50 protein-coding genes and 1 pseudogene (1 of these 51 cut by a window edge) are annotated in these 55,414 nt (G+C 41.3%); 23 read left to right on the plus strand and 28 right to left on the minus strand.

Annotated elements, in window-relative coordinates:
• The 10 genes from AAEU31_RS04445 to AAEU31_RS04490 all read right to left on the minus strand — a co-directional run.
• Nucleotides 1-1,165, minus strand: partial view of a tetratricopeptide repeat protein gene (locus tag AAEU31_RS04445; protein WP_421966575.1) — the 5' portion only. It extends 143 nt beyond the left edge of the window; 1,165 of the gene's 1,308 nt are visible here — the first part of the coding sequence; the start codon lies at nucleotides 1,163-1,165; its stop codon lies beyond the left edge, outside the window.
• A 17-nt stretch (nucleotides 1,166-1,182) separates the two neighbouring features.
• Nucleotides 1,183-1,788 (minus strand): energy transducer TonB, encoded by a 606-nt coding sequence (locus AAEU31_RS04450; RefSeq protein WP_065979085.1) that lies wholly within the window; start codon nucleotides 1,786-1,788, stop codon nucleotides 1,183-1,185.
• Nucleotides 1,789-1,800: 12 nt separating this feature from the next.
• The gene (locus tag AAEU31_RS04455; protein WP_036971869.1) at nucleotides 1,801-2,214 is read right to left on the minus strand and encodes an ExbD/TolR family protein; all 414 of its coding nucleotides are present in this window, start codon (nucleotides 2,212-2,214) and stop codon (nucleotides 1,801-1,803) included.
• Nucleotides 2,215-2,259: 45 nt separating this feature from the next.
• On the minus strand, nucleotides 2,260-2,787 hold the full coding sequence (locus AAEU31_RS04460) for a MotA/TolQ/ExbB proton channel family protein (RefSeq protein WP_054552070.1): 528 nt from the start codon (nucleotides 2,785-2,787) through the stop codon (nucleotides 2,260-2,262).
• A 3-nt stretch (nucleotides 2,788-2,790) separates the two neighbouring features.
• Nucleotides 2,791-4,158 (minus strand): MotA/TolQ/ExbB proton channel family protein, encoded by a 1,368-nt coding sequence (locus AAEU31_RS04465; protein WP_135926456.1) that lies wholly within the window; start codon nucleotides 4,156-4,158, stop codon nucleotides 2,791-2,793.
• 10 nt (nucleotides 4,159-4,168) lie between these two features.
• Nucleotides 4,169-4,921 (minus strand): DUF3450 domain-containing protein, encoded by a 753-nt coding sequence (locus AAEU31_RS04470; protein WP_421966576.1) that lies wholly within the window; start codon nucleotides 4,919-4,921, stop codon nucleotides 4,169-4,171.
• A 176-nt stretch (nucleotides 4,922-5,097) separates the two neighbouring features.
• A complete protein-coding gene (locus AAEU31_RS04475; protein WP_421966577.1) occupies nucleotides 5,098-5,703 on the minus strand; it encodes a DsbA family protein in 606 nt (201 codons plus the stop codon).
• Nucleotides 5,704-6,783 (minus strand): GGDEF domain-containing protein, encoded by a 1,080-nt coding sequence (locus tag AAEU31_RS04480; RefSeq protein WP_421966578.1) that lies wholly within the window; start codon nucleotides 6,781-6,783, stop codon nucleotides 5,704-5,706.
• A 21-nt stretch (nucleotides 6,784-6,804) separates the two neighbouring features.
• Nucleotides 6,805-8,694 carry a methyl-accepting chemotaxis protein gene (locus tag AAEU31_RS04485; protein WP_138558693.1) on the minus strand — a complete coding sequence of 630 codons (1,890 nt, stop codon included), beginning with the start codon at nucleotides 8,692-8,694 and terminating at the stop codon, nucleotides 6,805-6,807.
• Nucleotides 8,695-9,043: 349 nt separating this feature from the next.
• The gene (locus tag AAEU31_RS04490) at nucleotides 9,044-10,315 is read right to left on the minus strand and encodes a sugar MFS transporter (RefSeq protein WP_138558694.1); all 1,272 of its coding nucleotides are present in this window, start codon (nucleotides 10,313-10,315) and stop codon (nucleotides 9,044-9,046) included.
• Between the two features lie 137 nt (nucleotides 10,316-10,452).
• Between AAEU31_RS04490 and AAEU31_RS04495 the strand changes: the two genes are divergently transcribed.
• Both AAEU31_RS04495 and AAEU31_RS04500 read left to right on the plus strand, forming a co-directional pair.
• Nucleotides 10,453-11,670 (plus strand): AGE family epimerase/isomerase, encoded by a 1,218-nt coding sequence (locus tag AAEU31_RS04495; RefSeq protein WP_421966579.1) that lies wholly within the window; start codon nucleotides 10,453-10,455, stop codon nucleotides 11,668-11,670.
• Entirely contained in the window at nucleotides 11,670-12,623 is a 954-nt protein-coding gene (locus AAEU31_RS04500; protein ID WP_421966580.1) for a carbohydrate kinase family protein, read from the plus strand. The genes AAEU31_RS04495 and AAEU31_RS04500 overlap by 1 nt, the downstream gene beginning before the upstream one ends.
• Before the next feature lie 55 nt (nucleotides 12,624-12,678).
• Here AAEU31_RS04500 and AAEU31_RS04505 read toward each other — a convergent pair whose 3' ends face one another.
• Both AAEU31_RS04505 and AAEU31_RS04510 read right to left on the minus strand, forming a co-directional pair.
• On the minus strand, nucleotides 12,679-13,278 hold the full coding sequence (locus tag AAEU31_RS04505) for a hypothetical protein (RefSeq protein ID WP_421966581.1): 600 nt from the start codon (nucleotides 13,276-13,278) through the stop codon (nucleotides 12,679-12,681).
• 140 nt (nucleotides 13,279-13,418) lie between these two features.
• Nucleotides 13,419-15,104 (minus strand): M1 family metallopeptidase, encoded by a 1,686-nt coding sequence (locus AAEU31_RS04510; protein WP_421966582.1) that lies wholly within the window; start codon nucleotides 15,102-15,104, stop codon nucleotides 13,419-13,421.
• Between the two features lie 200 nt (nucleotides 15,105-15,304).
• On the opposite strand from AAEU31_RS04510, the gene AAEU31_RS04515 reads away from it, so the two are divergent.
• Nucleotides 15,305-17,041 carry a hypothetical protein gene (locus AAEU31_RS04515; RefSeq protein ID WP_421966583.1) on the plus strand — a complete coding sequence of 579 codons (1,737 nt, stop codon included), beginning with the start codon at nucleotides 15,305-15,307 and terminating at the stop codon, nucleotides 17,039-17,041.
• A 26-nt stretch (nucleotides 17,042-17,067) separates the two neighbouring features.
• On the opposite strand, the gene AAEU31_RS04520 is transcribed toward AAEU31_RS04515, so the two are convergent.
• The 3 genes from AAEU31_RS04520 to AAEU31_RS04530 form a co-directional block, all read right to left on the minus strand.
• Nucleotides 17,068-17,592, minus strand: coding sequence for an RNA methyltransferase (locus tag AAEU31_RS04520; RefSeq protein WP_421966584.1), 525 nt, complete (start codon nucleotides 17,590-17,592; stop codon nucleotides 17,068-17,070).
• Nucleotides 17,592-18,089: a YcgN family cysteine cluster protein gene (locus tag AAEU31_RS04525; RefSeq protein ID WP_054552059.1), complete on the minus strand. Its 498-nt coding sequence runs from the start codon at nucleotides 18,087-18,089 to the stop codon at nucleotides 17,592-17,594. The genes AAEU31_RS04520 and AAEU31_RS04525 overlap by 1 nt, the downstream gene beginning before the upstream one ends.
• Nucleotides 18,090-18,165: 76 nt before the next feature.
• The gene (locus AAEU31_RS04530) at nucleotides 18,166-19,986 is read right to left on the minus strand and encodes a DUF885 domain-containing protein (protein WP_421966585.1); all 1,821 of its coding nucleotides are present in this window, start codon (nucleotides 19,984-19,986) and stop codon (nucleotides 18,166-18,168) included.
• Between the two features lie 147 nt (nucleotides 19,987-20,133).
• Between AAEU31_RS04530 and AAEU31_RS04535 the strand changes: the two genes are divergently transcribed.
• Nucleotides 20,134-21,402, plus strand: coding sequence for a Xaa-Pro dipeptidase (locus AAEU31_RS04535; RefSeq protein ID WP_421966586.1), 1,269 nt, complete (start codon nucleotides 20,134-20,136; stop codon nucleotides 21,400-21,402).
• A 195-nt stretch (nucleotides 21,403-21,597) separates the two neighbouring features.
• On the plus strand, nucleotides 21,598-24,009 hold the full coding sequence (locus AAEU31_RS04540) for a TonB-dependent receptor (RefSeq protein WP_421966587.1): 2,412 nt from the start codon (nucleotides 21,598-21,600) through the stop codon (nucleotides 24,007-24,009).
• Nucleotides 24,010-24,491: 482 nt separating this feature from the next.
• Here AAEU31_RS04540 and AAEU31_RS04545 read toward each other — a convergent pair whose 3' ends face one another.
• From AAEU31_RS04545 to AAEU31_RS04560, 4 genes are all read right to left on the minus strand, one after another.
• Nucleotides 24,492-25,022 (minus strand): hypothetical protein, encoded by a 531-nt coding sequence (locus tag AAEU31_RS04545; RefSeq protein ID WP_421966588.1) that lies wholly within the window; start codon nucleotides 25,020-25,022, stop codon nucleotides 24,492-24,494.
• A 100-nt stretch (nucleotides 25,023-25,122) separates the two neighbouring features.
• A complete protein-coding gene (locus AAEU31_RS04550; protein WP_421966589.1) occupies nucleotides 25,123-26,490 on the minus strand; it encodes a hypothetical protein in 1,368 nt (455 codons plus the stop codon).
• A gap of 110 nt (nucleotides 26,491-26,600) precedes the next feature.
• The gene (locus AAEU31_RS04555) at nucleotides 26,601-27,026 is read right to left on the minus strand and encodes a hypothetical protein (protein WP_235381888.1); all 426 of its coding nucleotides are present in this window, start codon (nucleotides 27,024-27,026) and stop codon (nucleotides 26,601-26,603) included.
• Between the two features lie 131 nt (nucleotides 27,027-27,157).
• Nucleotides 27,158-27,532 carry a DUF6896 domain-containing protein gene (locus AAEU31_RS04560; RefSeq protein WP_421966590.1) on the minus strand — a complete coding sequence of 125 codons (375 nt, stop codon included), beginning with the start codon at nucleotides 27,530-27,532 and terminating at the stop codon, nucleotides 27,158-27,160.
• A gap of 244 nt (nucleotides 27,533-27,776) precedes the next feature.
• On the opposite strand from AAEU31_RS04560, the pseudogene AAEU31_RS04565 reads away from it, so the two are divergent.
• Nucleotides 27,777-28,752: pseudogene (locus tag AAEU31_RS04565) on the plus strand (integron integrase).
• A 206-nt stretch (nucleotides 28,753-28,958) separates the two neighbouring features.
• Here AAEU31_RS04565 and adhP read toward each other — a convergent pair.
• On the minus strand, nucleotides 28,959-29,969 hold the full coding sequence (gene adhP / locus AAEU31_RS04570; protein ID WP_421966591.1) for an alcohol dehydrogenase AdhP: 1,011 nt from the start codon (nucleotides 29,967-29,969) through the stop codon (nucleotides 28,959-28,961).
• A 257-nt stretch (nucleotides 29,970-30,226) separates the two neighbouring features.
• Between adhP and AAEU31_RS04575 the strand changes: the two genes are divergently transcribed.
• Both AAEU31_RS04575 and AAEU31_RS04580 read left to right on the plus strand, forming a co-directional pair.
• Nucleotides 30,227-30,784 (plus strand): GbsR/MarR family transcriptional regulator, encoded by a 558-nt coding sequence (locus AAEU31_RS04575; protein WP_135926439.1) that lies wholly within the window; start codon nucleotides 30,227-30,229, stop codon nucleotides 30,782-30,784.
• A 454-nt stretch (nucleotides 30,785-31,238) separates the two neighbouring features.
• Complete coding sequence (locus AAEU31_RS04580) at nucleotides 31,239-31,652, plus strand: hypothetical protein (RefSeq protein WP_421966592.1); 414 nt, start codon at nucleotides 31,239-31,241, stop codon at nucleotides 31,650-31,652.
• A gap of 239 nt (nucleotides 31,653-31,891) precedes the next feature.
• Here AAEU31_RS04580 and AAEU31_RS04585 read toward each other — a convergent pair whose 3' ends face one another.
• Both AAEU31_RS04585 and AAEU31_RS04590 read right to left on the minus strand, forming a co-directional pair.
• Nucleotides 31,892-32,917, minus strand: a complete 1,026-nt coding sequence (locus tag AAEU31_RS04585; protein ID WP_135926437.1) for a lytic murein transglycosylase — start codon at nucleotides 32,915-32,917, stop codon at nucleotides 31,892-31,894.
• Complete coding sequence (locus AAEU31_RS04590; protein WP_135926436.1) at nucleotides 32,910-33,191, minus strand: YcgL domain-containing protein; 282 nt, start codon at nucleotides 33,189-33,191, stop codon at nucleotides 32,910-32,912. Before AAEU31_RS04590 ends, AAEU31_RS04585 begins: the two co-directional genes overlap by 8 nt.
• A 155-nt stretch (nucleotides 33,192-33,346) precedes the next feature.
• Here AAEU31_RS04590 and minC point away from each other — a divergent pair, with 155 nt between their 5' ends.
• The 3 genes from minC to minE are packed head-to-tail and all read left to right on the plus strand — an operon-like array spanning nucleotide 33,347 to nucleotide 35,131.
• Nucleotides 33,347-34,051 carry a septum site-determining protein MinC gene (minC, locus tag AAEU31_RS04595; RefSeq protein WP_135926435.1) on the plus strand — a complete coding sequence of 235 codons (705 nt, stop codon included), beginning with the start codon at nucleotides 33,347-33,349 and terminating at the stop codon, nucleotides 34,049-34,051.
• A gap of 5 nt (nucleotides 34,052-34,056) precedes the next feature.
• Nucleotides 34,057-34,866, plus strand: a complete 810-nt coding sequence (gene minD / locus AAEU31_RS04600; RefSeq protein WP_135926434.1) for a septum site-determining protein MinD — start codon at nucleotides 34,057-34,059, stop codon at nucleotides 34,864-34,866.
• A 1-nt stretch (nucleotide 34,867) separates the two neighbouring features.
• Nucleotides 34,868-35,131 carry a cell division topological specificity factor MinE gene (minE, locus tag AAEU31_RS04605; RefSeq protein WP_135926433.1) on the plus strand — a complete coding sequence of 88 codons (264 nt, stop codon included), beginning with the start codon at nucleotides 34,868-34,870 and terminating at the stop codon, nucleotides 35,129-35,131.
• Between the two features lie 55 nt (nucleotides 35,132-35,186).
• Here minE and AAEU31_RS04610 read toward each other — a convergent pair whose 3' ends face one another.
• Together AAEU31_RS04610 and AAEU31_RS04615 are read right to left on the minus strand one after the other, a co-directional pair.
• Complete coding sequence (locus tag AAEU31_RS04610) at nucleotides 35,187-35,603, minus strand: GNAT family N-acetyltransferase (protein ID WP_421966593.1); 417 nt, start codon at nucleotides 35,601-35,603, stop codon at nucleotides 35,187-35,189.
• A 69-nt stretch (nucleotides 35,604-35,672) separates the two neighbouring features.
• Nucleotides 35,673-38,462, minus strand: coding sequence for a TonB-dependent receptor (locus tag AAEU31_RS04615; protein ID WP_421966594.1), 2,790 nt, complete (start codon nucleotides 38,460-38,462; stop codon nucleotides 35,673-35,675).
• 554 nt (nucleotides 38,463-39,016) lie between these two features.
• On the opposite strand from AAEU31_RS04615, the gene AAEU31_RS04620 reads away from it, so the two are divergent.
• Both AAEU31_RS04620 and AAEU31_RS04625 read left to right on the plus strand, forming a co-directional pair.
• Nucleotides 39,017-39,745, plus strand: a complete 729-nt coding sequence (locus tag AAEU31_RS04620; RefSeq protein WP_421966595.1) for a copper homeostasis protein CutC — start codon at nucleotides 39,017-39,019, stop codon at nucleotides 39,743-39,745.
• Between the two features lie 2 nt (nucleotides 39,746-39,747).
• Nucleotides 39,748-40,608 (plus strand): glucosamine kinase nucleotide-binding domain-containing protein, encoded by an 861-nt coding sequence (locus AAEU31_RS04625; RefSeq protein WP_421966596.1) that lies wholly within the window; start codon nucleotides 39,748-39,750, stop codon nucleotides 40,606-40,608.
• Here the strand turns inward: AAEU31_RS04625 and AAEU31_RS04630 are convergent.
• Nucleotides 40,605-41,330, minus strand: coding sequence for an AraC family transcriptional regulator (locus AAEU31_RS04630; protein WP_421966597.1), 726 nt, complete (start codon nucleotides 41,328-41,330; stop codon nucleotides 40,605-40,607). The genes AAEU31_RS04625 and AAEU31_RS04630 overlap by 4 nt on opposite strands.
• Nucleotides 41,331-41,492: 162 nt before the next feature.
• Here AAEU31_RS04630 and AAEU31_RS04635 point away from each other — a divergent pair, with 162 nt between their 5' ends.
• The 9 genes from AAEU31_RS04635 (at nucleotide 41,493) to AAEU31_RS04675 (ending at nucleotide 50,015) form a co-directional block, all read left to right on the plus strand.
• Nucleotides 41,493-42,653, plus strand: a complete 1,161-nt coding sequence (locus tag AAEU31_RS04635) for a Gfo/Idh/MocA family protein (RefSeq protein ID WP_421966598.1) — start codon at nucleotides 41,493-41,495, stop codon at nucleotides 42,651-42,653.
• A 6-nt stretch (nucleotides 42,654-42,659) separates the two neighbouring features.
• Complete coding sequence (locus AAEU31_RS04640; protein ID WP_135926427.1) at nucleotides 42,660-43,712, plus strand: sugar phosphate isomerase/epimerase family protein; 1,053 nt, start codon at nucleotides 42,660-42,662, stop codon at nucleotides 43,710-43,712.
• Nucleotides 43,713-43,746: 34 nt separating this feature from the next.
• On the plus strand, nucleotides 43,747-44,967 hold the full coding sequence (locus AAEU31_RS04645; protein WP_421966599.1) for an MFS transporter: 1,221 nt from the start codon (nucleotides 43,747-43,749) through the stop codon (nucleotides 44,965-44,967).
• 24 nt (nucleotides 44,968-44,991) lie between these two features.
• The gene (locus tag AAEU31_RS04650; protein WP_054552038.1) at nucleotides 44,992-45,684 is read left to right on the plus strand and encodes a 3-keto-disaccharide hydrolase; all 693 of its coding nucleotides are present in this window, start codon (nucleotides 44,992-44,994) and stop codon (nucleotides 45,682-45,684) included.
• A gap of 1 nt (nucleotide 45,685) precedes the next feature.
• Nucleotides 45,686-47,365, plus strand: coding sequence for a GMC family oxidoreductase (locus AAEU31_RS04655; protein ID WP_135926424.1), 1,680 nt, complete (start codon nucleotides 45,686-45,688; stop codon nucleotides 47,363-47,365).
• 2 nt (nucleotides 47,366-47,367) lie between these two features.
• Nucleotides 47,368-48,123 carry a gluconate 2-dehydrogenase subunit 3 family protein gene (locus AAEU31_RS04660; RefSeq protein WP_130167604.1) on the plus strand — a complete coding sequence of 252 codons (756 nt, stop codon included), beginning with the start codon at nucleotides 47,368-47,370 and terminating at the stop codon, nucleotides 48,121-48,123.
• Nucleotides 48,124-48,196: 73 nt separating this feature from the next.
• Complete coding sequence (locus tag AAEU31_RS04665; protein ID WP_421966600.1) at nucleotides 48,197-48,544, plus strand: hypothetical protein; 348 nt, start codon at nucleotides 48,197-48,199, stop codon at nucleotides 48,542-48,544.
• 176 nt (nucleotides 48,545-48,720) lie between these two features.
• Nucleotides 48,721-49,026 carry a sugar phosphate isomerase/epimerase family protein gene (locus tag AAEU31_RS04670; protein WP_421966601.1) on the plus strand — a complete coding sequence of 102 codons (306 nt, stop codon included), beginning with the start codon at nucleotides 48,721-48,723 and terminating at the stop codon, nucleotides 49,024-49,026.
• Between the two features lie 536 nt (nucleotides 49,027-49,562).
• The gene (locus AAEU31_RS04675) at nucleotides 49,563-50,015 is read left to right on the plus strand and encodes a hypothetical protein (RefSeq protein ID WP_135926422.1); all 453 of its coding nucleotides are present in this window, start codon (nucleotides 49,563-49,565) and stop codon (nucleotides 50,013-50,015) included.
• A 22-nt stretch (nucleotides 50,016-50,037) separates the two neighbouring features.
• On the opposite strand, the gene rnd is transcribed toward AAEU31_RS04675, so the two are convergent.
• From rnd to AAEU31_RS04690, 3 genes are all read right to left on the minus strand, one after another.
• Entirely contained in the window at nucleotides 50,038-51,168 is a 1,131-nt protein-coding gene (rnd, locus tag AAEU31_RS04680) for a ribonuclease D (RefSeq protein ID WP_138557684.1), read from the minus strand.
• Between the two features lie 48 nt (nucleotides 51,169-51,216).
• Nucleotides 51,217-52,878: a long-chain-fatty-acid--CoA ligase FadD gene (gene fadD, locus AAEU31_RS04685; RefSeq protein ID WP_421966602.1), complete on the minus strand. Its 1,662-nt coding sequence runs from the start codon at nucleotides 52,876-52,878 to the stop codon at nucleotides 51,217-51,219.
• A 117-nt stretch (nucleotides 52,879-52,995) separates the two neighbouring features.
• A complete protein-coding gene (locus AAEU31_RS04690) occupies nucleotides 52,996-53,847 on the minus strand; it encodes an alpha/beta fold hydrolase (protein WP_421966603.1) in 852 nt (283 codons plus the stop codon).
• Nucleotides 53,848-53,957: 110 nt separating this feature from the next.
• On the opposite strand from AAEU31_RS04690, the gene AAEU31_RS04695 reads away from it, so the two are divergent.
• Nucleotides 53,958-55,247, plus strand: a complete 1,290-nt coding sequence (locus AAEU31_RS04695) for an alkaline phosphatase (RefSeq protein WP_135926418.1) — start codon at nucleotides 53,958-53,960, stop codon at nucleotides 55,245-55,247.
• The last annotated feature ends 167 nt before the right edge of the window (nucleotides 55,248-55,414 follow it).

Here is a 55,414-nt window from a genome sequence, read left to right on the forward strand (position 1 = left end):
TGTACTGCGCCATACCTAAGGCAACATACACATTTGATTCAAACTCTAAACCGCCTTTATCGAGAGCTTTACGCGCTGCATCCGCTGCTTCTTCGTATTTTTCAAGGTTGATACTCACCTCGGCAATACGCTGATCGTACTGGCCGTGTGTTACTAAATCAGCTGCTTTTGCAAAGTATTGCAGCGACTTTTCGTCTTCTTTAGCTTGCACCATTGCTTCTGCAACAAAGGCGTAGTTTTTTGCTGATTTTTCAGCCACACCATCTTGCATTGCTTTACTCATCACTTTCGCAGCTTTAAAAGCCAGGCCGTTGTATAAATACACTTGTGATAATTGACGTAAATCTGATTTAGATTTCATGAAGCCTTGTTGATAGGCCGCTTCTAAAATCGCTAGTTGTTTTTTCTCTGCGCCCGTTTCACCGTACATGCCACCTAACTGAACCCAGTACTCTGGCTTGTTATAAAGCTTCACTAAGCGTTCAAGTACCTCGACCACTTTGTCAGACTGATTAAGTGAGTAGTACATAGCACGCTGTAAGATTAACCAGTTTTCTTTTGGCATTTCACCTTTACTGTCGGCTTCTGCGATAGCAAGGTTAATGTTTTCAATGCCTTTTTGGTACTCTTTAAGCTGATAATAAGCTTGTGATTTCAATACGTAATAAGCATCTGTTTTAGGCTTGTCGTTAATGGCATCCCACTGTGCTAAATACTTGATTACCTTTTCGTAATCGCTATTAGCCATGGCAAGTTGCGCTAGGCTAAAGGTGGTGCTTACTCGTAATGTTTCTGGGATCGCGTCTTCGTTTACTACTTTTTCAAACGATGCAATTGCTTTATCTAAGTCGTTTTCGTTGTAATAAATAAAACCGTAGAAATTATGCATCATGGCAATTTCATACGAGTTCATGCTTGAAGAGCGCTCTTGGATACTATCAAGTGCTTCTAGCCCTGCTTTTGCATCTCCATCATCAGCCAGCTTTTGTGCTCGTGCTAATTGGCTATACACTTTTTCGCGCAGTGCAGGTACTCGTTTGGTTTTTTGCTCCTCAGCGTAAGCTGTTGCCAGTGTGACACCTGGTAACATGCTAACAACGCTTGGGATTACCAGGCTGCTTGTGAAAGCAGCCGCGCAAATCACGGCAACTTTTAAAGGTTTCATAATCGCATTCCTCTTTTCTAACCGTTAATCTGGAAAGAAATTTTGTTCTGTACGCCCGCTACTTCAACGGCTTCACCGTTAACAACGCGCGGTTTATATTTAAATTTAAGTGCTGCATCCATCGCAGCGCGGTCAAACAGTGACTCAGGTTCAGCTTTAATCACTTTTGGGTCACGTACTGTGCCTTGCTTAGTTACTGTAAACTCAACAATCACATAGCCTTCGATTCCACGTGATAAAGCTCGGCGCGGATAAACAGGCGCTACTTTTACAATCGGTAGGTATTCACCGTCGCTTGATTCAAGCGCTAAACCCCCGGATAAGTTAACGTCGGCTTCAACACTGGCACCAAAGTCAAAATTGGCATTGCTCGCGTTAGGATCACTGTTTTGCATTTGCGGTGATTCCATTGGCGGAGGTGGCTCTTTTGGCGTTGGTGGCTTTTGCGGTTTACGTTCTTTCTTTTGCACTGTCTCTTCTTTTTTCAGACGAACAAAATCAAGTACGTTTCCTTTTACGGGCTCAGACATGGCCCCCTCACCACCGGTGATCAGTGCCTGCATGCCTAAAAACAGCATGACAGTCACGATACCCGCGATGATTAATGCAACTATATAACGCATCGCTCACATTCCTTATGATGCTTCTTGCGCAGCAATCGACACATCAAATGCGCCTGCAGCACGCGATGCATCCATTACTTTGATAAGTACATCGGTTGTGGCTTTTTTATCAGCTTGAATAACCACGCTACCTTGTGGGTTTTCGGCTTTTAAGCGCTCGATATTTGCTTGTACTGCACGAACATCGACTTGGCGTTTGTTGATCCAAATTTCACCTTTGTCAGAAATAGCAACTAAGATGTTGGCACGCTCTTTTTTCACTGCCGTTGCCGCTTCAGGGCGGTTTACATCAATACCGGCTTCTTTTACGAATGATGCTGTTACGATAAAGAAGATAAGCATGATGAAAACAACGTCTAGCATTGGCGTCATGTTGATTTCTTCTGCGTCGTCTTCTTGAAATAAATTACCTAGTGGCGCTCTCATTGTTAGTCTCCTAGTGGGTGATGCTTACATCACCCTAAAATTCGTTTAGTGGTCTAAGACCATGTTGTCTTCAAGTAATTGCACTTCGCGTTTTGCACGACGTTGTAAGAACGTTGATGCGAAAACCCCTGAAAGTGCACCCACCATACCGGCCATTGTTGGGATAGTGGCTTTAGACACCCCTGACGCCATCGAACGAGCACTGCCTGTGCCTGTGATTGCCATTACATCAAATACTTCGATCATGCCGGTTACGGTACCTAACAGACCTAAAAGTGGACATAACGCAACCATTACGTTGATTAGCGCAAGGTTATTATTTAGTTGCATGCCAGCGCGTGAAATCATCGCTTGGCGAATTTGCTCTGCGTTCCAGCTGTTACGCTCTGCTCTATTGCTCCAAGTGCTTTTTACGTCTTTCTTGTAGCGTTTAAAGCCACCAAAGAAGTACATAAAACGCTCAAGTATCAATAACCACATCGCGAAGATGAGGACCCCGATGACCAAGAGAACTTGGCCACCTGTGTCGAGGAAATCACGTAGAGCATTGATTGCATCAATCAATAGCACCATGATTTATGCTCCTTTCTCGCTTCGCTCTGCGATGATACCTGCGCTTTGCTCTTGTAAAATCAACAGCATGTTTTTAGAACGCGTGTTAAGAAGTGTGTATAAGAATACTGTTGGGATAGCCACAACCAGACCAAGTACCGTTGTTACAAGTGCCTGAGAAATACCACCCGCCATTAGTTTAGGGTCACCTGTACCGAACAAGGTAATTGCTTGGAAGGTGTTAATCATACCGGTTACCGTACCTAGTAGACCAAGTAATGGTGCTACTACAGAGATAATCTTAATTAGCGTCAGGTTACGAGTAATTTTTGGCATTTCACGAATGATTGCTTCGCTTAATTTAAGCTCAAGTGTGTCGTACGCTACATCTGGGTACTGATCTTTCACTTTCATTACACGACCAAGTGGGTTGTCATCACGTGCCACTGTGTCTTTAAGCTGACGACGGATTTTGCTACCCATAATCATCAGAGATACAAAACGCTCAAGTGCAATTAGTAAAGCGATTAAGCCAACACCTAAAATGATGTAACCAACTGTACCACCTTGGTGAACTTGCTCTTCAGTATCTGGTGCTTGTACTAAAAGACCTAAGATTGAACCACCTGTTGGGTCAAGTGCGAACGGTACAACGCCTGATTTTGCTTGTTGTAAGTCAGCTGCAGTTGCTGTGTAACGGCTGCTTGGCTGACGCGTAAGCTGGCTGATTGTATTTGTAGCCGGTGTGTACTCTAGGTACTTACCATCTGCGATTAAGTTAAATGCACCAACACGTACCACTTCTTTTTGTGCTTTGCTGCCACCTTCAACGATAACATCAGTTGTAAAGCGAGATACTTTACCTTGTTCAGTCATTTCGCGTTGTAATTCAAACCATACTTTTTCGATATCATCGATTGAAGCAAGCTTTGACGTTGAACCCATTTTTTGTGCTAGCTCATCCATGAAGTTACTGCGTCCAGGAAGCTCAGCAGAAACAACTGACGTCATGAATTTATTGCTTGAATCGCCTGCTACTTGTTGTAACACACCGAATAGCTCTTTAAGTGAACCCATACGGTTTGAAAGCGTGTCTGTTAAGTTAGCTAGCTTTACTTCGTTTTCTTCAAACTGAGTTTCTAAACGCTCAGACTCGTTAAGCATTGCAGTACGTTTTGCTTGTGTATCTTTAAGCATTTGTACTTGTTCGTTTTGACGCGCCATGAACTCTTGTTCACGTTGCTTATTCTCAGCGCTTTGTTGTGCTTTCCCTTGCTCTAATGTTTTTAGTAATGAGTCTAAATCCATTGGCTCAGCCGCTAGGCTGCTACCAGCAAAACCAAGGCCAGCTGCAAACACGGCCATTTTTGTCATTTTCGTTAATAATTTCATCTCAAACCTCTTATTCAGCAGCGTGGACTGGCAGTGTTAACATATCTGGGGCAAGTTGCTTACGTGCAATGCGTAAACCTTTGTTGATTTGGCTGATTGCAGAATCTGGTAATTCAACAAACGATTTTGTTTCTTTATCCCAGCTACCTGCTTTTTTGCCATCGCGTGTTAAATAAATAAGTTCTAAACGACCGATGCGTAAGAAATCAACTTCGCGCTCTTGGCCATCAACATTAAGTAATGCTGTGTAAGCTTCGATAGTGCGACCGTAATCAACTTCTACTTGGTAAGCTTCAAGTAAGCGGCGGAATTTTTCACTTGAAGTGATGTCTGCGCGGTCCATCATTTCTTTTAATGATGCAATACGCTTGCTACGCTCTTCATTTAAGAAAGGTACGTCTAGTGCAACAAATTGCTCAAGACCTGTGATCATACGCATCATTAACGGCGTGATTTGACGCTCGATAACCGATACCTGATCCATTGACTCGTTTAACGCGTCCATTTCAGCAATTTGGTTGTTTAATTGCTTAGTAAGTTGCGCGTTATAAACAGTTAAGCCGTCAATTTCTTTATTAAGGGCTTTGAATTGTTGTAAACGACCTTGCATTGAATCGGCAATCTTGTCGATTTTAGTTTGTGATTGCGCTGCAGATTTATTTATCTCGCTGCTTTTATCAATTACTTTATCTAGATCGTTTGCATGTACTGCTGCAGATGCCGCTACAATACCTGCTAAAATCAGTGGTTTAACGCCTTTCATCGCATACACCTTTACTCGTTAAGTTAGCTTAATTTGCTAGTTGGGTTGTTTTATTGTGCGAAAGGATAACGATGAAAAATGACAAGCATGTTGCGCAAAAAATACAAAAATATGACAGCTGTAACAATTAGTTTATATTGCGCAAGAATAAGGCAAAAGTTGCAGGGTTTCCGGGACTAAATATGGGATAGTATTTGCTGATAAGTGCTGTGCCAGTCTTGATAATTAACAGGGATAGCAGTGTATAGGCCTTTATTTTCAATGACTAACGACGGGAAACCTTGAATAGGTAAGCTTCTGGCTTGGTTTATTTCGGCCATAAGCAATGAATTTATTTTTTCACTTTCAATTTCGTTAATAAATGCGTTTTTTTCTAACCCAATTTGCTCAGCAAGGCTTGCAAGGGTGCTGATGTCAGATGGATTTTGTGCATTTAAGTAGTAGGCTGTTTGAATGGCGTAGAGCATTTCGTGCTCTTTATTGTGTTGCCTTGCCACAAGCACTGCGCGGCATGCTGGGTAAGTAGAGCGGCGTGGTTGCGCGGTATGCCAAAACTCATGATTGAATGGCGTGCCAAGTTGCTGTTCAATACGCTGCCATGTTTGCTGTAAAAACTGCTGCATCTCTTTTGGCATTGGCTCATCTGAATCGGGAGCAAGGCCACCCACTTTATATTCAATAGCAAGTTTACCACCAAGGGCTGCTTGGAGTTTTAACCACGTTTCTCTGTAGCCCCAACACCAACTACACATGGGGTCGTAAACATAAATTAGCTTTACCATTTAGCTTATCTCACTCAATTCCGACACTACTAAGTTACGCCCTTTTGCTTTCGCTTTATAGAGGTTGTCATCAGCTTGCTTAATTGTTTTACTAAACTGGCTTCCACGGTCTAGGCTAGCAATACCAATGCTGCAAGTAATGGTAACAGACTGCCCAACATCATAAGGGATTTGCTTTTGCGCAACATAAGCACGTAACTTTTCGGCTACCGCATGGGCAATCTGAATCCCTGCCTTAGGCAATAAAATGATGAACTCTTCGCCGCCATAGCGTGCTTTTATATCTGTGCCACGCAATTTATCGTGCAACATAGCAGTAAACGCTATCAAGACCTGATCGCCAAAGTCATGGCCATAACTATCGTTGAGAGATTTAAAGTTATCCAAATCAATCAATAATACCGACATGGGTAAATAGTTTGCCGCTTCAGCTTCAAGGCGAGGCTGAATATGTTCATAAATATAACGACGATTCGCAAGGCCTGTAAGAGGATCGGTCAAGGCATCGCGCTTTTCAATTAAAGTGATGTCAGCAATTTTTTGATGGCTTTTTTGTCTGAAGTATTCACTAATTGCAGAGAACAGAATCACCATGGTAAAAGAAGCTAAAAAACGCGACATTTCGACTGGCCCGTATTTAGCTTGACCAATATCTGGCCCGAGTAATAAAAATAATGCACTTAAGTACATGCTACCGACAAGAATACTGCCCGTTCTTAAGCCTAATGTGACATAGCTGACAATAGGGTAAAACATCAACCAATACAGTGCCGTATTTTCTTTGCCACCGGTATAAACCAAAGACATACATAACAACAAAATAATAGACAAAATGATACTGGTTACCAAAACCAGCGCACCAGTACGGAAGTAATACAACATACATAAAACAATGGTTATATCACTTACCAATAACATCACTGTCAATTGCACTGCGTAAATATGGTAGTTAGACAACACTAACGAAGTGATCAATACGATGGCAAAAAACGCCATAGTAAATAACGTGAAAGCACGGCGTTGTTTATCCGCCGTGTCGACACTGTTTATGGTGATGGCACTAAGCCAGTTTTGTTCCAATTGTAAATGCTCGGTATAAAATTAAACTTTAAATTTCAAAACAAGTTTTTCTAATTCATAAAACTGTGCTTTTAACTTAGTGCATTCATTAAGTGTATTATTAAGGTTACTTTGACCTTGATTAGATAGTTCGCTAATCGAATGAATGTCACTGTCTAAGCTCTGGATCACGTGGTTTTGCTCAGTCGTAGCATTGGCAACACTGTGATTTACGTCGTCAATTGATTCAATAGCTCGTGTGACTTCAGCCATTTTATCGCCGGCAATACGTGCCTGCTCGACACTCTTTTCGCTATCGCGAATACTGGCAGTCATTACCTCTACCGCCGAGGCTGAGCCTTGTTGTAACTGAGAAATAGTGTCTTCGATTTCTTGAGTAGATTGTTGTGTACGATGGGCTAGTTGGCGCACTTCGTCAGCAACAACCGCAAAACCACGACCCGCTTCACCTGCACGGGCCGCCTCAATTGCAGCATTAAGCGCTAGTAAGTTAGTTTGTTCACTAACACCTTTTATCACTTCGAGAACTTGGCCGATGCTTACTGTGTGTGCATCTAAACTATTAATTGTTTTTTGTGCCTGCTCCATATTACGAGACAAAGCATTAATAGCCTCTAAGTTATCAGCTAAGGCAGATTGGCTTTGTAAAGATTGGCTATTAGCACTAGTTGCTAACGTTGATGCATTACTAGCACTATTTGAGATTTCTACCGCGCTAGATGTCAGCTCATTGATTGCGGTGGCAACGTTATCAGTACGTTTTGTTTGGTCAGCATACATATCGAGAGTGCCTTGAGTTTGATTAACTAAACTCTCAACTAGGCGTTCAAGTTCAACTGTTGTATTTTTAACTTGCTCGATTGATGTATGAATTTTTTCGATAAACGCATTAAAGTAATGGCTTAGCTCGCCAAACTCGTCATTATTTTCGACCTCAAGGCGACGAGTTAAATCACCCTCACCTTGCGCAATATCTTTAATTGCATCATTTAAACGCTGCATTGGGCGCATTAAATAACGAAGCAAAAACTGCATCATCAATACAATCGCGACAATACCCATCAGCATATAAATAGCTGCCATATTTCTAAATGAGGCAACTGATGAATAAGCAATTTCTTCGTTGATCACCACTCCTAAATACCAATCAACGTTTTGAATCCCTTTAATTTTAGTGAACGAAACAAGTTTATCTAAACCACCTACCTGTACTTCTACAAATTCAGATTTTAACGACAGGCTTTTGCCAAATAAGTCGCGCATGTTTTTATCGTTAAATTTAGTTTCTGGGTGGCTTAAAATTCGCCCTTCACTATCAAGTAAAAAACCATAACCGAAACCTAAAAAGTCAATTTCGTTGACGATTTTAGTTATGGTTTTCATGTCGATATCGGCACCTGCAACACCACTAAATACACCATTGGCTTGCATTGGTGCTACAGCCGAAATTGTCAGCTCATTGGTTGTTACGTCAATATAAGGGGCTGTAAATGCAGTATTGGTTTTGTTCTCAACCAGTTTATACCACGGACGTGTTGTAGCGTCGTAATCGGGTGGCAACACAACAGATTGGTCGTTCAACACAAAGGTGCCGTCAGTGATACCAATATAAGTATTTTTGAAGTTACCGGCTTTGTCAGCTGTATTGAGTTGTGTGAGTGTCAGTTCTTTGCTGTCGCCAAGTTGATATGTGTCAGCAACCGACGAGACAATCGCTAACTTAGCATTCAACCAGTTGGCTATGTTTTGCGACACTGACTGAGAAATCTCTTGTAGAACCAGCGAAAGCTGCTCCTGCGTTTGGCTGCGCATAGAGATGAAGTTGTTAATCGTGAATAAACCGAGCACGATCACTAAAACCAGTGATGCAGCCACAGTTACCTTGGTGGTAAATTTAAGAGTGCTTTGCATGACAAACCTGTTTGTTATTTTTTTCGTTGTTAGCGCAGTTATATTTAACAAATTTAGAGCTCTTTGTCTTATAAATTTAGGCTAAAACTAGAAAAAACGTTCATTATTGAAAATAAACGCTTTCCATAAAATCAATTACTTTGTTAACGGCAGCAAATCCTGCATCTAAAGTAAATTATTAGATCAATTTAAAAAATACAGTACTGGAACGTTCCTAACAAACAGGTAAAAAATACATTCTGAATACGTATTCATTAAATCTATTTGTCATTTAACTTTGTTTATAAGACTGAATTACAAACATAAAAAACCCCGCATCTCAGTGCGGGGTTTTTTATTAAATAGCTATTTAAGCTATGCGTTTCTTCCAGCTGTCAGCCAAACGTACAACGTTTAAGCCATACCAAGCGATAAATGCATAACAAATCACTGGTACAAAGAAGCTTTGCTGAATACTAACCGTATCTGCAACCACACCTTGTACTAACGGTACTAATGCACCACCAACAATAGCTAAGCATAACCAGCCCGAACCTTTACTTGTAAGTGAGCCTAGACTTTCGATTGCAACAGAGAAAATAGTAGGGAACATAATTGAATTGAATAAACCAATCGCTAGTACTGAGTAAAGCGCTACATCCCCTTCAGTGAAAATAGTCACCAATAGCAATACAATAACCATCATGGCATTAAAGAATAACGCTTTTGAAGGCGCAATCTTTTGCAGTGCAGCAGAGCCAATAAAACGACCCACCATAGCACCACCCCAGTAGTAAGCAATTAGGCTTGCAGCCGCATGCTCTTCAAGGCCAGCAATATGCTCTTCACCAAAGTAATTTACTAAAAAGCTACCAATTGAAACCTCAGCACCTACGTAACAGAAGATACCCACAACACCCATCATTAAATGAGGTGCTTCAGCTAGGCTGTGGCCTTTCGCTTTACAGTCTTGCTCTTCTGTATGCTCTGCAATTACTGGTAATTTAAAGAAGGCAAATACCACAGCAATAGTCAGTAATGCTGCTGCAAGCATAAGGTAAGGTACTTTTACCGACTCAGCAGTTGCTGCGTTTGCTGCTAACGTACCCGCTGTACCGAAGAATAAAATACCACCCACATATGGGCCAACTGTTGTGCCTAGTGAGTTAAGTGCTTGTGCTAAATTTAAACGTGACGATGCCGTTTTTTCAGGACCTAACGCCACAACATACGGGTTAGCTGATACCTGTAATACGGTAATACCGGCCGCAAGTACAAATAATGCACCTAAGAATAACCAGTACTCATGCACAACAACCGCTGGGTAAAATAACATACAGCCGATTGATGCCACGACTAAGCCAGTTAGTACACCGTTTTTGTAGCCCATTTTTTTAACCAACATACCCGCTGGTAGCGAAACGATAAAGTAAGCACCAAAGAAACAAAACTGAACCAGCATTGCCTCTGTGTAGGTTAGATCGAATACCCCTTTTAAACGCGGGATTAAAACGTCATTTAAAACTGTAATAAAGCCCCATAAAAAGAACAGGGTTGTCATTGCCGTCAGTGGTAGCAGGTAGTTTTTATTTTGCTGCGAACCATCGGCGACAAACGATTGGTTTGTATTTATTTCACTCACGTGGTTTTCACTCCGTTAACAAGTTATCCTTGATTCTACACATTGAAGCAAAAATAGCACAAAGATTTACTAGGAACGTTCCAATATTTTTATTTCCTGCTATAGTTGCAAAACGAACATAGATTTATTGATACACCATGGCCACAGTTGACTTTAAAAGCCCTGTTTTTCTTAAACAGCACATAAAAGACATCCTTGCTTTTTATCATCCTCATTGTGTTGATCATACAGCCAATGGCTTAGCTGGGTTTTATCAGTATTTTAAAAATGATGGCGCAATTTACGATAAACAAACCCGTCATTTAGTATCGAGTACCCGCTTTGTTTTTAACTACGCGATGGCGTATATCGAGTTCAAAGAACCTGAATATTTAAGCCTTGCTAAACATGGTTTAGCCCACCTTGAACATGCGCATAAGCAAGCATCTGGGGGTTATGCTTGGCTTATAAAGCAAGATGATAGCGGTAAGGTAACTGTTTTAGACGATACCAACCATTGCTACGGGCTTACCTTTGTATTGCTTGCAAACGCAGTTGCGTTAAAAGCAGGCATTAGCGACAGTAAAAATACCATTTCGCAGGTATGGGACTTATTAGAGCAGTACTACTTTGAACCCCAGCATAATGCCTACTTAGATGAACAAAATGCCGACTTTAGCCATGCAGATGACTACCGAGGCCAAAATGCCAATATGCATTTATGCGAAGCCTTACTCATGTGTTTTGAAGCAACCAACGAGACCCGTTATTTAAAGCGTGCTAAACAGCTTGCCGAGACCTTTACAGTAAAACTAGCCGCACACAGCCAACAGTTTGTCTGGGAGCATTACAATAAAAACTGGCAAATCGATTTAGATTACAACAAAGATGACCCACAGCATTTATTTAGACCTTGGGGATTTCAGCCAGGTCATCAAACTGAGTGGGCAAAATTGTTACTTATTTTACACCGCCATATTGACGAACCTTGGCTGGTAACGCGCGCCAAAAGCCTGTTTGATGAAACCCTAAGCATTGCATGGGATCTGCAACATGGTGGCATTTTCTATGGCTTTGCACCAGATAAACAAATTTGTGATAGCGATAAATACTTTTGGGTGCAGGCCGAGTCATTAGCGGCAGCTGCCCTACTCGCTGATGCCACAAATGACGAAAGCTATTGGCAATGGTACGAAAAAATTTGGCTGTACAGTTGGCAGCATATGGTAGATCACCAATATGGTGCTTGGTATCGTATTTTATCTGCCCAAAACCAACCTTACAGTGACGAAAAATCGCCAGCAGGCAAAACTGACTACCATACTATGGGTGCCTGCTACGAAGTATTAAGAACCTTAACCTTGAGGAATGCATAATGAGTTTAGTGTGTTTTGGCGAAGCATTAATCGACTTTTTATCAGATGGTAAACAACCAGAGTCATTTACCAAATACGCAGGTGGCGCACCTGCCAATGTGGCTGTTGCAGCAGCAAAACTAGGCCTAAACACCAGCTTTTGCGGCATGTTAGGCGATGATATGTTTGGCCACTTTATTAAAGATGAGCTAGATCAACATAGCGTTAATACATCTTATTGCCGCTTTACTGATGCAGCCAAAACAGCGCTTGCATTTGTATCACTTGATGAAAGTGGTGAACGCTCATTTAGCTTTTATCGCCCACCAGCCGCTGATTTACTTTATAGCGTAGACGACTTCGACCATGCAATGTTTGCAAATCACGCCATCATGCATGTATGCAGCAACAGTCTGACTGAGCACAACATCTATCAAACCACAATTTATGGTTTAACTCAGGCGAAAAAAGCCGGTGCAATTTGTAGCTTTGACATGAATCTGCGCGAGAACCTATGGCCAAGTATGCGCCATACACTCGATAGAATGTGGCATGTTATATCTTTGTCAGATATCGTAAAACTCTCATTTGAAGAACTTGAGTTTTTAAATCAAAAAAGCCATCAAGCAATGCCACTTGAACATACCATTGATGCCATTTTAAAGGCCGGTGTAACCTGCTTGCTGGTTACCAATGGCGGTGAAGCAATTAGCTTTTATCACGCAGATTTTAAAGGCCAAGTTAGCCCACCAGCTACAAAAGTGGTTGATACTACAGCCGCTGGCGATGCCTTTATTGGTGGTATGCTGTCAAAGATTGGTCAGCATTGTGAAAACAAACAAAGCTTTAAAGCGTTTTGCCAAACCCCAGCAAATATCGAACAAACCATTGCTTATGCAGCTAAAGCCGGCGCTTTTGCAGTAAGCCGCTATGGTGCATTTGCTTCATTGCCGAGCGCGGCCGATTTAGGCTAGTTAAAAACACGGCATTAAGTAGTTAATGCCGTGTTTTAAGATTACCTTTAGCTAATTATTTAACACCTATTTCTACTGTCATTGTACTTTCTTCAGATTGGCCAACATAATAAAAAACATAATCCTGCCATTCATCATCAGAACGCAATTGCTCTGCAATCAAAATAGCTTGTTCAATTGATTCTGAGTCTTGATCAGCAGACAAATCTAAGTGGCAAAGTGTTTCTCTACACTCAACATTTATAAGGTTTAATTCAGCTAGCTGCTCATTTGAAGAGAAAAGGTCGTTCAATTTAAATGTCATTTCATCAGCCCATTCATAGTTAACCTCTTGCTCGTCAAAAGGGACTTTCTCAATTTTCTTAGGGCTTTTATCCATAACAATATCATTGCTGGTAATGACTGGTTGCTCTTTTTTTTCAGTGTTGTTGCTATCCAGCGGCGTTGTCGTCTTTATATTAGTCACCTCTAACTTGCCATCACTATTTGTGTTTGTGGAATTTTTATTATTAGCAACTACACCTTTATGCTCGACTAAAACTGAATTGTCATCTTTTTCGTGTTTATTTAACTCAGCGACTTCATTTGTTTGCCCAATAAAATAGATACATGTGAGTACTATCAACAGAAACACTGTTACTAATTTAATTTTCATATTCCCCCACAGCTGAATAAAATAAAGTTATTAAAATATGCCAAAACATATGATGTATTGATATTAATTTTAGCGTTCAAAGTCATACAAATACGGTAATTAAAAAGGGTATTAATTTAATTAATCCCCTTTAAAATTAACTAACCATCATTTTCACATTTATCAATGATAGGTAGGTAACGCAATACTTTCATGTTTGGGTCAATCACAACATGATCATCTGCTTTTAATGTCATACGCAACTTTCCTTTATTCATCTGGTAGGTTTTCTCTATACCATTTATCGAAATAGGAACAGGCATAGGGAAGCGTTCAGCTGCAATTTGTGGATGTTGCCAGCTCAATGTTAGCGTATCGTCGTTATATGTTTCTTTTAATTCAGGTAATTCAGCCTGCTTAAGATACATATTAAAAAACCATTGATAGTCTTTACCCGTTAAACGATTAACAATGCTAATAAACTCGTCGGTATTTCGATAGCGCGGTGAAATTGGATAAGCCAATTGCTTAGTGTCGTTCACACCATAAAGTAGCTCACGTGTTGCTTGCCAAAATATATCTTCACCAACTAGCCAGCGAAGAGTGTGTAATGTCCAGCCACCCTTGCCATATATATCAGAGTTAAACGCTTGGTCAGATGTTACTTGTCCATCAAGCACAATGGCTTTACAGTTTTTCAGCCCTAAATACGACTTATACATGCTGTGGTTATAAGCTGCGTCACCAAACTTATATAGGCTGTAGCTTGGTTGCATATAAAAACCAAACCCTTCATGAAGCCACGCATCATTGAGCTTCTCATGAGTCATTAAGTTGCCAAACCATTCATGAGCTAATTCGTGTTGCAGTAACCAATCATAACCATTTGGGTCGCGTTTGTATTTTTTACCATACGCGTTGATTGTTTGATGTTCCATGCCTAAGTGTGGCGTCTCAACAAAACCTAACTTTTCACCGCCCCATGGATATGGACCAAGCATCTTTTCAAAAAACATAACCTGTTGGCGTAAATCATTTTCGATAAGCTCGCGTGCTTTTTGCTCATTTTTTTTGAGTGACCAAAATTCGATGGGCACAGTCGCGCCGTTAACACTGGTGTAATCGGTTTGAATTCGCGTATAGGGGCCAATATTAATTGCAATGTTATAGTCACTGGCTGGCACTGATAACAGCCAATCAAACTGCTGTTTATTACCATCAACTGGCTTCACTTCTTGTAAAACGCCATTAGTCACCGCACTTAGTCCTTCTGGTACTGTTAGACGAATGCGCATACTATCTGCTTTGTCTGCAAAATGATCTTTACATGGCCAAAATAAGTCGCAGCCTTCACCTTGTACAGCCGTTGCTATCCAAGATTCACCTTCCTCTGTTTTTGAAAATACAAAACCGCCATCCCAAGGAGCATTTTTAGCTATATGAGGAAACCCTTGATAGGCTATAGCAATGCTTACCATACTGTCTTTTGCTTGTTGTTCACCTAAGTCAACCCGAATTACACCGCCATCTCGTTCATATTTAAGAGCCTCCCCTTTTGAGCTCACTTCATTAATTGTAAAGCGGCTATCCAATTTTAATTCTACAAATTGAGTGGCTTCTAGCACTTTAAACTCTGTTCTAGCAACACCTTCAATACGTTGGTTATCTGGAAATACCTCAAGTGCCAAATCGTAGTGCTTAACATCACTTTTAAGTGCAATTGTCGATAAAGCTTGCCCTGTATCACCAATAACAGGATCCAACGCAACAGGTTGTGAACTACAAGCGGCTAACACAGCCGATGCTACGAGGGTTGTTGCTACTTTAAAAAATTGATTTACTTGCAAAATCCTTTTCCTTATCGTTGTTTTTTATTGATTCAAAATGACATGAGCAATTATTTATTACTAAGATTTGCGATGAAATTCAGACATAATCTGAAACAAACAAAAATAATGATCTCACTCTAAGAGGTATCTAAACCTAGAACTGTTGATGATAATCATGGTATGTTTTTCAACTAATTAAAGAAAAAGGAATTCATCCTATGAATAATAAGCTTCTTGCTGGGGGCGCGATTGCCATTGTTGCAGGTGCATTGTTGTACTCTCAAAATAAAGCCAGTGTTGATGTAGATTTACCTGAGCTTGCTTATGTGCCTGCCGATACGGCGGTTTTTTATGGTCAACTTAAGCCGTTTCCGTACAGCAAATACTTTGCGCTTATGCCAGATGCAATGAAAGGCACGAGCGATTTAACGCCCATCATTGCTGAGCTTAAAACCGTTGATGATAAGAATGCCCTATTCCTTGCATCACTGATGGAAAAATACCAACAATCACTGAGCTCTTACGATGCCTTCAAATCGATTTGGGGCTTTGGTGATGACTACAAAGGCATGATGTACGCGCAAGGTTTAATGCCGATTGTGCGTTTTCAGGTCGCTGATCAAAGCAGCATTATCAATAGCATTAAGCAATCTGCTGATGAAGCCGGTATTGCTTATACAACTGAAAGCATTGAAGGCGTAAGCTACACCCGCTTTGCCATTGAGCTTGAAGAACTAGATAACATCAACCTAATTGCATCAACTCACAACAATTGGGCTACCTTAACCCTGACCACTGCGCTTACTAATGATCAAGATTTACGTATTGCTCTTGGTGTAGAAAAACCGGCTCAATCATTGGCTGAGACTAAAAAACTGCCTGAGCTTATTAAAACTTTCTCGCTTGATGGCAACTCGGTTGGCTTTGTTGATCATCAACGTATCGCTAATGCTGTAACAGGCAAAGAAGACTCTCGCTTGCATCAGATGCTAAAAGATCTACTTGATAAAGCCCAGCAATCAAACGCATTAGCAGCAATTTCAACACCTGAGTGTCAAGATGATATTGCTGCCATTGCCGCTAAATGGCCTGCGACTGTATCAGGCACAACAAAAACCCGTATTACCGCCGACTACGCCGATTTTGACGTAAAAGCGGTACTGCAAAGCACAGATCAAGACTTACTAAATACGCTTCAAGCTGTGCGTGGTTTTGTACCAAAACATACCACTGGGCTTGATGGGCAAATGATGAGTGTTGCCTATGGTATTGATGTAGTAAAAGTACTGCCACTGGCTAATACACTAACCGGTGCAATAAAGTCAGCTGAGTTTAACTGTGGGCCAATAGTTGCACTACAAAATCAAATGCAAGATGTAAGCACGGCTGGCCTTGCTATGATGTCGGGCTTTGCAAATGGCGTGCAAGGCATGAGTGTCAGCGTTCAAGACGCTGCATTTACCATTGATGACTACAATGGCCCCCAAATAGACAAGCTTGATGCCATTGTTACTCTATCGGCGACCGATGCCCATGGCTTGTATTCAATTGCGCAAGGTTTTGTACCGCCACTTGCTAATATAAAGCTACCAGCTAATGGTGATGCCGTAGTGATCAACCAACACATTCCATCACCTGTGCCACTTAACTTTGATATTAAAATGGCGCTGAAAGGCAATCATATTGTAATTTTTACGGGTAATAAGTCAGCGCAGATTGCCGAGACTTTAGAGTCGCAAAGTGTCACTAAAAATGGCTTTGTGAACATGGCATTCGACGTTCAAAAAATCTTATTACCTTTGCTTGATACAATTGCTGCAACGGGGCAATTAACTAATGAAGAAATGGCTGAGCTTGATTCGCTACGCGACCAACCTGTCGGTGTTTATTTTGCCACAGACATTACCGACAACGGTATTAGCCTTGAAAGTAACGTACAAATTACTAAAAAGTAGTTTTGAGTTTGAATCTAAAAAGAGCGCTATTTAGCGCTCTTTTTTTGTTGCCATTTAAGTGAGTTGTTAGTGTCTCGACTATTGCAAATGGTGTCGTTTGAACTCTCAATACCACCGAGTTTGGCTAGTCGGTCGTACAGCACAACATTACAGGTTGCAGCTAGGTTCATACAGCCTATGGTTGGCACATACACTACTTCATCACACCATTTCAGCACGTCTTTACTAACCGAGCCATCTTCAGGGCCAAACACATAAAATGCGTTTTCAGGGTGCTTAAATTCAGGCAGCGGCGTTGCACCTTCAACAAGCTCAATCACCACCGTTGTGGCACCGTCAGGCTTTGCTTGCTCAAGGCTTTCAACTTGCGTGAGCGGAATATGCTCAAGCACATTTTTGGTATCAGTATGGTACTTATTAGCGCGTAAATAGCGGCTACCAGTAAAAAACACCTGCTTGGCATTGTAACAACCCGCGGCACGTAATACGCCCCCCACATTGGTTGGGCTTTTTGGGTTTAACAAGCCAATGCTTGCTTGAAGGGCGCTCATTAATCAATGTCTCTGGTTGGCCATTCGGCCACGTAAAGGTCAAAGTCATCTAGGTCTACATCACAGTCTTTCACTGTTTTGTCACGCACAGAAATACCCAGCTCATGCATCATATCTTTACTACCACCGTTCAATAACGGGTGCCAAGACGCAAGGCCACGGCCTTCGTAAAGGCGACGGTAGCTACAGCTTTGCGGCATAAAAAAGATATCTTTGAGGTTTTCTTTAGTGAGCTTTACACATGAAGGCACCAAGGTTTGGCGGTTCGCATATTCGCTACAACCACAGGTGTCGTTGTCTAGGTATTGGCAAACGATATTAGTGAAAATGAGTTCTTCACCCTCGCGAAGTTGATCCGTTGCGGTAAATTCATCTTCGTCTTCACTGTCGATAAATGTGTTTAAACAACATTTACCACAGCCGTCACAAATGGCTTCCCATTCGGGTTGTGACATTTGCTCAAGCGAGCGCTTAAGCCAAAATTGATCTTCTAACATGGTATTACTCAAAGCCCCTAAACAGCGCGCATTCTAGCGTAAAGCCAGCATGCGCGCAAAGTTTAGCGAGTTTGAGCTACTGCTCGTTAACCCAACGCTTAATTTTCTCTTCAAGAATTGGCATAGGTAATGCGCCATCAATTAGAACTTGCGTATGGAAAGCTTTAATGTCGAACTTATCGCCCAGCTCTTTGCTCGCGTAGTCACGTAGTTCTTGAATTTTGAACTGACCTAACTTGTACGACAGCGCTTGGCCCGGCCATGCAATGTAACGCTCAACTTCGGCGATAATGTCACTTTCGGCCATTGATGAGTTAGCCAACATGTAATCAATACCTTGTTGACGTGTCCAACCTTTTGCGTGGAAACCTGTATCAAGCACTAAGCGCATTGCACGTAATTGCTCATCTGATAAACGGCCGTACCACATGTAAGGGTCGGTAAATAAGCCAAGCTCTTTACCTAAGCTTTCTGCATACAATGCCCAACCTTCTGCAAATACCGTGTAGCCACCAAATTTACGGAATAACGGTAATCCTTCAATTTCTTGCTGCAAGGCAATTTGAAAGTGGTGACCCGGCGCAGCTTCGTGAATAGATAAGGTTTCAAGTAAAAACTTGGGCTGCGCTTTTAGGTTAAAAGTATTGATATAGAAAATACCTGGGCGCGAACCATCTGGTGCTGGCGACTGGTAAGATGCACCCGCAGCAGATTCTGCGCGGAAATCTTCAACTGCTTTAACTACGTATGGCGCTTTTGGCGCAATATCGAACATTTGCGGCAGCTTAGCATCAATCTTCTCTTTTACTGCTTCGTACGCGGCAATTAGCTCTTCTGGCGTATCGTAGTAAAACTCATCTGAGGTTCTTAGGTGTTCAAAAAACGCTTTTAAATCGCCTTCAAAACCGACAGTCTCTTTGACTTTTTTCATCTCAGATAAAATGCGCGATACTTCGCTTAAACCAATATCATGAATTTCATCGGCGTTTAAGCTCAGCGTTGTATGCTGTTTAATTTGGTACTCATACCACGCTTTACCATTTGGTAGGTCACTATAACCAATGCTTTCACGGGCATTTGGAATATATTCATTCGCTAAAAAGTCAGCCATTTTTTGATACGCAGGCACTAGACGCTCGCTGATCATCGCCGTGTACGCGCTTGTTAGCTGTGCTTTTTGCTCGTCGCTGAAAGATTCAGGTAACTGAGCAATTGGCCCCCAGAATAATGACTCTTCTGGTTTTTCTACAATATGAGTTTGAAATTGCGGTAACAGTTTTTCAGCAAGCGGTTTAGGAAGAACCACTTTTTCTTTCATGCCTTGGCGCATTGATTGCTCAACACTGTCTAACCAAGCAATAAAACCATCAGCACGTTTTTCAAATGCTTGATAATCTTCAACCGTGTTAAAAGGCTGTGCGCTTTGCCCAGAGCCTAACGCAGCAAAGGTATTATGCGCCCCGCCCATTTGGTTAATTGGCATTAAGTAACTTGGAAACTGAGCGCCTTCAATCGCAAGGTCTAAATCGCGGGCTAGAATTTCGTAGCTCAATAATGACTGACCTGATAATTGCGCTTTGTCGATATTTGCTAGTTTGTTTTTGTATTCTTTAACAAAGTTAAGCTGCTCGTCGCGGTTTGCTTTACTAATAGGTGCAATAAATTGGTCGTTATATTCGCTGCGACCAATGTAAGTACCGCCAATTGGATTAAACTTTAAGCCTGCTTCAAAGTAGTCTGCTAGTAATGTATCAAGTTGCTCTTTGGCTGACGTTGCGCTTGGCGCTTGTTTGCTTACTTCTTGAGTTGGTTTTTCGTTGCTTGGCGTTGATTCATTACAACCAAGTAATGCAAACATCACCGCCGAACTAAGTAGTGCTAGTTTTACGTTTTTCATTCTTTCCCTGCCCTTATATTAAGTACGCGTAAATTATGAGGGTTTAGTTCCCTATTTAGCAAGTAGCGCTGCAACTTATCGCAGTTTATTTACACTTAACAAGCTGATTGCTAGAGTGGCGGCTCGACTTACCAATTTTGAATAAAAATGAAAAAGACAGCTCTCGCTATTAGCCTAGGCCTTGCTTGCCTAACCTCTTTAAATACCTACGCAACCACCTACTTATCGGCAAAAGCCATGGTAGATGTAAATTCAGGTAAACTGATTAAATCACCACTTATCAGTATAGATAATGGTCAAATTACAGCTGTACAAAGCAATAAACAGCCAAACTTAAAAGACGGCGATAAGCATATTCAATTACCAGAGCTGACTCTGGTGCCAGGTTTAATGGATATGCATGTGCATTTAACAAGCGACCCTACCGTGCCGCGCAGTGAGCGAATTGGTCAATCGATTCCGCGCAAAGCGATTAAAGCAGCACACTTTGCCGAAAAAACACTGTATGCAGGTTTTACAACGCTGCGTAACTTAGGCGCAGAAGGCTACAGCGTGATTGCAGTACGCGATGGCATTAACTCAGGCGATATTATTGGCCCACGTATTTGGGCGGCTGGCCCATCTTTAGGTGTTACTGGCGGTCACTGTGATAACAACCGGTTACCACCAGAAATGAAATACACCGCCGAAGGCGTTGCCGATGGCCCATGGGCAGTGCGCGCTAAAGTACGTGAAAACATTAAGTACGGTGCTAATGCCATTAAGTTTTGCGCTACAGGCGGGGTATTTTCAAAAGGCACAAAAGTGGGTATTCAACAATATAGCCAAGACGAAATGAACGCCATTGTTGACGAAGCTCATTTACGCGGCCTAACCGTTGCTGCTCATGCGCATGGTACCAGTGGTATTAAAGCGGCCATTGTTGCCGGTGTAGACAGTGTTGAACACGTTAGCTTTGTTGATGACGAAGCCATTAAACTTGCGAAAAAACACGGCACTTGGTTCTCAATGGATATTTACAACACTGAGTACACTCTTACCTTTGGTGAACAAAATGGGGTTGCAGAAGAAAACCTCAATAAAGAACGCCAAGTGTCTAAAAAACAACGCGATAGCTTTAGCCGCGCAGTAAAAGCAGGCGTAAACATGGTATTTGGTACCGATGCTGCGATTTACCCTCATGGCGACAACGCAAAGCAGTTTTCGCGTATGGTTGAATTTGGTATGACACCACTGCAAGCCCTACAGTCTGCCACCATCAATAGCGCTAAACTGCTAAAAGTGGATGATCAACTTGGGCAAATCAAAAGCGGTTTCTTAGCCGATATTATCGCCGTTAAAGGCAACCCGCTTGAAAACATTGCAGTACTTGAAGATGTACAATTTGTTATGAAAGACGGCAAAGTTTTTAAATAAGCTATTTTGCTGGCTTTGCATGAGTGAAGCCAGTAACCTTTCTTGTATCTATATCGTAAACAAGATTACCAACCATAAAACCAGTTGTTAGCAATCCGTATCTAAATTAATAAATTACCCAAAACAGATAAATAAAACTTGAAACGAAAACAACTCGCATTATCATTGCCGAAAAACATCGACAATTTACCTATAATGACGACACATAAATACTCAATTTTAGCCCTAGCCTGCTTAAGCGCATTCAATGCAAACGCCAACGATTTAGACTCTGTTGAACGTATCACCGTATACGACAAACAAAACCGTGTAGTACTTGATTCTGGCCTAGCTACTAAATCAAATATGAGCCTAATGGAAACACCAGCTCCTGTAGTGGTTGTTGATCAAGAGCTTATCAACTCACAAGGCGCAACAAACTTACAAGACTTAGTGCGTAACATCAGTGGTGTAACCCAAGCTGGTAACAACTACGGTATTGGCGATAACTTAGTGATCCGCGGTTTGGGTGCAAACTATACTTACGATGGCATGTACGGCGGTGCAGGCCTAGGTAACACCTTTAACCCAACACGTTCAATGACCAATGTTGAATCTGTAGAAGTACTTAAAGGCCCTGCAACAGGTTTATATGGTATGGGTAGCGCAGGCGGTGTTATCAACCTTATTGAAAAGAAACCACAATTCACTGAAAAACACACCGTTAATGCCGAGCTTGGTCAATGGGATAGCTACTCACTAGGCTTTGATAGCACAGCAGCATTAACAGAGAACCTTGCTTATCGCGTTAACGCAAAAACCGCTCGCAGCGATGGCTACCGCGACTTAAAAGACGACCGCGATGAAATTTATGGCGCGTTAAAATATGTATTAAGCGACAAACAAGACATCATGATTTCTGCCGCTTATATCAAAGATGCCATTGCTGTTGATTCAATTGGCCACCCTATTCGTATTTTTAACAGCGACTCAGTGAATGGTAAAACCGCAGGTGAAGTAACCGCTGCCGATTTAATTAACGATGCAACGGCAAAAGGCCTGCAACTAACCGAACAGCAACGCCAACAATTAGCAGACTCACTGGCAGCAAATGATGGCCTAACACCTTATACCTTTGGTCATAACGGTATTATCTCGCCAATGGCAAATGATAACGAAGGCGAAGAGCTACGCTTTAAGTTAACTCATAACTACTTTATTACTGATAATTTATTTTTAAATCAGCAACTACAATACCGTAATTACGAATCGAGCTTTGCCCGCCAAACGGGTGCTTACAATTATGTTTATTGGAACCGTAATGGCGTGATCAATGCCGATCCGCGCGCTCCTTTAGTGGTTGATGACGTACTTTACCCATTTGCAGCGCGTCGCCAAGAGTACCGCCAGGTAGAAGCAGACGAAAAATCATGGCAATACTTTGCTGACTTGCGTTATGACTTTAGCTTTGCCGGAATCGATAACGAACTACTGGTAAACGCCAACTACGAAGACCGCGATATTCGTTTTAAACAATACTCAATTTACGATGCTGATCAGGTCATTAAAAACAAAGATGGAGAGGTTATTTACCAAGGTCAATTACCTTACATTTTTGATATTCGTAACCCAAACTGGGGCGAAGGCAGTTTTTTTGATTACGACCCGCTAAAAACCAGCGATTACAATAAAAAGGTTCAGGCTTGGGGTGTGGGTATTCAACATGTTGCCTATATTCACGATACCTTTACAACCCGAGTAGGCGTTGCCTTTAACCGTATCAAACAAAGCTACGAACACTTTGGTGTTGATGCACGCTACCGTGCAAGTGCCGCCGAGCCAACGCCAGAAGCAGATACATCAGACAGCGGTATGACCTACAACCTAGGTGCAACCTACAAACTGACCGATGATATTTCGTTCTTTGTAAACCACTCTAAAGGCCGCACAGCCTACAGCGTACTTGGTAGTGTATCGGGTAACGAAGCTGACCGCGATGACGCAGAGTCAGTAAGTAACGACATTGGTATGCGTGTAAAAGCCTTTGACGATCAACTACTAGCCTCACTTGTGGTATTTGATAGTGCCCGTACAAACCTTGAGTATGCCAACCCAGATTACGAAGCCGGTTTATCTGATGCCTCAGTACCAAAAAGCTTTTACGATGGTGAAGAGCAAACCAAAGGTGTTGAACTTGATCTAAATGCTGATTTAAACGAGCAGTGGAAACTTAACGTAAACGCGGTGTATCAAGACGCCCGCGATAAGCAAAATCCAAATTTATCAAGCTTTGATTCTCGCCAAAAGGGTGTGCCTTATGTAACGGCAAGCAGCTGGTTAAGCTATGACGCTAAATGGTTTGATTTAGCCGAGCCACTGACAATTAGCGCAGGCGTGCAATATGTTGATGACCGCAGCACTCATTCAACCTCGTTTGGCATTCCTGATGGCTACGTACCAAGCTACACGGTGTACGACGCCGCAATTCAATACCAAACAGATGATTGGAAACTACAGTTAAACCTAAATAACTTGTTTAACAAAACCTATTACTCAAAAGCCATGTTCTTAGGCGGTATGCCAGGTGAAGAGCGTAATGCTAAATTAACCTTTAGCTACACACTTTAATTGTGAATTGATAGCAAAAAGCGCGGCTTAGTTAAGTCGCGCTTTATTGTTTAGTGAAAGCGAGTTTGAGTAGTAGCTTGTTGTTGGACAAAAACACGTTAGAGTATTTAATCAGTAACGTCTCAAACAGGGGCGAGAGTTAGCGAGTCCCGGCCGAAGGCCCTTGCTGGTTTGACTTGTTAGGCACGCTGCTGATTTCATGTGATTTTCCATTTCTTTAACTCGTTTCCGCAACATAGCTCCAAAGCAATTTGGTCTAATTCGCTGGTACAGCGAATATGCATTTCTCTGACTCCGCCAGAGACTTTATTTACATCAATTTTACACCGCTTGCTCTTTGCACATCTTTCCAAATATCTCTGCAATGGCTCTCCTGTGTTCAAAGTTTCGTTGATATGAACCTCAGTTATTGGAAAAGCTACTCTGAAAGTGATCACACGCGCAACTCCCTGTATGCCTAACGTCCTTTGTTGAGGCGTTTGTTAGGCATTCTCAGCCTTGAGCTTTTCTATTTCCCTTAAAATAACCTCTTCTGTTAAACCATGCTGTTGCCAGATGTGTAAGTAGACACCTTCAATAAATTGGTCCCATTTATTGAATAGCTTTATCATTTCAGTTAATTCTTTAATCATTGTCATACGTCCTGACTCAGTATGAAATTGACCAATAGAATCAAAAAAATAGTCATGAGCTAACCAATTTCTTTTATCTAAGGCTTGTTTCAATTCCGCTAACACCTCATCAGAGGTACTAAGCTCTTTTTTTACCATCCCTAACAAGCGACCAAATGTATTTTTATTTATGTCCTCAAAAAGAGCATCCCATTCTTCTTGAGTCACTATATTTTTATCAGTGAGAGAGTATGTAAAAGCTAAATTTACCAAAGCTTTTTCTAAACATTGTGCCGTATAAGAAGCCAAACCAAAAAAAGCGTAAACTTCTTTTTCATCGAGTGATTCTGGTTCTGGAACTTCTTTTGGTTTAATTTTGATATAAGTGTTGTCGCGAACCATCGTGAATGCCTTACGCCTCAATCAGAGGCTAAAAACAGTTGGTTAAAATTAGCGACGAAGGAGCAAAACCAACAGTTTTTTGTCCTGCTGAATTGACTTGTTATACAACAAATGTCGCCACTTGCTGCAGCCATTGAAAAACTATGTTTCCACTGACTCCATACATAGTTCCTTTTAATGCCTCGGACAAATCATCAAATGTTTCAGTGGAGCTATCACGAATTACCATTAGAGCATCTTTTGCTTTGACTTCATCAGCCTCCTCGGCTCCTTTCACTAAAATTCCTTGTAGTGTTTGCAGTGCGTTTTTTAACTCTGACCTTGTTGACGAGTCCTGTATCAGTTCATCTAGAGTTCTTTTGTTATGCTCCAATTGCATTACTAACAATTTTTCTTCTTTTTTAGACTGATGAAGCATTAAGTTTTGTGATGTTCCCATATGATGCATTTGATCACCAACTTGTTTACGAAGAAAATTAACTTCATTTTCGAGAGACTCGATTCTATTGTCTGAATACTTTTCCGCAATTTGCAGTAAACTAGCGGTTTGCCTGACTTCTAATTCCGCGATTTGTAGCTTGTTGGTTAATTGTTGAATTTGCAACTTATCTTCAAGCAAAGACTCAGGCTCAGCTTTTTTTCTAACCACAAGGGCATAGTCTTCAAGTGTTTCTTCAATTATTTCTTTAGTTCCACATGGTGAATCAACAATCATCCGAACAACATTACCGTCTTGTTCTATTCTAACTTTCACATTTATATCAGGGTATTTCTGTTTAACGATCTCTCCAAAATAGGAAAGAATTCCTACACCTGCTTGGTAATGCTCTTTTGGAAATTCAAGCACCCTTTCGATCACATTTTGTGAGCTTTGAGAAGAATACTCTATGACCTCCAACTCTGTTTCTTCCGTTGAAATGCCAATTATTAAGAACGGAGTTTCCTGATTGATAGGCATAAGGTCCTCAAGTTGTGCCAAAGCCCTTTCAAAAAAGAAATGTGGCATCGCTCTTCTCGGATTTTCGTAGAGCTCCCTTACAGACTCCATTGGTGCTATTAATACAGAAAGATCACAAAATTCTGAACTTACAATTTTTGGAGTTTCCACAAGAACCCAGCTAGGAAAACTCATCATTCTGTCAGCAGCCATCATTTTTGTAGCTACACCGTCTTTAAAATGCCTAATGTATAAGTTAATTCCACCTGGAGTTTCGGACCTCATTCTGTAACTAGACCAACCCAATTCTTCAGACATATTCTCCCAACAACGGTGAAGGTTGTAAGGCATTATTTCCATCTTTTCGGAGCTATCTTTTTTAGCGTCGTATGGAGAACTAGAATAAGTTGAATCCGAGAGAGTATCTTCATTAAATCTAGAGATTACAGAACATATATCATCATATGCTTTATCTTTTTGTAATAGTTGGTTCCATGATGAATTAAAGCTAATGACTTTATTAATAAACATACTCTTCCTTTGTTGTATAACGCCCCATTCAGGGGCTTTTAATAGTTGGCTAAAATAACGAACGTAGTGAGGAAAGCCAACTGTTAAAAGTCCCGCACTGCAATGGCTTGTTATGTAGCCGACTTCCACATACTAACAATTTCTTCATACTTTTCGTCAACCAACTCTTCATCATCGGGGCACGAAAATAAAACTACTTGAAGAGCATTGTACGAGTTTGGAAACTTTGAAAGTTTGACCATAATCTCCAGTGCCTCGTTGTCAGTTAGCTCCTCTTTATTAATATATGAGAGTGCAGCAGGTTCAACGATTTTTTGTACAGGACTAGAAAAGGACTCTTTCCAGAAATAGTACATTTGTAGGTGCTTAGCTTCTTCGATTTTTTCTGATGCTGGCACTCTACATATTTCGTGCAGCACCATAAAGGGAGCGTCACCACCAATCTCGATAGATTGCTGAATAATTCGTTTCCATTCACTTTCATTGTGATAAGGAAAATTGCAATCAATACTGTAATAAAATTCTTCGTAGGTCATACAAACGCCGATCTATCCTTGGCTACATAACGCCCGCATAAGTGGCGCAATAAAGCTTGGCTAAAATTAGCGAGGAACGAGCGCAAGCCAAGCTTTTTGCGTCCACCCTTAATGCGTTTGTTATATTGCGACTACTTTAATGCCTGCTCGACTGCACATTGCAATAAGCCTTCATCTTCATACAGTTCACGATAATCTGCTAAAGGTAAGTTACCTTCATTATATTGTTTTTCAAAGAATACTCGTAAGCGCCATTCGTCGGGATCTATTTTGTTAAAGTCGAAATCAATTCCACCAACGTCCGCAGTTCGATATATGTCAACACCAATGCCATGGGTACGGTACATCCAATTTGTTCCTGGAATTGGATTTGCTCCACGGTATTTCGGTTGAAGTATATCTTCGGCTTTTTCTAATTGGAAAGATTGAACTAACAGTTCTTCAGCCCATTTCCTTTGAGCGTACCACAAAGGAATAATCTTCCTGATTTTCTCGAAATTATCCATATGCTCCTAAGCAATATAACATGTTTATAGCGAGCTAATCGCGCGTTTTTCTACCACAGCGTAGCTCGTTTTTCTTATTAGATTATTTCTAACAAACTTGTTAACTAATTACCAGTGTTATTAAAATTTAGGAGTTCTCGCTTTTACCTCAGGATAAAAACGAGCGATTGGGTCGTTTTCTTGACTATACGAGCGACTGAGCTAAAATTGTATATATATACAGATTCATTTCAAAGGAATGAAAATGAAAACTCGCTCTCCTTATTTAAACTACATTGCAGACTATACTATATGCTCACTCGTCAGTATTCATTAAGAACAATTAACGCTTATTAGGTTGGATCGCAAAATTTATTCACTTTCACAACAAACGTCACCCAAGCTCAATGGGAGATGCAGAAGTCAAAGCGTTTTTAGACCATATTGTATTAAAACGTAATATGTCACCTAGAACACAAAGTGCAGCTTTAAATGCGCTCGCTTTTTTATATAAACATATTGTCAAAAATGAGCTTTCTTTAAACTTGAATTTTGCACGAAGTAATCGACAACCCAAGCTGCCTGTAGTGATGACGCATGATGAAGTAAAGCAATTGATGAGTCATCTTTCCAAGCGATATTACTTAATCACGGGGTTAATGTATGGAAGTGGTTTGCGTGTGATGGAAGCGGTGCAATTGCGAGTAAAGGACATTGATTTTGATTACAAATGCATTCAAATTTGGAACGGAAAAGGCAACAAGCATCGTATAGTTACTCTTGCAACGGAGTTGATCCCACTACTTAGAAATCAAATTTTGCAAGTTGAAGAATATTTAAGATTAGATTTACAAAACGAGCGATACGCAGGTGTGTGGATGCCTAACGCTTTAACTCGTAAATATCCCTCAGCTAATAAATCACTAGCGTGGCAATACTTATTTCCTTCCTACAAATTAAGTGATGACCAAGAAACTGGCGAGATACGTCGCCACCATTTCCACCCTACATGTGTTAGAAAAGCGATTAAAAAAGCATTAAAGCAAACCAATATTACAAAGGTTATTACGTCTCATACCTTGCGCCATTCATTTGCAACGCACCTATTGCAAAGTGGCGCCGATATTCGCACCGTTCAAGCACAATTGGGCCATTCTGATGTCAAAACCACACAGATTTACACCCATGTTTTACAACAAGGAGCAAACGGTGTTGTAAGCCCATTAAGCAAAATTTTCTAGCTATTATTAAAGATGCGTTAACTTATCATTCAATGTGTAGGGCTTGGACCGTTTCTTGATTGCTCAAAGCAGCAGTTAGAGCATTTAACCTAACTTATTTTGGGGCAATAACGAGTTACAATACACTACTTTTAGCATATGAAAAACTGTCAGATTCAATTGAATCACTCAACCAAACCTGACAGTACTTGATAACAGACACAAGCTTAAAGCGTGATCACGATTCGGCCTGTGATATCTCCTTTTAGCATGTCGTCAAAAATATCGTTGATATCTTCTAAGCGTTTTTCTTCAATAATGGCTTTAACTTTACCTTTGGCGGCAAAGTCGAGACATTCTTTTAAGTCTTTACGCGTACCAACGATTGAGCCTACGACAGACACACCATTTAAAACAGTGTCGAAAATAGGCAATGGCATCTCTTCTGGTGGTAAACCGACTAACACGCATTTACCGCCACGGCGTACACTTTTATAGGCTTGCTCAAAACCTGGTTTTGATACTGCTGTACATACAACACCATGCGCACCACCCACTTGCTCAAAAATAGTTTCTGATGGTACTTGCTTCATAAAATCAATGGTAATATCTGCACCAAGCTCTTTAGCAAGGTTAAGTTTGCTTTCACCAGTATCAACGGCAATTACGTTAAAGCCCATCGCTTTTGCGTACTGCACCGCTAAGTGGCCAAGGCCACCCACACCGACAATTGCAACCCAATCACCTGCTTTTGCACCCGTTACTTTTAATGCTTTGTACGTTGTAACGCCGGCACAAAATAATGGCGCAGCCTCCGCAAAGCTTAATCCGTCTGGTACTTTTACAACAAAGTCACCATGTGCAACACAATACTCAGCGTAACCACCGTCTATTGAATAACCTGTGTTGTGCTGCTCAAGGCATAAGGTTTCTTTGCCTTCTAAGCAGTAATCACAATGCCCGCACGCACTATACAGCCAAGGGATCCCTACTCTATCGCCTACAGACAAGTGCTTTATATTAGCCCCTACTTTTTCAATTGTACCGACTCCTTCATGACCAGGTACTAATGGCATTTTAGGTTTTACAGGCCAATCCCCATGGCATGCATGTAAATCAGTGTGACACACACCGCACGCCGCTATTTTAACTAACACATCGTTTATCCCTACCTCAGGGCATGGAATATCCTCAATAGTTAGCTTACCTTTGTATTCTTTATTTATTGCAGCTTTCATAACATTCCTCCGTGGTATTATTTAGATTGAGCACTTTGAGCTTATACGATAATGCAAACGATTGTAACCAAAATTGATACAGAGCAAGTTGTTTATTTTTTGTACAAATCACACTTTCTGTTTAACCGTTAGTAAAATCAACTAACTAACTTAAAATTTAGACTTTAGTCGTATAACATAGAATAGTGGCTATTTCTTTTAGTTATACCCCGAGCGTGCTAGCATTTAATTTCTGAAATTTTTGAATACTAAAAATTATGAGCCTATCTGAAAAAAACTTAGCTTTTGTTATGCACTGCGGTGAAATGGGTAGCCGTTGGGGCTTTAACCGCACCATTGGTCAAATGTGTGGATTATTAACCATTACTAAAGAGCCAATGACCGCCAATGAAATTGCCGATACCTTAAGTATCTCGCGCGGAAACGTAAGTATGGGTATTAAAGAGCTACAGTCTTGGCGCTTAATTAAAGTGCACCATATTCCCGGTGACCGTAAAGAATACTACGGCCCTGCTGGCAGCATTTGGGATATGGCCAACCGCGTATTCGAAGAGCGTAAAAAGCGCGAGATAGACCCAACCCTTAGCCTGCTTCGCGATAACATTTTAGAAGAAGCCCACACTGATGATGAGCGCTTTGCTCAGCAGCAAATGCAAGAAATTCACGACCTGCTCGAAACTGTAACCAAATGGTCTGCAGAGCTACAACGCTTAAGCCCTGAGCAGCTTCAAAGCCTAATGAAACTGGGTTCTGGCATTGGCAAGGTACTTGATTTTAAAGATAAGATTTTGAAAAAGCCGGCGAAGAGTGAGTAAGTTAGCAAGTTTGACCTTGTAGGCGTGAAACTTGTTTCGCGCGTACTCTTGTAGGTCGTGCTTTAGCGCGTCATTTGAGAAAATATTCGAGATTGTGTCGTCATAAATGACGACCTACGCCAATATCCCCTTCGGTGTTGGAGTCGTTTAAAGCCAAACATCCAAAGATTCACGGCTGAAGCCGTTCCTACGATGTTTTGCAGGTCGTGCTTTAGCGCGTCATTTGAGAAAGCATTCAAGATTGTGTCGCCATAAATGACGACCTACATCAATATAATCCCTCAACAGAGGCCTTTAAAGCCAAACATCCAAAGATTCACGACTGAAGCCGTTCCTACGATGTTTTGTAGGTCGTGCTTTAGCGCGTTTGAACGGGTAATCATATCTGCTCTTGCCTTTGCTATACTAATAATTAAGTGTTTATTTACGTTCTGACTTAAAAGGATATTTATCTATGTATAAACAGACAGAAATAAATTACTCGTTAATTATTATTTTATTAGTGATTAGTGCCTTTATAATTTTATCGCCTGAACTGGCTGGCCTCAAAATAATTATATTATCGATAAACCTGCTTATTACTTTGTTGTTCTTTTCACTAACAATAGTCATCAATGAGCAAACGCTTCGTTGGTATTTTGGGTTTGGGATTATTAGCAAAAGTGTTGAATTATCTCAGATTGCCGATACTTCTGCATACCAAACAAAATGGTATCAAGGAATTGGTATACGTATGCTAAGTGATGGCTGGTTATATAATGCCTCAGTTGGAAAAGCCGTTAAAATAACTTTAACTGACGGAAAAAACATATATCTTGGCTGTAAAAACGTAGAAGCACTGCAAAAAGTACTCAATGTAAACGTTTAAAGGTTTTATCGAGGGGAAAGTTTGCGAGTTTGTAGGAGGCGTTTCAACGCTGAACATTTAAAGATTCACGGCTGAAGCCGTTCCTACAAAAAATGTTCAAGATTGTGTCGCCATAAATGACGACCTACACCAATACAATTTCTCGGCGTAGGAGGCGTTTTAACGCCGAATAAGTTAGCAAGTTGCTCGGGTAAAACTTGTAGCTTTACCCTTGGACCTTGCTAACTTTTATTAATCAATTACTTAATCGCTGGGTAACCGATGCGGTCAGATAAGTAACCAACACTAGTAGCAAAGTAATACGAGCGATTCCAGTGCATAAGTGCTTTGTAGTTATCGTAGGCTAAATACATACGACCGTTTACGTCATCAGGCATTACCATTGCGGCGGTAATATCAACGTTTGGTAAGTCGCTACCATCCATTTTACGAACACCAAGAGCTTGCCAATCAGCAAGGCTGCGCTCTGAATCTTTCCAATACTCTAACCATTGGCTGCGGGTTTTAGTGCCACGTTTAAGAATATTTGAATTATCGAAGCCTTCAGGTAATTTAACTTGGCGACCCCAGGTTAAATCATCGTTCCACCCTGCTTGCTTTAAGTAATTGGCGATTGAAGCGAATGCGTCTTCTTCTGTGGTCCAAATATCTTTGCGGCCATCACCATTGTAATCAACAGCGTAAGCGTTAAATGAGGTTGGCATAAACTGCGTTTGACCCATTGCACCAGCCCACGAGCCTTTAAACTTATCAAGGGTAATGTGACCCTCTTTTAAGATATCAAGCGCTGCCCAAAGTTGGTTTTTGTACATAGTTTCGCGGCGGCCATCAAAAGCAAGTGTTACTAATGATGCAATGACACTGTGACCACCTTGGATTTTACCGAAGTTACTTTCAAGGCCCCAAAGTGCCACAATAAAACGTGCTTGAACGCCGTATTCTTTGGCTACTTTTTCTAGAACGTCTTGGTTTTCTTTGTATAACTTACGCGCGCGGTCAATTTTCCATTGCGGCACACGTTTAGGTAAATAGGTTTCGAGGGTTTCTTTTACTTCTGGCTGATTTTTATCTGCTGAGATTACTTTCTTTTTAAATTTAGCCGTTGCGAATGCTTGCTCGATTAAGGCTTGATCATAGCCCTTTTCAATTGCTTCTTTTTTTAATGCAGCAACGTAAACGTCAAAATCAGCTTGGGTTTTTTCTTCTGCCAGTACTGATGTGCTCAAAGAGGCACTAAGTAAAATAACGGCAAGTTTTTTAATCACTCTCAACTCCCTTGTTTTTTTTGAATTGGGTTAACAGGTTTTCTTCTGGCGGTGGTAATTGTAAGTAGAAACCTTTATCAATTAACGCTTGCTTAACCGTTTCGATATCTGCAAAACCTAACTTTTCACGACTAGCAAGATTGATCATCATTACGTATTTAGGTTGACCAAACGTTTCTAGTAAAGGTTCAGGAACACGACCAAAATCGTCTCTTTTTTCAATAAAAAGGTAAGTATCCGCTTTTTTAATACTTTTATACACCGCAGTTAGCATTATGGCCCTATAATATCTTGCTTAACGAAGTCGCACACTATAACATGAGTCAAATAATAAGTTAGAAAAAATAGATTAGTTTTTACTGTGTATGCCTTGTTCAGCCTGTGTTTATATACAAACTATACTAATCAAAACAAATCAATTGAGCGTGTATGTCGGAACAAATTTTTGAGCTAAAAGGGAACCTTTTTACGTTATCTGTTTTACATTTATTTTCAGCAGATACATCCCTCTTAAGTAAGCAGTTAGATGAGAAAATCGCCCAAGCACCTAAGTTTTTTGCTGGTGCCCCCATCGTAATTAACTTAAGTGACATACAAGACGAAACACTTGATTTCTCATTCTTAAAATCAATGTTAAGCGGTCTTTCGCTAAACCCTGTTGGCGTTTGCAATGGCTCTCAAGAGCAAAACGAAAGCGCGAAAGCTGCAGGCCTGTCGGTGTTAAATTATTCACAAGACGTTAAGGGTGCAACCGCTAAACAACAAACAAATACATCTATCGTTGAAAAAACCGTTCATTTGCCTGCGCAGGTTATTAGCGGCACTGTACGCTCTGGTCAGCAAGTATACGCAAAAGACCGCGACCTAATCGTGATTGGTTCTGTAAGTCATGGAGCCGAAGTAATAAGCGACGGTAACGTGCACATTTATGGCACCCTTCGCGGCCGTGCAATTGCAGGGGCAAAAGGTTACAACGAAGCACATATATTTTGCCAAAAATTAGAAGCAGAACTTGTTTCAATTAATGGTAGTTATTGGATCAGCGACTCTCTTCAGGGTGAACACTGGGGTAGCGCAGTACAAATCCAACAAAAAAATGATTCATTAGAAATTTCAGCTTTGGTTAAAGGATAAATCTCATGGCAAAAGTGATTGTCGTTACTTCTGGTAAAGGTGGTGTTGGTAAAACCACATCGAGTGCTGCGATTGGCACAGGTTTAGCGCTTAAGGGCTTTAAAACCGTTATTATCGATTTTGATATTGGTCTGCGTAATCTTGACCTTATCATGGGTTGTGAGCGCCGCGTTGTTTATGATTTCGTAAACGTAATCAATGGTGAAGCAAACCTTAACCAAGCGCTTATCAAAGATAAACGCGTTGATAAGTTACATATTTTACCTGCTTCACAAACCCGCGATAAAGATGCCCTTACCCGTGATGGTGTTGAGCGTGTACTAAACGAGCTGAAAAAAGATTTTGATTACATTGTGTGTGATTCACCAGCAGGTATCGAAGCCGGTGCAATGATGGCAATGTACTTCGCTGACGAAGCGATTGTAACAACTAATCCAGAAGTATCATCAGTACGTGACTCTGACCGTATCCTAGGTATTTTACACAGCAAATCAAAACGTGCTGAAGAAGGCCTTGAAAGCGTTAAAGAACACTTACTATTAACTCGCTATAATCCTGAGCGTGTTGAAAAAGGCGAAATGCTTTCGGTAGAAGACGTACAAGAAATCTTAGCGATTAAACTACTGGGCGTTATTCCAGAATCACAAGCTGTACTTAGTGCATCAAACTCTGGTCAACCGGTTATCTTAGATTCTGAATCGGATGCAGGCCAAGCGTACACTGATGCTATCAATCGTTTATTAGGCGAAACTGTTGATTTTCGTTTCTTAGACGTAGAGAAGAAAGGCTTATTTAAACGGATTTTTGGAGGTTAATGTGTCTTTACTTGACTACTTCCGCTCAGAAAAGAAAAGCAGTGCGTCACTTGCAAAAGAGCGATTGCAGATCATCGTCGCGCACGAACGTTCACAGCGTGGTACACCAGATTATTTACCACAGCTAAAACAAGACATCCTTGATGTTATTCGTAAATACGTGAATGTAAACAGTGATGCAGTTCAGGTGCAGTTTGACCAAAACGAAGATGACTTAGCGGTACTTGAGCTAAACGTCACTTTACCTGACGAAGAAAAGAAATAGTCAAAATTGGGCGCTTAGTTATTCTTAACAGCGCCCTTTTTTATTTCTGCTGTATTTATTTTTGCCACTGCATATGAAACTCGTAGTCATCTTCGCCTAGAGTTTTAAACCCTGCCCGTTGATATAGCCCATACGCTGGATTAGCTTTTAGCACCGTTAAATTAATTTCTGATGTTTGCGCTTTTAGTGCATCTAACACCTGAGTGCCTAGCCCCTTGCCCTGCTGTTTAGGTGCAATTTGTAGCTGTAATAAACTAATTGCTTGCTCACTAACTATGAACTTAGCAGCGCCTACACATTGCCCGTTATTTAACACTAAATGACTGTGCTCAAAGTGCTCTGCCACTCTTGCTTGATGCTGCTCAAGTGATAAAAATAATCCCTGATTCTCTAAGTGCTCAACCATGGTATTTAACCTTAACTCGAGTAAATAGGCTTTGTCTTGCTCGGTAGTCGCTACAAATTCAATCATTATTGTCTTAAAAAAAAGGTACTTTTATAAAAGTACCTTTTTAGGTTGCAACAAACAACATATCTAAGGTTAGAAGCTATAATTTGCGCCTAAGTAAAAACGGCGGCCTGAATATTGGTTATAGGTAAAGCGATTACTTTGTTTCCAGTAACCTTCTTCTAACTCTTCTGTTAGGTTTACAACTGACGCGGTAAACGAAAGATCCTCTGTAAGGTTATAAGAGGCATTCACATCTAGCTGACCATAGTCTTTGGTATATAAGTTGTAGCCTTGGTGAATACCGTTGGCACGGTCGTCTTTCCAGTTATATGACGCACGAACACTAAAGTCGTCATTCTCAAAATACACCGACACATTATACTGGTGCTTAGCCGTGCCTGGAATTTCAGCCTTTGTTTTTTGCCCGTCAGTCGATACTTCGCTAGTGCTGGTATCTGTGTAAGTATAGTTGGTTAAAATACCAAAGCCATTATCAAACGAATGCTGGAAGAACAGCTCTAAGCCTTCTGATTTTGCATCACCGCCACCTACTTTGGTGTTCATTTCAACTTCAATTGGGCCATTACAACAGTTGTGCTCACGCTCAACTATTTCTACTGATGAAATCGGTAAATTAGAAATATCCTTAGAGAATAAAGTTGCACCTAGCGCAGAGCCATCGTCGTAATACCATTCAATGCCTAAATCGAATTGGTCAGATAGCATTGGCTCAAGCCCGGTGTTTACAGAAGTACCTGTACCACGGCCAGTCCATGAATCTGGTGAGTTAATGTTAACTGGTGGTCCGTATGATTCCGCTTGGCTTAAGTCTGAATAACTCACTCTTGCCATTGTGCGTGCTGCAGCAAAGCGAACAACAAGGTCTTCGGTTGCATCCCATGCTAAGTTAAAGCTTGGTAATACTTCACTGCCATCACTACTGCGTTCATTCGGGTCTGTATCATTATCATCATGGCCAATGACTTCGTCGTAAGTCAAAGTACTAAGCTCTGTATTTACATAGCGCACACCAACATTACCGCGGAAATCTTGCCATTCGAAATCAGCTTGTGTGTAAACAGACCAAATTTTCTCTTCAAGGGCATAGGTACCCGACAGTGAAGGTACAACTGTCTGGCTAAAGTTCTCTTTTAAGTAGTTATCAAGCGCTCCAAAATCAAACGCTAAGAAGTTAAATGCACCTGTATCACCCGCACTGTTATCAACCACATGGTCGCTCACCAATGTTGGTGCATCCGGGTGAAAATCTGGATTATGGAACCACTCAGTTCCTGGTAAATAACCACGGTAACCACCGTTATCTGCTATACCGTCATCCCAACGAAAGTCGTTACGAATACCTTTAATTTCGTGGTCGCGGTATTTAGCCCCCACATAGACACGGGTGAAAAAGCTGCCATCAAGGTCAAATTTTACGTCAGTTTGAATGTAATCTTCTGAGTCTTCATTTTCAGATGAATAAGAATCAAACCAATCATAATATTGGTACGCTTGTTTATCGGTGGCTAAATCAGTCGACACTTCGTAGCTTGGTTTTCCGTTTTCAATTGACCATAACCAGCTATTTACTGAGCCTAATCGTGCATCAATATTAGCGTAGGTTTCTTTTGAAGTACCACCTTCAGCTTCGGTATGACCAAGCTTTAATGTAACGCTGTAAGTATCGCCATAATAGGTGCCTTCAAAATCATAGGTATTTGATTTTGACTCACCAAAGCGTTCACGCCCTGTCAACTGCGGCGATAACAAACCACGACGAACGGGCACACCGCCATTTACATCGGCATCACCCCAGTTATTGTCATTCAGTAAACCGTTATCAGCATTACCATAGGCAACCACCGTATCGCCATCTAACACAATACCGTAATACGGGTTGTGGTTATCGTTCCACTCAGCAAAAGTAATGCTTTGCCCTGATTGGTCATACCCTAGCTTGGCACCAAAATAGTTAAAGTTTAAGTCAAGTCTGTCACTTGGCGCCCACTGAATGGCCACTTGATAACCATCACGTGTGCGGTCTTGGTTTGAGTTATTAACACTCATAGCCCGTGGTGCCCACACATTGTTGTACACTTCGCCAGTTGCTTGGTCTACCAGCGCTGGGCGCTCTGCCCCTTCAACCGTATCTGAGTGAAAACGCCAGTGTGAGGCGTTGTTAGTGATGGTTGTTACGGTGCGATCTTGACGAGTAAATCCGGCAAGCACACCAAAGTTTTCGTCGTCATTTTTCCATGAATACAGCACATTAACTTGCGGCTTAGTATCTTCAGACACATCATCGTAAGTTACCTCAGCGCTCAACGCCCCTGAGTTTGCTTCCATTTCAAGTGGTTTACGGGTGTGTAAAATAACTGTACCACCAATACCGCCTTCATCAATGCGAGCTTCAGCACTTTTGTATACTTCTACACTTTTGATCATGCTTGATGGCAATAGCGTGTAATTAAAACTACGGGTAGGAGTACCAGAACCTGATGAAGCGATATAGTTACCGTTTAATTGGGTAAGTGTCCAATCAGGTGACGTACCACGAATACTAACACGGCTACCTTCGCCACCATCGCGGTCAATCAAAACGCCCGATACACGTTGCAATGAATCAGCGACATTTTTATCAGGAAATTTACCAATATCCTCTGCTGTAATTGCATCGACAGTTGCAGCTGAAAGTCGTTTTATTGCTAAGTTTTCTGCGGTTGAAGAACGAATACCACGTACTTCAATCACTTCTACATCGTCATTTACTTGCTCTGCTGCATAGCTTGTATTAATTGCAGCCAGTAGCGAAATTAAAATTGCATTACGCTTAAAATGCCGTCCCTGCCCTTTTGTTTTTATTACAGTTTGCTTGCCCATGCCTATCTCCAGTTGTGTGTTCGGTTTTTGTTTATGAGGCTTTAATACCAACCCGCAATAATACTTAGTCATTTTGAGGGATTAAACCTGTCGATACCTGCGTTAAAAATTTCTGATTTAGAACAACTAAATAACGAAATTTTTGCCTTGTTATCAACAAGGTTTTCTTGCCTCAAAATAGACCATTTAATTAAGCGAATTGGTATAACCTCTCAAAAAACGATTTATTGTTGTCGGTTTTTAAACTGATTTTTGGTAGTTAACAGCTTGTTAAACTCAAACTCAGAATAGGGGGAGGTGGTCAAAAAGTGATAATAAAAATTCGGTGACAGATATGACAAAATCGGCGTTAAGAATATTTTATCTTATTTTTTGTAATTTATGTTTTATAGTGAATCACAAGTTTATACAGTCAAAAACACTTGCATTTAAAACAGGAACCAAATAATAAACCACTGATTTTTATTAAAAATACTTACAAAAACAATACTATCATTATGGTTCTTAAATAGATACTTTAAAGCTGGTGTAATAAACATGGCAAACAAACAACAATGAGCAATGGTAAAATTCTTGAAGTCTGCTTAAATGAAACAGACACAAAGCAGCTGACAAACAATGTTTTAATGGCTGGCAACTTAGGTGTAAGCCGTTTTGAGCTATGCAGTAATTTACACTTAGGTGGCCTAACACCGAGTAAGCCTGCAATTGACTGTGCTGTAAAAAGCCTAACTAATGGCGCAGAGTTAGTGGTGATGATCCGCCCTGACGCTGGTAATTTTTTTGTTAGTGCTAATTGTCAAAAATTAATGGAAAAACAAATAATAATGGCAGCTAATGCGGGGGCGCACGGGGTGGTATTTGGTGCAATAAAACACGGCAAACTTGATTTAGAGGTGACCCGCTCTTTAGTTGCCACAGCCAAACAGCATGGCCTGATGGTGACCTTTCACCGTGCATTCGATACCCTAACAAACTCGTTAAGCGCACTTGATAAACTCATTAGCTTAGGAGTTGACCGTATTTTAACAGCAGGCACGCCGTGGCAAAGCGGCCAAAGTGCCGTAGATGGCTACAAGCTGCTCAACACATACTTAGCGCACTGCGCTAATCAAATTGAAATTGTTATGGGTGGTGGCGTTACTTTAGAAAACGCGGAAGCTCTATGGCAATTAATAGAAAATCATTCAGCACATGCATCTGTGCATGTACACTCATGTGTGCATAACGAAAATGGTGCAATTAACGCTGAGGCTATCAATAAGCTTCTTTCAAAGGATTAAGCATGGCAACGTATTTTTTAGGAATTGATGGCGGTGGCAGTAAGTGTAAAGTCCGTTTGGAAAACGAAAACGGCACTCTACTCAGCGAAGCTATAAGTGGCTCTGCAAACGTGGCCACCAGCTGCCAACAAAGCCAAGAATCAATACTACTCGCCACTGAACATGCTTTTCATGAGGCAGGGCTTGCCCTAAGCGAGCTGAAAAACACTTATGTGCATGCAGGACTTGCCGGAGCTAATATCGACTCAGCTTACCAAGCTATGACCAAGTGGCAGCACCCTTTTGCCAAGTTTACCCTCTCAACAGACATGCTAATTGCCTGTAAAGGCGCACATCAACACCATGATGGTGCGGTGATTATTCTTGGTACGGGCTTTTGTGCGGGTTACCAGCTGCAAAACCAATTTAGCGAATTAGGGGGTTATGGTTTATTACTGAGCGATGGTGCCAGTGGTGGTTGGTTAGGTTTACAACTTTGCCGAAAAGCATTTGAAGTTCTTGATGGTGTTGAAAAAAGTTCAGCGGCTGTAGATGCCCTGCTCACCCAGCTTAACTGCCACTCGAGCCAAGCGTTAAGTCAACGTTTAATATCAGCTCGCCCTGCTGAACTTGCCAAATTTGCGCCGCTTGTTTTTAGTCATTCAGACGACGCTTTTTGTCAGCAATTAATCAGTGAAGCTTGTGCATTCATTGCGCGCTATATCACTTACTTTGAAAAACAAGGTATTACAAAAGTCAGCTTGATGGGCGGCATTGCCAGTGCCATCACCCCTTACTTACCTAATGCCAGTAAAGCGCGTTTAAACCCTGCCCTTGCCAGTGCTGAGCAAGGGGCTATTTTAATGGCGAGAGAGGCAATTTAATCGTCCAATTGTTCACGCATTTGCGAAGGTATTTCACCAAACAAACGCCGAAATTGTTTGCTGAAGTAACTTGGCTCAGAAAACCCGCACTGATAAGCGACTTGTGAAATGGGCAGTCGCGTTTCGATAAGCAGTTTACGGGCATTTTCGAGACGCACTTCGTTAATAAATTGATTGGGTGTTTTTGCTAAGTGCTTTTTAAAACGACGCTCTAAAGCGCTAACCGACAAGTGTGCAAGCTCTGCCAATTCATCAATACTGATCTGACGATGAAAATGCTCACGAATAAATTTTACCGGCTCTTCAATTGCCCTGACATGAGAAAGCGCTTTTGAGGTTTTTTGTAAATGTCGGGTCACCCCATAGGTGCCAATCACATTACCATCGTGACCTTTTAAAGCATGTTTTGATGTAGAAAACCAACCAAGCTCACCTTGTTGGGTTTGGTTAAGCTCTAAACGGTCAGTTACTATGTAGCCTTCCATCACCCGTTTATCATCATTGACGTACTGAAACGCGAGGTGCTTTGGCGAAAAATCAAAGTCTGTTTTTAGCAATATTTGCTCCAGAGTTTTATAACCCTGATGCTCAATAAAATGCTGATTACAATGCACAATTCTACTATCTGTATCTTTTACCCAAAAGAGGATATCTGGCAGTAAATCAAATGCAGCAATCAGCTGATTTACGCCAGCTTTTTTAATTATTTCTTGAATATCCATCGCTTTAATTTGTCTCTATAAAGAACAATTCTATATATTTTAAACGCCGATTTTGTTGCATTGTCAACCGAATTTTTATTAGCGCTTATCGCTTAAGCTTTCCTATTATCAATAACATGATATTAACAGTAGCCGACGCTATTTAAATTAGGAGCGCTTAAGATGAGCAAAGCTAAGATCCGCATGGCAATGGTAGGCGGTGGCGATGGAGCCTTTATTGGCGCTATTCATCGAATTGCAGCGCGATTAGATGGAATGATAGAGCTTGTTGCAGGCGCATTCAGTTCAGACGCAAACAAATGTAAAGCAACCGGCGAACTACTTGGGCTTGATAGCAGCCGCTGCTACGACAGTTACCAGACACTATTTACCGAAGAAGCAAAATTACCCGCTGATGAGCGTATCGATTTTGTGGCTATTGTCACGCCAAACCATTTGCATTTTCCGGTCGCGAAAATGGCGCTTGAGCAAGGCTTTCATGTGTTATCAGATAAACCTGCAACACTCACTCTCGCAGAAGCAGAGCAATTACAAAGCATTATTGCAAAACAGCAAGTTTTATATGGACTGACCCACACTTATACCGGTTACCCAATGGTAAAAGAAGCCAAGCATCGCGTTAAAGCTGGTGAGCTTGGCACCATACGAAAAGTGATTGTTGAGTACACCCAAGGTTGGTTAGCGCACAGCGAAGACGAAGGCTCAAAACAAGCGAGCTGGCGTTTAGACACCAGTAAGTCTGGCATTAGTTGTTGTATGGGCGATATTGGCGTGCATGCAGCTAACTTAGCCGAGTATGTTTCTGATCTTGAAATCACCGAGCTTTGCGCCGATTTAAATCATGTGGTTGAAGGCCGAGCCCTTGATGATGATGGCACCGTGCTACTTAGATTCAATAATGGTTGTAAGGGCGTTTTACTGGCAAGCCAAATTGCTATTGGCGATGAAAACAACTTACGCCTGCGTATTTATGGCGATAAAGCCAGCCTTGAATGGTCACAACTTGAGCCTAATAGCTTATGGCTAAGAGGCCACAATCAAGCCGCTACGTTACTAAGAGCTGGCGTGGGTGAATTACACCCTGACACACACAATGCCCTGCGCACCCCTGCCGGTCACCCAGAGGGCTACCTTGAAGCATTCGCCAATATTTACCGCAATTTTGCAGCGCAAATTCATGCATTTAAGCAAGGCGACAACGCAACAAATTCAGCATTTGATGTGCCTGGCATCAAAGATGCCGTGCGCGGTATGGCGTTTATTGAGCACGTTGTAGCTTCTTCAAAACAAGACACTAAATGGCACAAATTACAGATTGGATAATAAAGAATGAATAAAATCAAAGGGCCAGCAATATTTTTGGCGCAGTTTATTTCAGAGCAAGCCCCGTTCAATAACTTTAAAGGTTTATGTGAGTGGGCAAGCGGTTTAGGTTACAAAGCGATTCAAGTGCCAACCTCAAACCCAGACATTTTCGATTTAGAAAAAGCAGCTCAAAGCCAGCAATACTGCGATGAAGTCACTGGTATTGCCACAGAGTATGGACTTACAATTTCAGAGTTATCAACGCATTTGCAAGGTCAGCTAATTGCTGTACACCCTGCCTACGATGAAATGTTCGATAACTTTGCCGCAGAACATGTAAAAGGTAACCCTGCTGCGCGTACCAAATGGGCAACAGAGCAACTAATGCTAGCTGCGAAAGCGAGTAACAACCTTGGCTTAACCACCCATGCGACTTTCTCGGGTTCTTTTTTATGGCATACCTTTTACCCGTGGCCACAGCGTCCACAAGGGCTTGTTGAACAAGGCTTTAGTGAACTTGCTAAGCGCTGGTTACCCATTTTAGATTGCTTTGACGAGTATGGCGTGGACGTGTGTTATGAATTGCATCCGGGTGAAGACCTACATGATGGTGTGACATTTGAGCGCTTTTTAGCAGCAACCAATAATCACCCACGCGTTAATATTCTTTATGATCCGAGCCATTTTGTATTGCAACAGCTCGACTATTTAGCGTTTATCGATATCTATCATTCGCGCATTAAGGCATTTCATGTCAAAGATGCCGAATTTATCGCAAATGGCCGCTCAGGTGTTTATGGCGGATTTCAGAACTGGCAAGACCGACCGGGGCGTTTTCGTTCTTTAGGTGATGGCCAAGTAGATTTTAAGCAAATCTTTAGCAAGTTAACTCAATATGGTTTTGATGGTTGGGCTGTACTTGAATGGGAATGTTGCTTAAAGCACCCAGAAGATGGGGCAAGAGAAGGCGCTGAGTTTATTAAAGCACACTTGATAAACCCAACAGACAAAGCCTTTGACGATTTTGCCAGTGGCGCAACAAACACTGAGCGTAATAATCGAATTTTAGGTTTATAAAACCGACAACAATTGAACACACAGGACACACAATATGGACAACAATAATTATAACCGCATAGTCTTTCGGCTTTGCTGTATAGCACTGATTGTGACCTCTATGACCTTTGCCATTCGTGCTGGTATTTTGGGTCAACTTGGCAGTGAGTTTGGCTTAACCGACACCGAACTAGGTTGGGTTAATGCCATGGCATTTTTAGGTTTTCCCGTTGCGACTATGGTCGGCGGTATTATTTATAATGCCATTGGCGCGAAGAAATTAGTGGCTTTAGCGTTTATTTGTCATTTACTTGGTCTTGTTTTAACTATCACTGCTGATGGTTTTTGGGGCTTACTGGTTTCTACCTTTTTGATTGGTTTTGCCAACGGGGCGGTTGAAGCGGGCTGTAATCCACTGATTGTAGAAATGTACCCTAAAAATACCACCACTATGCTAAACCGTTTTCATGTTTGGTTCCCTGGTGGCATTGTGATTGGCGCACTTGCGTCGAATTTTATGTCGGAAGCGGGTTTAAACTGGCAATGGCAAGTGGCTTTAATTTTAGTTCCTACGGTTATTTATGGCGCTATGCTGATCAAAGCGAAGTTTCCACGCTTTGATACACGTACTCACTCAACTAGCAGCAATATTCGCCACTTATTCACGCCGTTATACATCTTTTTAATTGCCTGCATGACATTCACCGCAACCACTGAGTTTGGCACACAGCAATGGATTGAGCGTATTTTAGGGTCTTCAGGCGCCTCTCCTATGGTGGTGTTAGCCTTGATCACTGGCCTAATGGCGGTTGGTCGCTTCTTTGCAGGCCCCATTGTACATAGGCTTAATCCTACCGGTGTGTTACTTGGCTCTGCCATTTGTGCAAGCTTGGGGATTTTTATGATGAGTCAGGCCGAGGGCAGCATGATTTATCTGGCAGCAATGCTGTTTGCACTTGGCGTTACCTATTTTTGGCCGACCATGCTTGGCTGCGTTGCTGAATATATTCCAAAGTCAGGGGCGCTGGGTATGTCGTTAATGGGTGGTGCAGGCATGTTTGCTATGAGCATTTGGAACCCTGTAATTGGTAGCTGGATAGATACCGCACGCTCATCGGCACAGGCAAGTGGCGCAAGCGCTGAACAAATTGAAATTTTAGCCGGACAGGCTGTATTACAAAACCTACTGATCTTCCCAATTATTTTAATCGTCGCATTCATTGGGTTGCATCTAGTAATTAATAACAACAAACGCACCGAAAAATGTGCGTCTTAAGCAAGTAAATCGTCGAGGAACACTATGTTTAAATCTCTTAAAGCACTGACTTTAATGCTCACCGTTAGTAGCTGTGCACTCGCTAATGCGGCTGATAATCAGCTTACACAACAAGAAAAGCAAGCTGGCTGGCAGTTATTGTTTGACGGCAAAGATATGTCGCAGTGGCGTAACTTTAAAAGCGAATCTTTAAATCCTGCATGGGTCGTTGAAGATGGCGCTATGACATTAACCAAAGGTGGCGGTGATCTGCTTACTAAAAAGCAATACCAAAACTTTGAATTACAGATTGATTGGAAAATCTCTACCAAAGGCAATAGCGGTATTTTCGTATTGGCTGATGAAACCGGACAGATGATTTACTCTCATGCGCCTGAAATTCAAATTATTGATAACGAAGAGCATCCAGATACCGAAATTGACTCGCACTTAGCAGGTTCGATTTACGATTTATTTGCTGCGCCAGTTGCGGCGCACAAGCCAGCAAATAGTTGGAACCACGTGCGTATAAAAATGCAAGACAACCACTTGCAAGTTTGGCAAAACGGTATTAGCACCACCAGCATTGTGATTGGTAGTACAACATGGAATACCCTTGTTAAAGGCAGTAAGTTTGCAACTTGGAAAAACTTTGCAACGGCTGAGCAAGGTCATATTGGGCTCCAAGACCACGGTGACAAAGTGTGGTTTAAAAATATAAAAATCAAGGAGCTATAAGATGTCTGAATTTAAACACAAGGTATTGGTTGTTGGCTCTGGTGCTGGCGGTGCAATGGCCGCTTATACGCTAACTAAACTCGGTCACAAAGTGTTATTACTTGAAGCGGGCCGTAATTATGACCCGAAAACAGAAAGCCCAATGTTTCGTCGTAACAGCGAAGCCCCGCTTATGGGCGCAGGTAACAAAGACAAAAACTTTGGCTTTTATGATGCAACCGTTGATGGCGGTTGGCAAGTACCTGATGAGCCATACACCAGCGCCAAAGGTAGCGACTTTTATTGGTGGCGCGCACGTATGTTAGGTGGTCGAACAAACCACTGGGGCCGCTATTCATTACGCTTTAGTGAGCACGATTTTAAAGGTAAAAGCCGTGATGGTCACGGTGCCGACTGGCCATTTGAATACGCTGATTTAGCACCTTGGTACGATAAAACCGAAGAGCTTGTTGGCGTATGTGGCACTAATACAGGCCATGAAGATATGCCAGATTCGTCACCGGGTATTTTACAGCCGCCACCAAAACCGCGTGTGCCTGAACTTCTAATTGCCGCTTCTGCAAAGAAAATGGGCATTCAAGCAGTGCCGATGCATCGCGCAGTATTAACTCGCCCGAAAGATGATCGCATGGCGTGTTTTTATGCAACACCTTGTGGCTCTGGTTGCTCAATTGGTGCTGCTTTCCAAACTACGACATCATTACTGCCAATGGCAAAAGCCACCGGAAACTTAAAAGTCATTACCGATGCTATGGTTAAATCAGTTAAGGTTGATGAGCAAGGTAAAGTCACTGGCGTCACTTATGTTGATAAACACACAGTAACCGAACATGCTATTGATGCCGATGTGGTTATCTTAGCCGCCAGCGCCTGTGAATCAGCACGTATTTTATTAAACTCAAAGAATAAAAAGCACCCGAAAGGCCTTGCTAATTCAAGTGGTCAAGTAGGTCGAAATTTAATGGATTCGACGGGTGCATGGTTAGGTGCGCAAATTCCGGCACTTAAAGGTCGCCCACGTTATAACGAAGATGGACATACCGCTAACCACTTATTTATTCCTTGGTGGGGTCATCAAGCACAAGCTAACAATGAATTAGATTTTCCACGTGGTTATCACTTTGAAATTGGCAGTGGCTTTGGTCAGCCGGGCTCGGGTGTGTCGGGTGATAAACAAGGTTATGGCCCTGCCCTTAAACAACAAATTCGTGATGCATATGGCTCTTACGTTGGCTTTGCCCTACGTGGCGAGATGCTACCGAACAAGGATACCTACATGGAAATTGACGAAAACGTTAAAGACAAATGGGGTATTCCGGTATCAAAGTTTCACTTTAAGTGGTCTGACAGAGAGTTAAAGCAAATCGAACATGGTTTAAAAACCGCGAAACAAATCCTAGAAAACATGGGTGCGACCGTTGGCGAACTCCCGCCTGCTGAAAAGGCAATTTCAAAAGGTGGCGAAATCATCCACGAAGTGGGCACCACACGAATGGGTAGCTCGAAGAAAGACTCGGTCACCAATCAATGGGGTCAAACATGGGATTGTAATAACCTATTTGTAATGGATGCGGGCGTATTTGCTTCTAACCCTCATAAAAACTGTACGCTCACCATCATGACACTGGCAATGCGTAATTCAACTTGGCTTGCTCAACAAATTGATAACGGGGTACTTTAATTATGCATCATCGTAACGAACATGACTCATATAACTATGTTTCTAACATGAGCCGCCGAGAGTCTTTAAAATGGCTTGGCTTATTAGCTGCAGGCTCGGCGGTTGGTTTAACTGCAGGTTGCACAAAAGCACTTGAAGATGACGGTGCAGTCTCTGCAAAAGAGCATTGGCCTGATTTAGATATTAAGCCTGTGACCGCTAAAGGCTATGGTCAAGACCCTAATTTGGTGATGCCACCAGAATCACCTTGGCCACTAACCTTAACCGCAGACGAGCTTACGTTAGTAGCATTATTAGCTGATTACATTGTGCCACGCGAAGGCGCTATTCCTTCAGCCAGTGAGCTAGAAGTACCGGCAGTTATTAATGAGTGGGTGAGCGCGCCTTATGAAGGCCAACAACGCGATAGAATTAAAATTTTAAACTCTCTAGCGTGGCTTAACGATGAAGCGCAGCTTCGCTTTAAAAAGCAATTTGTTGCGCTTAACGAAAAGCAACATCGTGCGATTTTAGACGATATTGCATTTTTAAACGAGCAAACACCTGCGCAATTTCAGCGTATTGGTAAAGCTTTTTTACGCTTTAAAGAATTAGTGCTAGCTGCTTTTTTCTGTACGCCAGAAGGCTGTAAAGACATAGGCTACTTAGGCAATGTTCCTATTGCTGGTGATTACCCAGGGCCTTCAGATGAAGCAAAAGCCCATTTAGATCAGGTTTTAGCTGAGCTTGGTTTAAGCGAGTACGCCTATACCGATTAACTTTCCCCCTTGTGTTGTTTAATAACACAATTTAATGCAGGGGGTCACTCCCCTGCTTTTTTAGGATTTAAGTATGTTTAAAACCCGCATTTTATTGCTCATTATTAGCCTTGTATTTAGTGGTCAATTATTCGCAAAACTGCCAGTGAGTGTGCAATTGTGGTCAGTCAAAGACACCTTAAAAAATGACTTTCATGGTACGCTTAAATCACTTGCCGAAATGGGATTTGACGGCGTTGAGTTTGCCGGAGATTTTGGCCCTTATTCTGATAACCCAGCGGCCTTAAAAGCAAAGCTCTCTGAATTAGGTTTAGTTGCCAGTAGTGCCCACATCGGCTTTGATGCTCTCACCGAAAGCACTATTGATAGCACCCTACTGTTTTACAAAACCCTTGGTGTTACCACACTCTATGTACCTTGAGATGAGCGAGCATGGCATCCTGAAGGGGTTAAGTCACTGGTTAAAGAGCTCACTAAAGTTAGTGATTATGCAACTCGCTTTAATATGAAGATCGGTTTTCACAATCATAATAAAGAGTTAATGCATTTAATAACGCTACATTTTGGGATTATATTGCCAGTAACACACCCAAGACCATGCCATTGCAGTTAGATATTGGCTGGGTCAATTACGCAGCTAAAGATCCAATTTACTTCATTAAACAGTACCCTAACCGCACACTTGCTACGCACATTAAAGTACGTACGGTTGAGGGGAGCAACATGAGCCCGATTATCGGCGAAAACAACATTGATTGGCCTGCCATCATCGATACTTTAGAGTCGCACGGCAACACTAAGTGGTTAGTGCTGGAGCAAGAAGAATACCCAAGTGGACTAACACCGCTACAAAGCGTTGCGAAATCAAAACAAAATCTGGATAAGATTTTATTAAATAAGTAATTGATTTTGATCTCTAGTCTGAATTAATTGTTTGTTTAAAAGTAAGTGAATTTCATACTAAAAACCTAAGAAATCAATACTGACACTGATTATTTTTTATACTTATAAAATCCGTTTTTTTATTCGTCTGTGTCGGTTAAATAGGCATGCAGCTATTAGTTGCATGCCATATTACTTACTATTCACTTTATTGTAAGCAATAACGAAGCTTCCTTTATTTTTCAGTATAGTAAGTTTAATTGGTACTAATAATAAGCTGATATTAAGTTATCTACAAATAACATTATTCACTTTTTTTGCATTAACCTGCTCTGACCTTTGGTCAATTTCAAGTTGTTTCAAAGCGGCTATAAAACAGCCCTCACAACCACATAATATATTGATTAAAAATATATTATTCATCATTCCTAGTAAAAAACATAGATAAAAAAATAATAATAAAAGCTGAACACTTGTCCCTATTTTCATTTTTTTGGCAGATTGCTTTAAATTCTTGGAGAGGTAGCATTAAGCTATAAAAATCTCAAGGGATGAGTATGAAAGTTCTAAATCTTAAGAAAAGGTCAGAAAAAAAGGTTTATTCTTTTTTAGCCTTATTATTGTTTTTCACATTGATGTTGTTAAAGCTTTTTTCTCCACAGCATATTATTTATGAGCTAATCGCTGCGCTGTGCTTTTTTATCGCGCTGGTTTTGTTCTTTCTGGCAATTAACTGCAAACATGCTCTTACTGTTTGCCGACACGGTATTTATTATCATTCAATTTGGGGGCACCACTACATTGCAGCGCAAGAAATAAAATTGATTCAGCATTACTCAAAGTTTGGTTTAAGCTGCATATTTATAATAGGTCCTAGGTTTATTATATTTGCTCCTTTTTATTGTTTAACATCAAAACAAATGCACAGATTAAAACGATACGATTACAACCTATTACAATGGCTGCAAGTAAGTAATAAACGCGACAAATTTTATGGCTCTAAGCTCTGAGCAATTGCTTAGAGCCAAATTTTTAGTTATCCCACTCTTTAAGGGTGTCTTTTACAAGCTCATAACGCCACGAGTTTAATAAGTCGGGTTTTGAACTGTCTTTACGCTCTTGTGCATCTAGCTTCCAATTCCAACTAATCAATTGATTGATTTGCTTTTTAGATGCAAGCACATCTTCTGGGATTCCATTTGCTTTAGCAGCTTTGGTAATTTTTTGTTTTATATCTTTAGCGGCTTTTTTGTATGCCGGAAAATCAATAAGTCGTTTTAGTTGTGCTGGTTGCTCTTCTGGCGCAACCGCTTTACCCAGTTCGATGCATTTTAAAATTTCAACACCTGAACGGTTTACTTCCATTGGCTCAACACCCGGAACGCGGCGAAGTGCATTAAGACTTACTGGTTTACGTTTAGCTATTTCAACCAAGTTATGTTCTTTTAACACAAAGTTAAGAGCGAGATTTTTGCGCTCTGCCTTTTCACGGCGCCACTTAGCAAGTTCACGTAATACCGCTAAATCATGCGGTCGTAACTGCCAAGCATTTTTAATGTCTTTGTAAAGCTGCTCTGCAGGTGTTTGATAAGCACGTTTTTGCGCGACTAACTCACTTTCACTGATCACAATGTCAAAAAAGCCTGCTTCATCAATTTGTTTTTTAATAATTTCAAAGCATGGGAGTAAATGAAAGGTATCGGCAGCGGCATAATCTAGCTGTTTTTCTGTAAGCGGGCGCTGCAACCAATTAGTGCGCGATTCACTTTTATCAATTTCGATATCTAGTAACTCTTTGACCATATGCGCAAAGCCCATGCAGTTACCATGACCTAAAATTTGCAATGCAAATTGGGTATCAAATAGCGGTGTTGGTACAAAGCCAGCGTACTTTTGAAACACTTCAATATCTTCTGACGGTGAATGCAGTACTTTTAACACCTCTGGGTTTTTAAGTACTTGCCAAAAATCATAGAGCGATAACTCTGCCAGTGGGTCGATTAACGCTAAATGCTCACCATCATATACTTGAATAAGTGCAACTTCAGGGTACAGGGTGCGGCGGCGCATAAACTCAGTATCAATTGCTAATACTGGTTTTCCTATTATTTTTTCTACAAAATCATTTAACTGATTTTGCGTTTCGATCAGTTGGTATTGCACTTACACCCCTTTGTTTTACATAAAAAAGCCGGCTAATGCCGGCTTTTATTATTTCTCTTCGTCCTTTAAGGCTCTTCTAAGAATCTTACCAACGTTGGTTTTTGGTAATTCATCTCTAAACTCAACGAGTTTAGGCACCTTATAGTTCGTTAAATTATCACGACAATGCTTTATTATATCTTTTTCAGTTAAAGATTGATCTTTTTTCACGACAAAAACTTTAACTTGCTCGCCACTTACTTCATGCGGGACACCGATAGCAGCTACTTCAAGCACACCATCGTGCATTGCGACAACTTCTTCAATCTCATTAGGGAATACATTAAAGCCAGATACGATAATCATGTCTTTCTTACGATCAACAATGTAGAAGAAGCCTTCATCATCGTAAGTTGCAATATCACCGGTTGCAAACCAACCGTCTTTTAAGCATTCAGCTGTTGCATCTGGACGGTTATAGTAACCTTGCATAACTTGTGGGCCTTTAACCCAAAGCTCGCCTGGCTCACCTTTCGCTGCTTCTTCGCCGTTTTCAAGCATTAGTTTAATGTCAGTACTTGGTGCTGGTAAACCAATTGAGCCGTTATAACCTTCAAGGTCGTAAGGGCTTACAGTTACAAGTGGCGCGCACTCAGTTAAACCATAACCTTCCATTAATTTGGTTTTAGTTACAGCTTGCCATTTTTCAGCAACTGGACGCTGTACCGCCATACCACCGCCAAGTGACATTTTTAAGCTTGAGAAATCAAGTTCAGCAAAACCCGGGGTATTTAGTAAACCATTAAATAAGGTATTTACACCCGTTACCGCAGTAAATTTGTGTTGTGCTAACTCTTTTACAAAACCCGGCATATCGCGTGGGTTTGTAATAAGTACATTTAAACCACCATATTTCATAAATGTTAGGCAGTTAGCTGTTAAAGCAAAGATATGATAAAGCGGCAGTGCCGTGATAACGATTTCTTTGCCACGCTCAAGCACGTTATCTAAACAGCCTGATACTTGCTCAAGGTTACCAACCATGTTGCCATGCGATAGCATTGCACCTTTAGATACACCCGTAGTACCACCAGTGTATTGTAAAAATGCTAGGTCGTTTAAATCAACATCAGGCTTTTTGTAGGTTGCTTCGTTACCAGCCAGTGCATCTGCAAATTTAATTGCATTTGGCAATGAGTAGCTAGGCACCATTTTTTTAATGTGCTTAACCACAAAGTTAACGATGTGCTTTTTAAGGCCACCCACCATGTCACCTACTTGGGTAACCACGATGTGCTTAACGTTGGTTTTTGGTAAAGCCTTTTCTAGAGTATCTGCAAAATTAGCAAGAATGAAAATTGCTGATGATTCAGAGTCATTTAGTTGATGCTCTAATTCACGTACCGTATAAAGTGGGTTTACGTTTACCACTACACAGCCTGCACGAAGAACACCTAGAATAGTCACAGGCGTTTGCAGTAGGTTCGGCATCATAACCGCTACTTTATCGCCTTTTTTCAGACCAAGATCATTTTGAATGTACGACGCAACACGTTTTGTAGCACTGTCTAACTCACTATAGGTCAACACTTTACCCATGTTGGTAAAGGCTGGAAGGTCACTATAGTCAGCAAAACTTTTTTCAAACAAGTCGAGTAGCGAGTGATAATGCTCAGGGTCGATTGTTTCAGGCATACCTTCTGGGTAGCGTTTAAGCCAGATTTTTTCCACTCTTAGCTCCTGTTTATAATTATATTTTTTAATAACCTTAATCTAACTAAGGCCGTTTCTCAATGGAGTAAATACTCTAATGGTGCAGATAATCCCACATTTGGTGCAATTATACAATTAACTTGCTTTATACTGCCCAATAAATGCATGAATGTGCTCTAAGGTTAATGCAGGACTTTGCATATGGCAATGGTGACCTCCAGGTATCTCATGAATTTTTAACTCCTTGTAATATTTACCATATGCCTCTAGGTTATCTTTCACAAAAGGATACCCCTTATCCCCTAAGATAAGCTGACATGGTGCGTTTATTTGTTTGATGGTTGCAATACATTGTGCCTCATCAAAGCGAAATCCTGAGTGATTTTTAAGCTTGGGATCGGTTGTTAAATACCACTTCCCTGCTTTTTCGTAACTATTGCGTGTCATTAATAGCTCAGCTTGTGGGTATTCAAGATCCCCACTAGCAAGCCTTGCACTAATAATGTGCGCTATTGAGTCAAATGCACGAGGCCCTTTAGTGTTTACACGCGCTCTATTTAAAATTGCTTTACGAAGTTGGCTACTCACTTCATTACTGTTTGTTGTAATGCAGCCTATTCCTTCAATAAAATTTACCGTTGCTACCTTTTCAGGAAAACAGCTGGCAAAAACCCCGGCAACCATGGCCCCCATTGAGTGGCCAACTAAGTGTACTTTCGTTACATCAAGTGACTCAATAAACTTATATACGTCATCAATATAGTCAATAAAGTAATAGTGGGCATCACTACTTCGCCAATCAGATAAACCATGGCCAGGAAAATCGAGACAATACCAACGCTGATTAAGCTGCACATTTTGTAACATAGGTATGTAACTATGTGCGTTATCAAGCCAACCATGTAAGGCAATCACAACTTCTTCGCCATGACCAAAGGTTAGGCCATGCATTGCCTGAGTGCCAGTTTGAAAAGAAAAAGGTTGCACAATTGCTCCTATTTATTAAGCGTTTCAACTTAAAGGCGTTTATTTATCGTCTGGCTAGTATACAATAATCCTCGCAGTATAAATAAGGGCACAATAATAAGGTTACATCAATGAAATTAAAATTAAGTCTTTTAGCATTATTATGCTCAGCAGGCTCAGTAATGGCTGAATCAGCACCAAAAAATATCATTTATATGATTGGTGATGGTATGGGCCCGGCGTACACAACTGCATATCGTTACTTTAAAGATGATCCAAATACTAAAGTTGTTGACCCAACTGTTTTCGATACTATTTTACGTGGTATGGCACATACCTACCCTGATGATCATACCTATGTAACAGACAGCGCAGCAGGTGCAACAGCACTGAGTAGTGGTCATAAAAGTTATAATGGCGCAATTGCCGTTGATACTGATAAAAAACCAGTTAAAACTATGCTTGAAGTTGCAAAAGAACGCGGTATGACAACAGCACTCGTAGCTACTTCGCAAATCAATCATGCCACACCAGCAAGCTTTGCTTCGCACAACGAATCACGCCGCAACTACGACGAGATTGCTAACGACTATATCGATAACAAAATCGCAGGTAAATTACCGGTTGATTTAATGTTAGGTGGCGGCACTAAATATTATGTTCGTGAAGACCGTAATCTAGTTGAGGAGTTTAAAGCAGCAGGTTATCAGTACAGCGATGACTTTGCAGCAATGAGTGACTTAAAACAAGTTCCAGCACTTGGTTTATTCGCTGAAGTAGGTTTACCTTTTGCGCTTGACGAAAATCCAACGCGCCTTACGCAAATGACAACTAAAGCGCTTGATTTACTAGATGGTCAAAACGACAAAGGTTTCTTTGTGATGATCGAAGGCAGCCAAATTGACTGGTGTGGTCATGCAAACGACATCGCATGTGCAATGGGCGAAATGGACGACTTTGCTAAATCGATTGAACAAGCAAAAGCGTATGTAGATAAAAACCCTGATACTCTGCTTGTTATCACTGCCGACCACTCAACAGGTGGCTTAACACTTGGTGCTCATGGTCAATATAAGTGGGAAACTGAGGTGATTAAAGGTGTTAAAGCAACAGCTGGCACTATCACAAAAGATCTACTTGAAAGCGATGACTTAAAAGCAGTATGGCAAAAGTATTCTGATATCGAATTCACTGATGCTAACAGCATTAAGCTAAGCGAAGCTAAGAAAATGGGCGAAAAAGCACTGCTACTTGCTGTAAAAGATATCATCAATCATGCCAGCTTCACCGGTTGGACTACTGGCGGCCACACCGCTATTGATGTGCAAGTGTTTGCCTATGGTAAACGTGCAGAAGATTTCTACGGTTCGCAAAACAATACTGCGATTGCCGACAAGCTGATTGATTTTATTAAACAGTAATTTATATTGAATACTGTCCAAGCATAAAAAAAGCCTAAACATTTTGAAGTGACCCCCAATAGTTGGACATTCCAATTACTGGGGGTCTTTTTATGTCCAAACATCACCGAGCATTCAAGCTCAAAATAGCTGAACTCGCTTTGTCTGAAAGCTCTTCGGCGGTAAGT

The sequence above is a fragment of the Pseudoalteromonas thalassia genome (genome assembly GCF_049257215.1).
GTDB lineage: Bacteria > Pseudomonadota > Gammaproteobacteria > Enterobacterales > Alteromonadaceae > Pseudoalteromonas > Pseudoalteromonas lipolytica_C.

Excerpts from the sequence above, each read along its gene's own strand:
- AAEU31_RS04450 (WP_065979085.1), bottom strand. The coding sequence starts at position 1,788 with ATGCGTTATATAGTTGCATTAATCATCGCGGGTATCGTGACTGTCATG.
- AAEU31_RS04455 (WP_036971869.1), bottom strand. The coding sequence starts at position 2,214 with ATGAGAGCGCCACTAGGTAATTTATTTCAAGAAGACGACGCAGAAGAA.
- AAEU31_RS04460 (WP_054552070.1), bottom strand. The coding sequence starts at position 2,787 with ATGGTGCTATTGATTGATGCAATCAATGCTCTACGTGATTTCCTCGAC.
- AAEU31_RS04465 (WP_135926456.1), bottom strand. The coding sequence starts at position 4,158 with ATGAAATTATTAACGAAAATGACAAAAATGGCCGTGTTTGCAGCTGGC.
- AAEU31_RS04470 (WP_421966576.1), bottom strand. The coding sequence starts at position 4,921 with ATGAAAGGCGTTAAACCACTGATTTTAGCAGGTATTGTAGCGGCATCT.
- AAEU31_RS04475 (WP_421966577.1), bottom strand. The coding sequence starts at position 5,703 with ATGGTAAAGCTAATTTATGTTTACGACCCCATGTGTAGTTGGTGTTGG.
- AAEU31_RS04485 (WP_138558693.1), bottom strand. The coding sequence starts at position 8,694 with ATGCAAAGCACTCTTAAATTTACCACCAAGGTAACTGTGGCTGCATCA.
- AAEU31_RS04495 (WP_421966579.1), top strand. The coding sequence starts at position 10,453 with ATGGCCACAGTTGACTTTAAAAGCCCTGTTTTTCTTAAACAGCACATA.
- AAEU31_RS04500 (WP_421966580.1), top strand. The coding sequence starts at position 11,670 with ATGAGTTTAGTGTGTTTTGGCGAAGCATTAATCGACTTTTTATCAGAT.
- AAEU31_RS04505 (WP_421966581.1), bottom strand. The coding sequence starts at position 13,278 with ATGAAAATTAAATTAGTAACAGTGTTTCTGTTGATAGTACTCACATGT.
- AAEU31_RS04515 (WP_421966583.1), top strand. The coding sequence starts at position 15,305 with ATGAATAATAAGCTTCTTGCTGGGGGCGCGATTGCCATTGTTGCAGGT.
- AAEU31_RS04520 (WP_421966584.1), bottom strand. The coding sequence starts at position 17,592 with ATGAGCGCCCTTCAAGCAAGCATTGGCTTGTTAAACCCAAAAAGCCCA.
- AAEU31_RS04525 (WP_054552059.1), bottom strand. The coding sequence starts at position 18,089 with ATGTTAGAAGATCAATTTTGGCTTAAGCGCTCGCTTGAGCAAATGTCA.
- AAEU31_RS04530 (WP_421966585.1), bottom strand. The coding sequence starts at position 19,986 with ATGAAAAACGTAAAACTAGCACTACTTAGTTCGGCGGTGATGTTTGCA.
- AAEU31_RS04535 (WP_421966586.1), top strand. The coding sequence starts at position 20,134 with ATGAAAAAGACAGCTCTCGCTATTAGCCTAGGCCTTGCTTGCCTAACC.
- AAEU31_RS04540 (WP_421966587.1), top strand. The coding sequence starts at position 21,598 with ATGACGACACATAAATACTCAATTTTAGCCCTAGCCTGCTTAAGCGCA.
- AAEU31_RS04545 (WP_421966588.1), bottom strand. The coding sequence starts at position 25,022 with ATGGTTCGCGACAACACTTATATCAAAATTAAACCAAAAGAAGTTCCA.
- AAEU31_RS04550 (WP_421966589.1), bottom strand. The coding sequence starts at position 26,490 with ATGTTTATTAATAAAGTCATTAGCTTTAATTCATCATGGAACCAACTA.
- AAEU31_RS04555 (WP_235381888.1), bottom strand. The coding sequence starts at position 27,026 with ATGACCTACGAAGAATTTTATTACAGTATTGATTGCAATTTTCCTTAT.
- AAEU31_RS04560 (WP_421966590.1), bottom strand. The coding sequence starts at position 27,532 with ATGGATAATTTCGAGAAAATCAGGAAGATTATTCCTTTGTGGTACGCT.
- adhP (WP_421966591.1), bottom strand. The coding sequence starts at position 29,969 with ATGAAAGCTGCAATAAATAAAGAATACAAAGGTAAGCTAACTATTGAG.
- AAEU31_RS04575 (WP_135926439.1), top strand. The coding sequence starts at position 30,227 with ATGAGCCTATCTGAAAAAAACTTAGCTTTTGTTATGCACTGCGGTGAA.
- AAEU31_RS04580 (WP_421966592.1), top strand. The coding sequence starts at position 31,239 with ATGTATAAACAGACAGAAATAAATTACTCGTTAATTATTATTTTATTA.
- AAEU31_RS04590 (WP_135926436.1), bottom strand. The coding sequence starts at position 33,191 with ATGCTAACTGCGGTGTATAAAAGTATTAAAAAAGCGGATACTTACCTT.
- minC (WP_135926435.1), top strand. The coding sequence starts at position 33,347 with ATGTCGGAACAAATTTTTGAGCTAAAAGGGAACCTTTTTACGTTATCT.
- minD (WP_135926434.1), top strand. The coding sequence starts at position 34,057 with ATGGCAAAAGTGATTGTCGTTACTTCTGGTAAAGGTGGTGTTGGTAAA.
- AAEU31_RS04610 (WP_421966593.1), bottom strand. The coding sequence starts at position 35,603 with ATGATTGAATTTGTAGCGACTACCGAGCAAGACAAAGCCTATTTACTC.
- AAEU31_RS04615 (WP_421966594.1), bottom strand. The coding sequence starts at position 38,462 with ATGGGCAAGCAAACTGTAATAAAAACAAAAGGGCAGGGACGGCATTTT.
- AAEU31_RS04620 (WP_421966595.1), top strand. The coding sequence starts at position 39,017 with ATGAGCAATGGTAAAATTCTTGAAGTCTGCTTAAATGAAACAGACACA.
- AAEU31_RS04625 (WP_421966596.1), top strand. The coding sequence starts at position 39,748 with ATGGCAACGTATTTTTTAGGAATTGATGGCGGTGGCAGTAAGTGTAAA.
- AAEU31_RS04630 (WP_421966597.1), bottom strand. The coding sequence starts at position 41,330 with ATGGATATTCAAGAAATAATTAAAAAAGCTGGCGTAAATCAGCTGATT.
- AAEU31_RS04635 (WP_421966598.1), top strand. The coding sequence starts at position 41,493 with ATGAGCAAAGCTAAGATCCGCATGGCAATGGTAGGCGGTGGCGATGGA.
- AAEU31_RS04640 (WP_135926427.1), top strand. The coding sequence starts at position 42,660 with ATGAATAAAATCAAAGGGCCAGCAATATTTTTGGCGCAGTTTATTTCA.
- AAEU31_RS04645 (WP_421966599.1), top strand. The coding sequence starts at position 43,747 with ATGGACAACAATAATTATAACCGCATAGTCTTTCGGCTTTGCTGTATA.
- AAEU31_RS04650 (WP_054552038.1), top strand. The coding sequence starts at position 44,992 with ATGTTTAAATCTCTTAAAGCACTGACTTTAATGCTCACCGTTAGTAGC.
- AAEU31_RS04655 (WP_135926424.1), top strand. The coding sequence starts at position 45,686 with ATGTCTGAATTTAAACACAAGGTATTGGTTGTTGGCTCTGGTGCTGGC.
- AAEU31_RS04660 (WP_130167604.1), top strand. The coding sequence starts at position 47,368 with ATGCATCATCGTAACGAACATGACTCATATAACTATGTTTCTAACATG.
- AAEU31_RS04665 (WP_421966600.1), top strand. The coding sequence starts at position 48,197 with ATGTTTAAAACCCGCATTTTATTGCTCATTATTAGCCTTGTATTTAGT.
- AAEU31_RS04670 (WP_421966601.1), top strand. The coding sequence starts at position 48,721 with ATGCCATTGCAGTTAGATATTGGCTGGGTCAATTACGCAGCTAAAGAT.
- AAEU31_RS04675 (WP_135926422.1), top strand. The coding sequence starts at position 49,563 with ATGAAAGTTCTAAATCTTAAGAAAAGGTCAGAAAAAAAGGTTTATTCT.
- AAEU31_RS04695 (WP_135926418.1), top strand. The coding sequence starts at position 53,958 with ATGAAATTAAAATTAAGTCTTTTAGCATTATTATGCTCAGCAGGCTCA.